Consider the following 56,475-nt stretch of genomic DNA (forward strand, 5'->3'; position numbering starts at 1 on the left):
ATGGAGAACTTCTTCGGCCACCTCAAGGAAGAACTCTTCCACCGCGTCCGGTTCCTGAGCACCGAGGCCCTGGCAACGGCGCTGAACGAGTACATCCGCTGGTACAACAACGAAAGAATCTCCACAAAGCTCAAGGGCCTGAGCCCGGTGCAATACCGGGCCCAGGCCCTCGCGGCCTAGAATCCCACTTAGCCAGTCCAACCTCAGGGGACCAGTTCATAAGGCATGAAAATCGGCAACGCTCTCTCAATTTTTTTGAGGATAGTGAGAGAGCGCTGACCAAAAAGCGGCATTAAGTGAGAGAGCGTGCCGGTTAGCCCGCGTACTCCCGCACGCCGGCCAGCTCGGCTTCCAGTGCAGCCAGCTGGCGTTCGACGGCGGCCGGCGCGGTTCCGCCCTGGGAGTTGCGGCTGTTGAGGGAACCCTCGGTGGAGAGGACCGTGCGGACCTCCGGCGTGAGGTGCCCGGAGATGGCGGCGTATTCCTGGTCCGTCAGGTCCCACAGCTCCACGCCGCGGGATTCCGCCTGCTTTACGGCCGCGCCGGAGAGTTCGTGCGCCTCCCGGAACGGCACGCCCTGGCGCACCAGCCATTCAGCAATGTCCGTTGCCAGCGCGAAGCCCTGCGGTGCCAGCGACTCCATCCGTTCGGTGTTGAACGTCAGGGTGGCGATCATGCCGGAGACGGCCGGAAGCAGCAGCTCCAGGGTGTCGGCGGCGTCGAACACCGGTTCCTTGTCCTCCTGCAGGTCGCGGTTGTACGCCAGCGGCAGACCCTTCAGCGTGGCCAGCAGACCGGTCAGGTTGCCGATCAGGCGCCCTGCCTTGCCGCGGGCCAGCTCCGCCACGTCCGGGTTCTTCTTCTGCGGCATGATGGACGAGCCCGTGGAGTAGGAATCGTGCAGCGTGACGAAGGAGAACTCCTTGGTGGCCCAGAGGATGACTTCCTCCGACACCCGCGAAAGGTCCACACCGATCATGGAACACACCCAGGCGAACTCGGCGAAGACATCGCGGGAGGCGGTGCCGTCAATCGAGTTGTGCGACGCGGAGAAGAAGCCCAGGTCCGCGGCAACGGCTTCCGGGTCCAGCCCCAGGGAGGACCCGGCGAGGGCACCCGAACCATACGGCGAAACGCCTGCCCGCTTGTCCCAGTCCTGGAGCCGCTGCACATCGCGCAGGAGCGCCCAGGCATGGGCCAGCAGGTGGTGGCTGAGCAGCACCGGCTGGGCGTGCTGCAAGTGGGTGCGGCCCGGCATGGCCACGCCGTGGTGGGCCTTGGCCTGCCCCACCAGGGCATCCACTGTGTCCAGCACGCCGCGGGCGATGATGCGGGCGTGGTCGCGCAGGAACATCCGCCCCAACGTGGCCACCTGGTCGTTGCGGGACCGGCCGGCGCGAAGCTTTCCGCCCAGCCGCGGTCCGGCGCGCTCGATCAGGCCGCGTTCAAGCGAGCCGTGCACGTCCTCGTCGGATTCGGCCGGCACGTAGGCGCCGGATGCGACGTCCCCGTCCAGCTGGGTGAGGGCATCAAGCATGCCCTCAAGTTCGACATCGTCCAGCAGCCCGGCCTTGTGCAGCACGCGTGCGTGGGCCTTGGAGCCGGCGATGTCGTATCGGGCCAGCCGCCAGTCAAAGTGCGTTGACTTGCTCAGCGCCGCCAGGGCATCTGCCGGGCCGCCGGCGAACCGGCCGCCCCACAGTGCGCCTGCGTTGGTCGCCTCAACCTTGGGCTCAGCCATCGAGTCTTACTTTCCCGCGACGCGGATGTCGCGGCCGGAGGCGACCTTGGCGGACATGCCCCACAGTTCGATGAAGCCGCGGGCCATGGACTGGTCGAACGTGTCGCCGGTGTCGTAGGTGGCCAGGTTGAAGTCGTAGAGCGAGGTGTCGGAGCGGCGGCCGTTGACGATGGCCTGGCCGCCGTGCAGGGTCATGCGGATGTCGCCGGACACGTACTTCTGGGTGTCCTCGATGAAGGCGTCGAGGGAGCGCTTGAGCGGGGAGAACCACTGTCCGTCGTACACCAGCTCTGACCAGCGCTGCCCAACGGTGGCCTTGAAGCGGGCCTGCTCGCGCTCAACAGTGATGTCTTCGAGGTGCTTGTGGGCGGTGATCAGGGCCATGGCACCGGGCGCCTCGTAGATTTCACGGGACTTGATGCCCACCAGGCGGTCTTCGACGACGTCAATCCGGCCCACGCCCTGCGCGCCGGCACGGCGGTTGAGCTCCTTGATGGCCTGCAGCGGGGTGACCTTCACGCCGTCGATCGCTACCGGAACGCCGGCTTCGAAGGAGATGATGACCTCATCCGGTGCCGGCGGGAACTCCGGGGTGGCGGTGTAGTCGTAGATGTCCTTGGTGGGGGCGTTCCAGATGTCCTCGAGGTAGCCCGTCTCCACCGCGCGTCCCCAGACGTTCTGGTCAATGGAGTACGGGTTCTTCTTGGTGGTTTCGATCGGCAGGCCCTTTTCCTCGGCGAAGGCGATGGCCTTGTCGCGGGTGAGGGCGAGGTCGCGGACGGGGGCGATGCACTTCAGGTCCGGGCCGAGGGTCTGGATGCCGACCTCGAAGCGGACCTGGTCGTTGCCCTTGCCGGTGCAGCCGTGGGCGACGGTGGTGGCACCGAATTCGCGGGCGGCCTTCACCAGGTGCTTGACGATGACCGGACGGGAGATGGCGGACACCAGCGGGTAGTGGCCCTGGTAGAGGCCGTTGGCCTTCAGCGTGGGCATGCAGTACTCGTTGGCGAATTCGTCGGAGGCGTCGGCCACGTAGGCTTCGACGGCGCCGCAGCCCAGGGCACGCTGGCGGATGGTCTCCAGGGACTCGCCGCCCTGTCCGACGTCGACGGCCACGGCGATGACCTCGGCACCGGTGGCTTCACCGATCCAGCCGATGGCTACTGATGTGTCCAGGCCGCCGGAGTAGGCCAGCACGATGCGTTCAGTCACTTCAAATGCTCCTTGTAATTGGGGGTGTAGATGTTGTCTTCAAGCTTATTGCCCGGCTTCTTCAGCCAGTTGCAGGAATCTGGCAGCGAGGTCCTGCCCGCCCTGCGGGTCCCGGGAGACCAGCAGCACAGTGTCATCCCCGGCGATGGTCCCCAGGATGGAGGGCATCACCGAGTGGTCAATGGCCAACGCCAGGAAGTTGGCTGCGCCGGGCGGGGTGCGGAGGACTGCGATGTTGGCCGACGCTTCCGCGGTGACCAGGAGTTCGCTGCACAGCCGCGCCAGCCGCGCGTCCAGGATTTCCTGGCTCACTCCGCTCTTGGCCGCCCGCTCGCCGCCTTCCCCGGGGACGGCGTACACCAGCACGCCCTCCCTGCCCCGTACCCTGACTGCGCCGAGTTCCACGAGGTCCCTGGACAGCGTCGCCTGGGTGACCTGCACGCCGTCGTCCGCCAGCAATGCTGCCAGCTCGGCCTGGGAACGCACCGATTCACCGGTCAGGATGGCGGTGATGCGAGCCTGGCGGGCTGTTTTAGTGGCGGGGCTGGAGCCCGGCGATGCCGGCTGGGCGGACACTAGAACGTGCTCTCCCCGCTGCCTTCGACCGGAGACAGGCCTTCAACGAATGCCAAACCCGACTGGTGCATCAGCCAGGCCATCAGGGCCTTCTGGGCGTGCAGCCGGTTTTCGGCCTCGTCCCAGACGATGGACTGCGGCCCGTCGATCACGCCCGCCGAAATTTCGTAGCCGCGGTAGGCGGGCAGGCAGTGAAGCACGACGGCGTCTTCCGCCGCGTGTGCCATCGCTGCCTCGTCTACGGAGTACTCGCGGAAAAGCTGCAGCCGGGCCTCCTTCTCGGCTTCCTGGCCCATGGAAACCCATGTGTCTGTTGCCACGACGTCGGCACCCTTCAACGCGGCGGCGGCATCAGTGGTGACCAGCACCGAACCGCCAGTTTCTGCGGCGCGTTCCTCGGCTTCAGCCACAATGTGCGCTGCCGGCAGGTAGCCCTCAGGACCGGCAATGCGTACGTGCATGCCCGCGGTGACGCCTGCCAGCAGGTAGGAGTTGGCCATATTGTTGGCGGCGTCCCCCAGGTAACTCATGGTGAGGCCCTTGAGTTCGCCCTTGTGCTCCCTGACGGCCAGCAGGTCCGCGAGCAACTGGCACGGGTGGTAGTCATCGCACAAAGCGTTAATGACGGGGACCTTGGAGTTCCCGGCCATCGCCACGAGGCCGGCATGCGGGCCGGTGCGCCAGACGATGGTGGACACCATGCGTTCGAGGACCTTGGCGGTGTCCTCCACGGATTCCTTGTGCCCGATCTGCGCTTCGCCCGGATTGATGATGAGGGCGTTGCCGCCCATGTCGGCGATGCCGGTGGCGAAGGAGACGCGGGTCCTGGTGGAGGTCTTATCGAAGATGACGGCCACGGTTTTGCGGCCATTGCCGCCGGCGGCGAAGGGCTGGACGCTGTACGGCTCCGCTTTCATGCGGACGGCGAGGTCCAGGACCTCGGCCTGTTCTGCCGGGCTGAGGTCTGTGTCCTTGAGGAAGTGCCGGGTGGCGCGGGTGGCTGACGTCACTGGGTGTCCTTAGCTGCTTGGAGGATGGCCGGGAAGGCGGCGAGGAAGGAGTCCGCCTGGGCGATGGTGAGGACCAGCGGCGGCGCCAGTCGGATGGTGCGGGGCCCCGGGCTGTTGACGATGAAGCCCGCGTCCAGGCCCGCCTGGACCACTGCCGGGGCGACGTCGGCGTCCAGGTCGAAACCGATAAGCAGGCCTTCTCCCCGGACGTCCGTGACGCCGGGAATGGCCTCCACCGCGGAGCGCAGGTGCTCCCCAACCTTTTCCACATTCGCCAGCACGTCCTGGCTTTCGATCGCGTGCAAGGTGGCGAGGGCCGCTGCGGTGGCCACCGGGTTGCCGCCAAACGTGGTGCCGTGCTGGCCTGCGGTCAGCAACGACGACGTCTGCTCACCGAACGTGACCAGGGCACCGATTGGGAACCCGCCGCCCAGGCCCTTTGCCAGGGTGACGGCGTCCGGCTCTATGCCGGCGTCCTCGCTGGCAAGCCACTTGCCGGTGCGGCCGATGCCGGTCTGCACTTCGTCCAGGATCAGCAGCGCGCCCGCTTTGGTTGTCAGCTCCCGGGCTGCCCGGAGATACCCGGCCGGCAGGGGGCGGACGCCGGCTTCACCCTGGATGGGCTCGAGGAACACTGCTGCCACGGTATTGTCCACTGCGGCTTCAAGGGCCGTGATGTCGCCGAACGGAAGGTGCACCACACCGCCGGGCAGGGGTTCGAACGGTGCCCGGTACGCTTCTTTGGCCGTCAGGGCCAGTGCGCCCATGGTGCGGCCATGGAAGGCACCTTCGAGGGCGATGATTTTGGTTCTGGGCGCATCTTTGGAGCCGGCGTTGCGGCGGGCCAGCTTGAAGGCGGCCTCGTTGGCTTCCGTTCCGGAGTTGGTGAAAAACACCTTGGAACCGGAAGGCGCGTTGGTGAGGGCCAGGAGCTTCTCAGCCAGCGCAATCTGGGTGGGGCTCGTGAAGAAGTTGGATACGTGGCCCAAAGTGGCAAGCTGGCTGGAGATGACCGACGTAACGAACGGGTTGGCGTGGCCCAGCGCGTTGACGGCGATGCCGCCGAGCAGGTCAAGGTACTCCTTGCCGTCCGCGTCCCAGACCAGGCAGCCGGCACCGCGGACCAGGACCCGCTGAGGAGTGCCGAACACGCCCATCAGGGAGGTGGAGTACCGGGCCAGCCACTCGGACCCGGCGTGGCCTGCAGTCTCAACGAGCTCCGCCACCGGGGTTTGCTGGGTTTCGTTCATGCGTTTACTTCCTCGTCCGGAACAACCTGGGTGCCGATGCCCGCCGTCGTGAAGGTTTCCAGCAGCATGGAGTGGGCGAGGCGCCCGTCCACGATGTGGGCACGTTCCACCCCGCCGTCGATCGCTTTGAGGCAGGCTTCCATCTTCGGGATCATGCCCGACTCAAGCGCGGGCAGGAGCTCCCGCAGGTCCGATGCCTTCAAGGAGGAGATCAGCGAGGACTTGTCGGGCCAGTTGGCGTAAAGGCCCTCGACGTCGGTGAGGATCACGAGTTTGGAGGCACCCAGGGCCTCGGCCAGGGCGGCCGCGGCGGTGTCCGCGTTGACGTTGAGCACCTGCCCGGTGGTCTGGACCCGGCCGTCGGCAGGCAGCCCGTCGCTCTCGATCTCCGGAGCGACCGTTGAGATCACCGGAATCCGGCCGGCAGCGAGGATGTCCAGGACGCCTTCGGGGTTTACTCCCACCACTTCGCCAACGAGGCCCAGATCGACTTCTTCGCCGTCCACCACAGTGCCGGTGCGGACCGCCCGCAGCAGGCCGCCGTCTTCACCGGACATGCCCACCGCGTAGGGGCCGTGGGAGTTGATGAGCCCCACGAGCTCGCGTCCCACCTGGCCGGTGAGGACCATCCGCACCACGTCCATGGCTTCCGGAGTGGTGACGCGCAGTCCGCCTTTGAACTCGGACTCGATACCCAGCCGGGCAAGCATGGAGTTGATCTGCGGTCCGCCGCCGTGGACCACCACGGGGTGGACACCCACGTGGTGCAGGAAAACGATGTCCTCTGCGAAGGCACGGCGCAGCTCATCGTTGACCATGGCGTTGCCGCCGTACTTGATCACCATGGTGGTGCCGGCAAAACGCTGGATCCAAGGCAGCGCTTCGATCAGCGTGCCGGCCTTGCTTTGGGCGTCAAGCATGGTGGTGTTCTCGCGGGTACGGGTGTTCATGGGCAGGATCTCCAGGGTTGCCGGGCTGCTGGGCGGTTCAGCTTGAGTAGGCGCTGTTCTCATGCACGTAGTCGTGGGTGAGGTCGTTGGTCCAAATGGTGGCCTCGGCGTTGCCGGCCTGCAGGTCGATTTCCACCAGGACCTCGCGCGGTTCCAGGTCCACCAGTCCACGGTCATCCCCGATGCTGCCGTTCCGGCAGATCTGGACGCCGTTCATGGCTACGTTCAGCTGGTCGGGTTCGAAAGCGGCGTCCGTGGTGCCTACAGCGGAGAGCACCCGGCCCCAGTTCGGGTCCTTGCCGAAGATGGCGGCCTTAAAAAGGTTGGACCGGGCCACGGAGCGGGACACTGTTTCGGCGTCCGCTTCGCTGGCCGCGTTGAAGGTGCGGATGGCGATGTCGTGGCTGGCACCTTCGGCGTCGGCAATGAGTTTGCGCGCCAGTTCCGCGCAGACCTGGGTGAGGCCGGCGCCGAAGGCCTCGGCGGACGGCACGGCCCCGGAGGCGCCGGAGGCGAGCAGGACCACTGTGTCATTGGTGGACATGCAGCCATCGGAGTCCGCGCGGTCAAAGGTGACGCGGGTGGAATCGCGGAGGACGACGTCGAGTAATTCCGCTTCCACCGCGGCATCCGTGGTGAGGACCACCAGCATCGTGGCGAGTCCGGGCGCCAGCATGCCGGCCCCCTTGGCGATGCCGCCGATGCTGAACTCCTGGCCGTCTGCGTCGGTGCCGATAAACAGCGCCGCCTTCGGAACCGAGTCGGTGGTCATAATGGCGGTGCCTGCGTCCGGTCCACCGCCAGTGCTGAGGGCAGCCGCGGCAGCCTCCACGCCGGGAAGGATCTTGTCCATGGGCAACTGCTCGCCGATCAGGCCGGTGGAGCAGACAAACACGTCAGTAGCCGAAAGGCCCAGCACTTCGGCCACTTTTTCGGCCGTGCTATGGGTGTTCTGGAAGCCGGTGGGCCCGGTGCAGGCGTTGGCTCCGCCGGAGTTCAGGACCACGGCGTCCACCCGGCCGTCCGATACCACCTGGCGGGACCAGTGGACGGGCGCCGCTGCAACCCGGTTGCTGGTGAAGACGGCGGCAGCGGACTTGGACGGGCCGTCATTGACCACCAGGGCGAGGTCGGGCTTGCCGGAGGTCTTGAGTCCGGCGGTAACGCCGGCGGCCCGGAAGCCACGGGGTGCGGTAATGGTCACGGGGCTACTCCCTGCAGGCCAAGCCCGGCGGTTTCCGCCAGGCCGAGGGCAATGTTCATGGACTGGACGGCACCGCCGGCGGTGCCCTTGGTGAGGTTGTCTATGGCGCAGGTGACGATCACGCGGCCGGAATGGGAGTCAAAGGCCAGCTGCATGGCTGCGTGGTTTGATCCCTGGACAGACTTGGTGGCGGGCCACTGCCCGTCCGGAAGCACGTGCACGAAGGGTTCGTCGCCGTACGCATCGGTCCACGCCTGGCGGAGCTGTTCGGCAGTGGTACCCGGTTTCACCTTCGCCGTAGCCGTGGTGAGAATGCCGCGGCTCATCGGTGCGAGGGTGGGCGTGAACGACACTGTCACCTGCTCCCCTGCTGCGTTGGAGAGGCCCTGCTCGATTTCGGGCGTGTGCCGGTGGCCGCCGCCTACGCCGTAGGGGCTCATTGAGCCCATCACCTCGGAGCCAATTAGGTTGACCTTCGCTGCCTTGCCCGCACCTGAGGTGCCGGAGGCGGAAACAATCACGACGTCGTCGGGCTGGAGGAGGCCGGCAGCGAACCCGGGCGTCAGGGCCAGCAGGGCCGACGTCGGGTAGCAGCCGGGCACGGCGATCCGGCTGGCGCCCTTGAGGGCTTCACGCTGGCCGGGCAGTTCGGGCAGGCCGTAGGGCCAGGTTCCGGCGTGGGCTGAGCCGTAGAATTTTTCCCATGCCGCCGGGTCCTCCAGGCGGTGGTCCGCACCGGCGTCGATTACCACTGTTCCTTCCGGAAGCCGGGCAGCAATCTCTGCGGAGGCCCCGTGCGGCAGCGCGAGGAACACGACGTCGTGGCCCGAAAGGTTTTCCACGGTGGTGTCCTCAAGGATGCGGCCGGCCAGCCCGTGCAGGTGGGGCTGCAGCTCGCCCAGGCGTGAACCGGCGTTGCTGTGCGCGGTGATCGCTCCGATGGTCACGTCCGGATGGCCCGCGAGCAGGCGGAGCACTTCTCCGCCCGCGTAGCCGCTGGCCCCGGAAACTGCAACAGAAATAGTCATGGCTTCGACTATACAGCAATACTTATGCACGACGGCCGATAATTATGCATGCTTTGCTTCCTGGCCTGCTGGTATCCCTAGGATGGTCACAGCAGCTGGAGCCCGGAAGTTCCGGGCCTGGGAAGGGGAGCAATGACGCACGCAATCGTCGCACGGCAGGCAGGCGGACCGGAAGTCCTCGTTTACGAAGAAGTGGAAGCTCCCGCTCCCGGTCCCGGACAACTGCTGATCCAGGTGGCTGCAGCAGGCGTCAACTTTATTGACACCTACAAACGCGGCGGGGTTTACGAGGTCCCGTATCCGTTTACCCCGGGCTCGGAAGCCGCGGGAAAGGTTGTGGGCGTGGGCCCTGGGGTAACGGCGTTCGCGGAAGGGGACCGGGTGGCTACGGCCGAGGGCGCAGACTGCTATGCCGGCTATGCGCTGGTCGACGAGGATAAGGCCTTGTCTGTGCCGGAAGGACTGGACGATGCCACCGCCGCCGCCCTCCCCCTGCAGGGCCTGACCGCACATTACCTGGTCAACTCCACCTTCAAGGTTGAAGCCGGCCAGGACGTCCTGCTGCACGCCGGCGCAGGCGGGGTGGGGCTGCTGCTCATCCAGCTCCTCAAGGCCAAGGGTGCGCGGGTCATCACCACGGTCTCCACCGACGAGAAGGAAGCCCTCGCACTTGACGCCGGGGCGGACCACGTCCTGCGGTATGACGGTTTTAGTACGGCCGTGCGGGACCTCACCGACGGCAAGGGAGTGGACGTTGTTTATGACGGCGTTGGCAAGGACACCTTTGACGGTTCCCTTAACGCCCTTCGGGTGCGGGGGACTCTGGTTCTGTTCGGCGCAGCCTCCGGCCCCGTTCCGCCTGTGGACCCGCAGCGGCTGAACGCAGGCGGTTCGCTGTTCCTCACCAGACCCACCATGGCGCACTACCTGCAGGACGCGGCGGAACGGCGCTGGCGCTCGGACGAGATCTTCGCCGCCGCCGCGAACGGCAGCCTCAAGGTCCGGATCGGCGCATCGTATCCGCTCGCGGAGGCCGGTCAGGCGCACCGCGACCTCGAAGGCCGCCGCACCACCGGAAAGGTCATCCTGGTTCCGTAACGGCAGCTTCCGGGCCCGGGGCGCAACTTGAGCGGGTATAAAGTTCGCCGGGCCCGTGTTGAACAACGTCGGACCAACGGGTGGACAGCCGGCAAATTTGGTCACTTTCTGTTCACCTTGTCCCGGCACACTGCTCTGGTGACCGAGCAACAAAGCAGCAGCCTTGCAACAGACGGCATCCCGGGGCTCCTCCCCCGCTACGAGGCGCAGCTTGCCGGGTCCGCCGCGACTCCCCCCGCGAGGACGCTTGTTGACATCCTCCAGGACACCGCGGACCGCTACCCGGATGCCTCCGCCCTTGACGACGGCCGGGAATCCCTGAGCTACGCCCAATTGCTCGCGGCGGTCCGCTCGGCCGGACGGGAGATGCACCTTGCCGGGCTCGGGGCCGGCGACAGGATCGGCGTTCGCGTCCCGTCCGGCACCAACAGGCTGTACATTTCCATCCTGGCCATCCTGCTCATTGGCGCTGCCTATGTTCCCGTGGACGCGGATGATCCCGAGGAACGGGCCAGGCTGGTATTCGCTGAAGCGCGTGTCGCCGCCGTCGTGACTGAAAGCGGAGTGACGCTCAACGGCACCCTGCCCTCGCCCTTTCCCTCCCCCCGGACAGCAGAGGTTGATGACGACGCCTGGGTAATCTTCACGTCCGGCTCCACGGGAACGCCCAAGGGCGTCGCCGTCCGGCACCGTTCAGCAGCCGCCTTCGTGGACGCCGAGGCCCGGATATTCCTCGCCCCAGAGCCCCTTGGAACGTCAGACCGGGTGCTTGCAGGCTTGTCAGTGGCTTTTGATGCCTCGTGCGAGGAGATGTGGCTGGCGTGGCGGCACGGCGCCTGCCTGGTCCCGGCTCCGCGGGCATTGGTCCGCACCGGCATGGACTTGGGCCCCTGGCTCATTAGCCACGGCATCACCGTTGTGTCCACCGTCCCCACCCTGGCTGCCCTGTGGCCCGCCGAAGCATTGGAAAACGTCCGGTTGCTGATCTTTGGCGGCGAAGCCTGCCCCCTGGAACTGGCTGAACGGCTGGCCGTTGACGGCCGGGAAGTCTGGAATACCTACGGCCCCACCGAGGCCACCGTTGTGGCCTGCGCTGCCCCCTTGGGCGGACGGGGACCAGCGCGGATCGGGCTTCCCCTGGACGGCTGGGATCTGGCGGTAGTGGACGGCCAAGGCGTTCCGGTCCCGGAAGGAGCCGTAGGTGAACTCATCATCGGCGGAGTAGGGCTTGCCCGTTACCTGGACGCGGCCAAGGACGCCGAAAAGTATGCGCCCTTCCCGGCACTCGGCTGGCAGCGCGCCTACCGCTCGGGTGACCTTGTCCGCTACGAAGCCGAGGGACTCGTCTTCATGGGCCGCGCCGACGAGCAGGTCAAACTGGGCGGACGCCGCATTGAACTTGGCGAAGTGGATGCCGCATTGCAGGCCCTGCCCGGGATCGCCGGTGCTGCGGCCGCCGTCCGTACGACGGCGGCCGGGAACCAGATCCTGGTGGGGTACCTTGCGCCCGCCGGGGCTGCGAAACCGGACCTTACCGCCGCCCGCCAAGCCCTTGCTGCCACCCTTCCCGCCGCCTTGGTTCCGCTGTTGACCGTCGTCGGCTCCCTGCCAACCAAGACCAGCGGCAAGGTGGACCGGAACGCCCTGCCCTGGCCGCTTGCAGGTTCCGGCGCCGATGACGCAGCCGCTGCCCCGCTTAACCTCCCCGATGACGCCCGCTGGATTGTCGAGCAGTGGGGCGCCGTCCTCGGCATCAAGGCGACCAGCCTCGACGCAGACTTTTTTGCCGCCGGCGGCGGGTCCCTGGCCGCAGCCCAACTCGTTTCCGCGCTCCGGGTCCGCTACCCCACCATCACTGTGGCAGACATCTACGCCACGCCCAGGGTCGGGGCCCTCATCGATGCTGCCCGCCAGTCCATGCCGAAGGGAGCTGCGGCCGGCCCCGCCGAGGCGCGCATCGTCCGGCCTACCGCCCGCAAGTCCCAGGTTTTCCAGACTCTGATGGGAGTGCCGTTGCATATCCTCGTGAGCATGCGGTGGCTGACCTACCTGATGGCAGGCAACAACGTCCTCGCCGGGCTGGCCGGTTTCAGCGGCGCGGTAACAGTGTCCTGGTGGTGGGTTGGTGCGTCCTGGCTGGTGTTCGTCAGTCCTGCCGGACGCATGGGCTTGTCCGTGGCCGCGGCCCGTCTCCTGCTCCGTAAGGTTGAGCCCGGGACTTACCCCAGGTCCGGCAAAGTCCATCTGCGGTTGTGGCTGGCTGAGCAGATCCAGGGCCTTGCGGGGGCGATAAGTCTGGCAAGCGCACCCTGGGTGCCCTATTACGCGCGCGCTCTGGGTGCGAAGATCGGCAGTAACGTGCACCTGCACTCACTGCCGCCGGTCACCGGCTTCCTCTCGCTGGGCAACGGGGCAAACGTAGAGCCCGAGGTGGACCTTTCGGGATGGTGGATCGACGGCGACGACGTGCACATCGGAGCCATCCGCATCGGGGCAGGTGCCACGATAGGTGCCCGCAGCACGCTGATGCCCGGCGCCAGCATCGGGGCAGGCGGGCAGGTGGAGCCCGGCTCGGCAGTTCTGGGCAAGGTCAAGGCGGGCCAGGTTGTGGCCGGTTCCCCGGCAGAACGCAGGGGCAAAGCTAAGCAGAACTGGCCCGCCCAGCCGCCCACCAGTCCAGGACTTGAGCGGCTCTGGCTTACCGCGTTCTCCGCCGCCAGCACCCTGCTGGCCATGATTCCCTACCTTTCCGCGGGAGCTGCCTGCCTGGTGGTGTTCTCGTTCATCAGAGGCAACAGTTCGCTGTCGGAGGCGTGGATTCCCCTGCTGGTTTCCTTGCCTCTTGCCGCCCTTGCCTGGTTCGCTGCCAACCTGCTCCTGATCCTGGGCACCACCCGCCTGCTGGGCTTGGGCCTGCGCGAGGGCTACTACCGTGTCCGGAGCCGGATCGGCTGGCAGGTCTGGGCTACGGAACGCGTGCTGGATCTGGCCCGCGACCTGCTGTTTCCCATCTATGCCAGCCTGTTTACACCTGTCTGGCTCCGGCTGCTGGGCGCAAAGGTCGGAAAGAACGTGGAAGCTTCCACCGTGCTGCTGCTTCCCAAAATGACCACGGTGGGCGAGGGCGCGTTCCTGGCCGACGACACCATGGTGGCCTCTTACGAGCTTGGCGGCGGCTGGTTGAGGATCGCACCCGCCAAGATTGGCAAGCGGTCATTCCTCGGCAACTCGGGAATGACCGGAGCGGGCCGCAATGTTCCAAAGAACTCGCTGGTGGCCGTACTCTCGGCGACGCCGTCCAAAGCCAAGTCCGGAACATCCTGGCTGGGAAGCCCTCCCGTCCGTTTGCGGCGCACCGCTGTCGCGTCAGACAACTCGCGCACCTACCAGCCGCCGCGGAGGCTGAAAATCGCCCGGGCGCTATGGGAAAGCTGCCGTTTCGTTCCCGTGGTGCTGACAGTGGGACTCGCCGCCGCGGTCCTGCTGGCCTTTGACTGGTTGGCCTCGGCCGGTGGTTATGCGCTGGCTGCCTTGCTTGGGGGTTTGGTGATGCTCCTGGCAGGAGCAGTGGCAGCCGGCAGCGCCGTTGCGGCCAAGTGGCTGCTCATCGGCCGGATCAGGGCCGGTGAACATCCCCTGTGGACTTCTTTCATCTGGCGCAACGAAGTGGTGGACACGTTCATCGAGATGGTCAGCGCGCCCTGGTTCGCCCGTGCCGCCACCGGCACACCGGCCCTTGTCTGGTGGCTGCGCGCCCTTGGGGCCAAAATCGGTTCCGGAACATGGTGCGAGAGCTATTGGCTGCCGGAGGCTGATCTCGTTACCTTGGGTGCGAACTCCACCGTCAACCGGGGCTGCGTGGTTCAAACCCACCTTTTCCACGACCGGATCATGAGCATTGGCCCTGTTACGCTCGAAGACGGCGCAACGATGGGACCACATGGTGTCATCCTTCCGCAGGCGCGGATAGGCTCCGGTGGAACAGTTGGTCCCGCATCGCTGGTGATGCGTGGGGAGACAGTACCGGCGGGAACCTACTGGATGGGCAACCCTGTCAGCCCGTGGGCCGGGCCGGCCCTGCCGCCGGCGAAATAAGGCGCTCCGGCATCACCTGCAGCAACACTTCTCCGTCCAACAACAGTAGTAGCGAAGGCCCCTCCCCGATGAGCTCGCCAGAAACAGTGCGCGGAACCTCCACCCGCGGGTACGGACCCGCCCTGGACTCAGGCCCCTATGCTGCCCACCATGGCACCGGCGCCTATAGTGTGCACCGGTACGAGCTGGAACTGGATTACAGGCTTGCGAGCAACCGGCTGAACGGCAGGGCCCTGCTACACGCCGTAGCCAACCGCGCTGCTTCGGCCGTTGTGCTTGACCTGGCCGGGCTTCGGGCAGTCAAAGTGCAGTTCAACGGCCGCCGGGTGCGCCGCTTTTCCCAGCGCGCCGAACAACTGGTGGTGCATCTGGAGGCCGCCCTCGTTACCGGCGAAGGCTTCACCGTGGACGTCCGCTATGAGGGCAATCCTGCTCCCCGCCGCGGCCTTTGGGGCGAGGTGGGCTGGGAAGAATTGACTGACGGTGTACTGGTCGCAGGACAACCCAACGGCGCCCCTTCCTGGTTCCCCTGCAATGACCAACCCCGGGACAAGGCCAGCTACCGCATCTCCGTCACGACGGACACTGGCTACCGGGCCGTCTGTAACGGCGTGCTGGTCAACAACACACGCGGGTCCAGCAGGGAGACCTGGACGTACGAGCAGAAAGAGCCAATGGCCACCTATCTGGCCACGGTGCAAATCGGCAGGTACGAATCCGTGGTCCTTGACGACGGATCTGCCGGCGGCGTGGTCCAGACCGCCGCGGTGCCCCCGTCCCTCGCCGACGCAGCAGGGGCCGCGCTGGGACGGCAGCGTGACATGATGGCGACATTCGTCCGGCGGTTCGGCCCGTACCCCTTCCCGAGATACACCGTGGTGATCGCTGATGACGTACTGGAGATCCCGCTCGAAGCCCAATCGCTGTCGATCTTCGGACGGAACCATATGGGCTTCGATTGGGAATCCCAGCGGCTTATCGCCCATGAGCTTTCGCACCAGTGGTTCGGCAACTCGCTGACTGTGGCAGGCTGGCATGACATTTGGCTTCACGAGGGTTTTGCCTGCTACGCGGAGTGGATCTGGTCTGAGGAGGCCGGCGTCCTGGGCGCCCAGGAGAGGGCAGCGTCAGCCTGGCATGTGCTGGCCCAAGCGGAACAGGACCTGCTGATCGGAGATCCCGGCCCCGCCCTGATGTTTGACGACCGCGTCTACAAGCGGGGTGCGCTGGCACTGCACGCGCTCCGGCGCCATTGCGGGGACCTGGCCTTCTTCACACTGCTGCAGGAGTGGACCAGGACCCACTCCCACGGATCGGTTACAACAGCCGACTTCGTGCTCGCGGCGAACCGCGTGACGGGCATCGACGCCGAGGCGGTGCTTCATCCCTGGCTCTTCGAATTGGCGCTTCCGCCGCTGCCGGCCTAGCAGAATCCGGCTTGGCAAAACCCGGCCCAGCAGAATCCGGCCACGCTAACTGAGCCGGCCGAGCGCTACGGCAGCAACGAGCGAGGCCGGCAGGCCTGTTGCGGCAGGCGGCAGGTCGGTCAGCCCCGGCTTGTCCAGGACAGCCACCTCACGGGGATCCCTCCGGAGTCCATCGCCGGTCATTTTGAGCCAGGCCTCTTTCCGGGTCCACAGCCGCGCCCTTTCGCGGAGGAGGGCTGATCCGTGGAGACCGGCAAGGGCGGGCTTTTCTACATCCGCCAGGGCCACGGCGTCGAAGCCCACGAAGTCAAGCCGTTCCGGATCCTCGGCGTCGGCACCCAGCCTTTCCCCCGCCGCCGGTGAGTGGAGGGCCGCCAACAGAACCCAGTCCCCGGCACGGGCCATGCTCAGCAGCAGGGGCAGCGACCGGCCGTGATGCGTAAAACCCGGGCGGCCATGGGACAGGTCAGGTCCGGACCCGCATCGCGGACAGGAGTACGCTGCCGTCAGTTGAGCGGCGGGGATCTCGAGTATATTGCCCGCAAAGCGGCGCAGGGCCGCCCTGCCGGCCAGGAAGCGGGCGGCGGCACCGGGTTCCATGGCTGCTGCCCGCAACGCCTCTGCCCGCCCGGGAATCACTCCATCCCCGGGACCGGTGCCTGCCTGCGGACAGCGAAGATCAGCAGACACATTCGCTGCCCGCAGCACGAGCCTGGAGTCCATATGGCCCGGTGTGCCGCCTAGCGCTGGACCGCGCCGAAGCGCCCGGCCGCCGCTGCCACTGCGGCTTCCCGTGCAGCTGATGCCTCATCCGCTGTCAACGTGCGGTCAGCCGCGCGGAAGCGGAGCCCGAAAGCGAGGGACTTCTTGCCTTCTTCGATCCCTTTGCCGGTGTAGACATCGAAAAGCGCAACGTCCTCCAACAGCTCACCGGCGCCTTCCCGGAGTGCTGCCAGTACGTCCTCGGCCGGAACGCCGGCAGGCACCACAAGCGCCACGTCCTGGGTGGCAACCGGGAACGAGGAAATGTGGCGCGCCACGATGACGTCCGCCGCGGCGTTGAACAGGGCGTCGCCGTTGAGTTCCAGGGCAACGGAGCGGGCAGGCATGTCAGAGGCTGCAAGGAGCTTGGGGTGCAGCTCTCCGGCGTAACCCACCACTTCGCCTGAGCGCAGGGACAGCTGCGCCGCACGGCCCGGGTGGAATGCCTGGTGGCTGCCCTGGCTGACCACAACTTCCACGCCCAGGACATCCCCGGCAAGGCGGGCTACGTCCAGGGCGTCCGCCCAGTCCCATACCCGCGGCGCGTGCGCCGCGGCGGCCGGGGAATCGTGCCCGGTGAGGACCACGGCAAGGTGGAACGGTTGGGCGGGGACGCCGTCGTACAGTCCATCCAGCACTCCATCGGCCGGCTTGACACCCAGGGGCGGGATGGAGTCTGTCCCCATCCGCTCCGCCGGCAGGAACACCAGGCCCGACTCGAAGATGGCGAGGTCGCGGAAACCGCGTGAGTGGTTGCGCTTGGCCACGTCAATGAGACCCGGCAGGATGGAGGTGCGCAGGAAGCCCTGCTCCTCGCTGATGGGGTTTGCCAGCTTGACCGCTGTCCGCCCTGCTCCCTGTTCCGGCACGCCAAAGGTGTCGTTGGCGGCCTTGGACACAAAGGGATAAGACAGCACTTCGGTGAGCCCGGCGTCAGCCAGCGCCTGGATGAGGCGCCGGCGCTGCTGCTGCACGCGGGTCAGGCCGCGCCCGGGAGGCGCCACCGGCAAGGTGGCGGGAATCCGGTCGTAACCCACAAGCCGGGCGATCTCCTCGGAAAGATCCTCCTTGGTCTCCAGGTCATGCCGCCAGCTCGGGGCAGTAACGCTCCACCCGCCGTCGTTCTTCACCACGGTGGCGCCAAGGTCCTCAAGGGAAGTAACAATCTGCTCTTCGGTGAAATCGATGCCGATCCGGGCGGCAGCGAAGTCCGCGGGCAGTGCGATCGTGACGGGGTCCGGGGCGGTGCCGACGTCGGTTCCCGCCTCGTCAGCCGTGCCACCCGCCAGATCCACCAGGAGGTCCACTACCCGCTGCGCGGCGATGCCGGCCACCTGCCAGTCCACGCCGCGCTCGAAACGCTTGGAGGCCTCGGACGGCAGCTTGTGCCGGCGGCGCGAGCGGGCAATGGAAACCTCATCGAAGTGCGCGGCCTCGACAAGGATGTTCGACGTCGAATCGCCCACCTCGGTGGCCGCCCCGCCCATCACGCCGGCGATGCCAACCGGCCCGGAAGCGTCGGTGATCAGGAGGTCCTCGGCGTCGAGCGTCCGTTCCTTGTCATCCAAGGTGGTGATCTTCTCGCCCGCCAGGGCCCGGCGCACCACGATGTCCCCGGACAGTTTGTCCAGGTCATAGCAGTGCGTGGGCTGGCCGAGTTCCAGCATCACGTAGTTGGAAATGTCCACCGGCAGTGAGATGGAGCGGATGCCGGCCAGCCGGAGCCGGGAGGTCATCCACGGTGGTGTGCGCCTGGTGGCGTCCACACCACGGATGGTGCGGGCCACGAACCGGTCGCAGCCCGGCTTGCCGTAGATCGGGGCGTCGTCGTTGATTTTGACGCCATAGCCGCCCGCGAGCGCCGCGGGAGCGCTGACCCGCGAGGCGGGATCGGTGAAGGCGGTCCCGGTGGCGTGCGCGTACTCGCGTGCCACGCCGCGGATGGAGAAGGCGTAGCCGCGGTCCGGGGTGACGTTGATTTCCGCCGCCTGGTCGTAGAGGCCCAGGAGCTCCATGGCGTCGGTGCCGATTTCGGGATCCAGCCCAATGCGGGACAGCACCAGGATGCCGTCATGGTCCTCGCCGATGCCGAGTTCGCGGACCGAGGCGATCATGCCGGCGGAAAGGTGGCCATAGGTCTTGCGGGCAGAGATGTGGAAATCGCCGGGGAGAACCGCGCCCGGAAGCGTGACCACTACCTTGTCGCCCTCAACGAAGTTGTGGGCGCCGCAGATGATGCCCTGCACGCCGGACGGGTCGATGCCCTTGCCTGTCAGGGTCTGCTCCTGACCCTCGGGGACAACACGGACCTGGCACCAGTTGATGGTTTTGCCGTTCGTCTGCGGTTCCTTGACCAGGCTCAGCACCTGGCCCACCACGATGGGGCCCTGGAGGGTGTCCGTGGGGCGGTGGACGTCCTCCTCCTCAAAGCCGACCTTGACGAGCTCGGCCATAACGTCTTCGGCCGTTGCTCCGGCCGGTACCTCTGCGAATTCACGCAGCCATGACATTGGGATACGCACTGTTAGATCTCCATCCCGAAGTGCTCGCTGAAACGTACATCGCCTTCGATCATGTCGCGCATGTCCCCCACCTCGTTGCGGAACATCAGGGTGCGTTCAATACCCATGCCGAAGGCAAAACCTGAGTAGATCTCCGGGTCGATGCCTGCGGCACGGAGCACGTTGGGGTTGACCATGCCGCAGCCGCCCCACTCGATCCAGCGCGGGCCGCCCTTGGCACCGGGATGCCAGATGTCCAGTTCCGCGGATGGCTCCGTGAACGGGAAGTAGTTGGGGCGCAGCCGGATCTGGGCTTCGTCGCCAAACATTTGCCGGGCAAAGTGCTCAAGGGTGCCGCGCAGGTCAGCCATGCTGAGCTTCTTGTCGATGGCCAGGCCCTCGAACTGGTGGAACACCGGCGTGTGCGTGGCGTCCAGCTCGTCCGTGCGGAATACCTTGCCTGGGCACAGGACGTAGATGGGCAGCTCGCGTTCCAGCATGGAGCGGACCTGCACCGGAGAAGTGTGGGTGCGCATCAGGAGGTGGGCCTCGGGCGGTTCCACAAAGAAGGTGTCCTGCATCTCGCGCGCCGGGTGGTCCGGTTTGAAGTTCAGTGCATCGAAGTTGAACCATTCAGATTCGACTTCCGGCCCCTCGGCGATCTCCCAGCCCATGCCCACAAAGATGTCCGCAACGCGGTCCTGGAGGGTGGACAGGGGGTGGCGGGCACCGGCACGGCGACGGCGGGGTGCGGCAGTGACGTCAACGGTCTCCTCGAGCAGGATCCGGGCGTCGTTTTCCGCTTCCAGTTCTGCCGTGCGGTCGGCGAGCGCCTTGTTGACGCGTCCGCGGGACGCGCCCATGAGCTTGCCGGCGACGGCCTTCTGGTCCTTGGGCAGCTTTCCGATTTCGCGGTTGGCGAGGCTGAGCGGCGACTTCTCACCGGTGTGCGCGAGCCTCACCGCCTTGAGCCCGTCAAGGGTGGCCGCGCCGGCAATGGCGGCGATGGCCTGGTCTACAGCGGCAGTGATGGCGGCTTCATCCGTGGGGTTCGGGATGGCGGCGTCCGGCAAAGTTTCAGTCATCTACTGTTCTTAGCTACGAGTCGTGGCTGCCGGCGGCGGCGCGGCCGGCGCGGTTTCCCCGCGGCGCGTCCGTCACTGGCAGGTCATGGATGAATGACCTGAATACTCGTGCAAGTATCAGTTCATTCAATGACCGGGTCAGGGCGCACCGGAAGATCCGGCGGCCACTGCCCTCCAGTCTAATTGAACCCCCGGCTACCATGTCCTCATGACACCACGGTTGGCCCCTGAATCCCGGGCGCCCCTGACAGTCAGCCAGCGGCTGCGGCTGGCCGCCAACGCGGTTAATGGCAGCACTGCCCTGGGCCTTGCCGTGGCTGCGGCGGCGCGGACGGAAGTCAGCAGGGGCCCGCGCGGGCTGTTCATCGCGGCAGGATACCGGTGGCGTCTGCCGTTCGCCGGCGCTTTCACCCTCGGGAACGTGGTTCTGTGCCGCGGCACTGCTTCTGACCTGCTCTCCCGGCCGGCGCTGCTGGGACACGAGGAGAAACACTGCTCCCAGTACGCGTGGTGCCTTGGGGTTCCTTTCCTTCCGCTGTATCTCCTCGCCGCCGCCTGGTCGGTGGTTCGGACCGGCAATCCGGGCACGGGCAATGTCTTTGAACGCCGCGCCGGGTTGGCCGCCGGCGGTTATCCTCCGCCCTCGAACCGCCGCTCCCGCCGCCCTTCCACGATGGAGGCGTGAGGCTCGGGCGCGGAAGCCGGCGGCGGTGCTTGACTTAAGTTCGAACATATATTCGAATGGAGGTCATGAGATGGGATGCCCAAGCACTGATACCGGCGCCGGTGGAAGCGGGTGCGGCGGCCCCTGCGCTGCTTCCACTCGCGGGCCTGGTCAGGTCCGTGACGACTCCCGATTTCGCCGGCATCACCTTCCACGAGGTCACTTCCAAGTCCTTGCTCAACAGAGTCCCGGCCGGTTCACGGATGCCTTTCGAGTGGACCATCAACCCCTACCGCGGCTGCAGCCACGCCTGCGTCTACTGCTTTGCCAGGAAGACGCACACCTACCTCGATTTCGACGCCGGGCTGGACTTTGACAGCCAGGTGGTGGTGAAAGTCAACGCTGCCGAGGTCCTTCGCAAAGAGCTGGCCAAACCGTCCTGGACACGCCAGCAGGTGGCCCTGGGCACCAACACGGACCCGTACCAGCGCGCCGAGGGACGTTATCGGTTGATGCCCGGGATCATCAACGCCCTCGCTGAATCCGGCACTCCCCTTTCCATCCTGACTAAAGGAACGCTGCTGGCTCGGGACATCCCCCTGCTGAAGAGCGCGGCCACCCAAGTGCCTGTGGGGCTTGGCATCTCCCTGGCCATGACCGACGAAGCCCTGTCCGAGTCCGTGGAGCCGGGAACGCCTGGGCCGCGGGCACGGCTGAAGCTGGTATCGAGGCTTCGCGAAGCCGGGCTGCCCTGCGGGGTCATGGCCATGCCCATCCTGCCGTGGCTCTCGGACAGCGACGAAGCCCTGGATTCTCTTTTCGCCTCCCTCGCAGCCGCCGGAGCTACCGGGGTCACTGCCGGTGCGCTGTACCTGAAGCCGGGGACCAGGGAATGGTTTATGAAGTGGATCGCAACAAACCATCCCGTACTCGCCGGCCGCTACCGGCGCCTTTACGGAACCGGTTCCTATGCCTCCAAGGAGTACCGCACCTGGCTCGCAGGAAAAGTCCGCTACTTCAAGGCGCGGCACGGTTTTTCCCACTCGTCCGGCTTCAGCCACCGGGAGCTGGACGATCCCCGTGGTGAGGAGGCGGAGTACCCCGCAGGCGTCATCCCATCCATGGCGGCGGGAACGCCGCAGCCAGGGTCCGGACAGCCAGGATCCAGCGCTTCGGTGAGCCCGTCAGGGGCAGCGGACCAGGCGACGCTTTTCTAAGAGCGCGTTGATCCTGCCGGAATCGCCGCTACGGTGAGCAGGGCCCGGACAATCGGCAAATCGGCTGGAATCCACGGAAGCCCCAGGACTTCCTTCGGGTTATCCAGTGACACCCACCGGAGTTCATCATGGTCCTCGAGGGGCTGGGGCTCGCCGCCGGCGATTTCCGCGAACCATACCCGCATGCTGGCCTGGTCATTCAAGGGCCATCCATGAGGGGCTTCGGCCGGAAGCTCTGCGCCCAGCCGGACGCTGATTCCCAGTTCCTCGGCCAACTCCCGGCACAGCGCCGGCTCCGGTTCCTCGCCCGGTTCCACCTTGCCGCCCGGGAACTCCCAGAGGCCGGCGAGCTTTTCCGGCGCGCTGCGGCGGGCCACAAGCAGCTTGGAGGGCTCCCGGAGGCGGTCCACCACAGCGCCGCCCACCACCTGTATCAGTCCAGTCACCGCTTCATTGTATGGGGGACAATGGAGGTACCCGGGCACTCTTTCCCCGTCCCGGGAATACCTGCATGCCCGAAGGAGTTTTCATGGGGGTCCAGGACTACATCAGCCCCATTGCCGTGGCTGCACACCTACCTCCAGCACTTTGAAAAGCAGGCACATGAGCACCGTCCTAGAATCACCCACGGCAAAGAGCACCTCCTCCCCCAATATCGCCATGGCCATCATCGCCCTAGCCATGGGCGGGGTGGGCATCGGGGTCACCGAGTTCACCATGATGGGCCTGCTCAAGGAAGTGGAACAGGGCCTCAACATCAGTACGCCCGAAGCCGGGCACCTTATCTCCGCCTACGCGCTGGGCGTGGTGGTGGGCGCCCCACTGCTTGCCGCCGTCGGTGCAAAGCTTCCGCGCAAAAATCTCGCGCTGGGCCTCATGCTGTTCTTTACTGTCGCCAACCTCACCTCTTTCCTGGCCCCTGATTACGGGACCATGCTCGTGTCACGGTTCGCGGCCGGCCTACCGCACGGCGCGTTTTTCGGCGTTGCCGCTGTCATCGCCGCCTCGCTCGTGCCCGCCACCCGCCGGGGTTGGGCCATCTCCATGGTTATGGCAGGTCTCAGCATTTCAAACGTCATCGGCGTGCCGGCGGCAACGTGGGTGGGACAAACCTACGGCTGGCGGCTGCTCTTTATCCTTGTAGGCCTCCTCGGGGCGCTGACCCTGGTGCTGATCTGGCGCTTCGTTCCCTTCCACGAGGCCCACCCTGATGCAAGCATCCGCCGGGAACTTGGGGCGCTGAAACGGCTGCAGGTGTGGCTTGCCATCATGATTGGCATCGTGGGCTTTGGCGGATTTTTTGCCACGTACACCTACATCTCCCACACGATGACCCATGTAGCCGGCCTCCCGTCCGCGCTGATTCCACTGGTGGTTGCGCTTTACGGCCTGGGCATGGTGGCCGGCAACGTGGTGGGCGGCAGGATCGCCGACAAATCAGTGATGGGAACCCTGTACAGCGTGCTGCCTGCCATCGCGGCAGCCCTGGTGGTGTACGCCATCGCCGCCCACTGGCCCTGGTCAGCGCTGGTGATGGTCTTCGTGGTGGGAGCAGCCGGGTCCATGCTTGTGCCTGCGCTGCAGACCCGCCTCCTGGATGCCTCCCCGGACGCGCCGTCCCTGGCGTCGTCCCTGAACCACGCTGCCCTCAACGTAGCCAACGCCCTGGGCGCTTTCCTGGGCGGGCTGGTCATTGCCTGGGGTTGGGGCTATGTGGCCCCCGCCCTGGTGGGCGCATGCCTGGCTGTACTGGGGCTTGGTGTTGCCCTTGCAAGCGGGATGCTGGAACGCCGAAAACCACTTGCCGCGTGAACCCTATTAGGGGCTGACGCCTGCGGGGACCTGCTGGGAACGGGCACTGGCATAGAGGCAGACCGTGGCAGCAGTGCCGAGGTTAAGGCTTTCCGCAGCTCCGTAAACCGGAACTGCCACCCTGTGGTCAGCCAGGCCCAGCTCCTCCTGGGACAACCCCTGCGCTTCATTGCCGAAGAGCCAGGCGGTGGGGGCCGCCAGGTCGTACGCGGAGTCGGGTCCTGCACCGGTAAGCCTGCGCCGGGCGTTCTCGTCCTGCAGGGCATCAAGATTGAGGGATCCGTAACCGTCCGCTGCCAGGATCCCGATCCCCCGGGCGCGGCATGACGCCGCGAGGCGGTTCACGTCGGCCCCGAGCACCACGGGGAGGTGGAACAGCGATCCCGCGGTGGAGCGGACCGCCTTGGGGTTGTAGATGTCCACGCTGGAGCCCGTGAGCACCACTGCGTCTGCTCCGGCGGAATCTGCCGCACGCAGAACGGTTCCGGCATTACCGGGATCACGGACCTCGCACAGGACGGCGATCAGGCGGGGACCGGCGTCGAGCACTTCCTCCAGCGTGACGTCCAGGAAGCGGCAAACGGCAATGACTCCCTGCGGGTTGACAGTATCCGCCATAGCGGCCAGGACGTCCTCCGTGGCAAGCCGGGCGTTCGTGCCTTCGGACAGCTCCTCGAACTCCGGAAACCGGTCCAGGCAGGCTTCGCTTGCGAAGAGCTCCATAACCAGTCCGGGGGCTCCTGCGGCCACGCGCTGCTGGTGCAGCTTCAGTGCTTCGCGCACCGCTTGCGGGCCCTCAACCAGGAACTGGCTGCGCTTTAAACGCGCCGGGCGCCCGGCAAGTTTTGCCACATCCCTCACCCGATCTGCTCGGGGGTTGGAGAGTGGAAAATCCTGCGGGCGCCCAGTTTCGTTCATATAGGAAACCTTAGTGGCTAGGGCCACGGGTTCCTGAACTGCCCCTCGTCCGAGGGAAGGCAGGTACTACTGTGCAGCGGCAACCCTCTTGGCGGAGGTGTCGGCCGGCAGCGAGTCCTTGGCAACCTGGACCAGCGCAGCAAAGGCGTTGGCGTCGGAAACGGCCAGTTCGGCGAGCATGCGGCGGTCAACCTCAACCTCAGCGGCCTTCAGGCCCTGGATCAGACGGTTGTAGGTGAGGCCATTCGCGCGGGAAGCAGCGTTGATGCGCTGGATCCACAGGCGGCGGAAGTCGCCCTTCTTCTTCTTGCGGTCACCGTAGCTGTACACAAACGAGTGCAGCAGCTGCTCTTTTGCCTTGCGGTAAAGGCGTGAACGCTGTCCACGGTAGCCCTTTGCGCGTTCAAGGATAACCCGGCGCTTCTTGTGGGCGTTGACCGCCCTCTTCACACGTGCCACGTGCGTACTCCTTCGAAAATTCTGCTCCCAAGCATCTACTGCCGGAATTTCCCGGCGGCCTGAGAAGGCTTTTTGGTAGGTGACTTACACCAGGTGGTGGTCAGTCAGAAAACTTGGAAACTAGATGCCGAGCATCTTCCGGATGACCTTGGCATCGCCCTTGAAGACGATCTTGTCGCCGGCGAGGCGGCGGGTCAGCCTGGAGGACTTGTGCTCGAGGTAGTGGCGGCGGTTTGCCTGCTGGCGGCGCAGCTTGCCGCTGCCGGTCAGCTTGAAGCGCTTCTTAGCACCACTGTGGGTTTTCATCTTCGGCATGGGAACCGATCTCCTTACGTGTCCGCAGGCTGGGCCTGCAGTTCTATCGCGCAGCTGCCCCAAGGGACGGCGTGCTGGTTGCTGACTGCCGGAGGACGAACTCCGGCAGCTGTGGACTAAGTTGTCTTCTTGCCGGCCGGCTTCGGCACTGCCTTGGGGGCAGGGCGCGCGGCAGGCTTGGGTGCAGCCGGCCTGGCCACCGGCTTCGGCGGAGCAGGCACTGCTGCAGGCTTCGGCGCCGCAGCTGCCGGCTTGGCAGCTTCGGGCTTTTCCGCAGCCGGCTTGGCGGCCGGTGCTGCAGCCTTGGGTGCCGGAGCGGCAGCAGCCTTGGGTGCGGGAGCGGCAGCCTTGGGCGCAGGAGCCTTTGGAGCTTCCTGCTTCGGAGCTTCCTGCTTGGGAGCTTCCTCCTTGGCAGGTGCCACAGGTGCGGCCGGTTCGACGACGGGAGCAGCCTCCTGCTCAGGAGCCTCAGTCACTGCTTCCGGCTCCGTCGAGATGGTGAATCCCTCGGGAAGCAGGTCCGCGAGGGACTGCGTCAGCGGTGCCTGGTCGTCACCGGAAACGTCGATGCGGCCAGCTGCCTTGGCTTCGTTTTCTGCCTTGGCTTCAGCCCGCTGCGTTGCGCGGCGTGCTTCGGCTTTGGCCTCCGCCTTGTTTTTCAGGGGCCCAACCACCATGACCATGTTGCGGCCGTCGATGCGGGGGCTGGATTCGACCACGCCGACTTCAGCGACATCCTCAGCAAAGCGCTGCAGCAGCCGGATGCCCATCTCGGGACGCTGCTGTTCGCGGCCGCGGAACTGGATCATGGCCTTGACCTTGTCCCCGGCGCCGAGGAAGCGCAGGGCATGCCCGCGCTTGGTCTCGTAGTCGTGGGTGTCGATCTTCAGGCGGAAGCGGATTTCCTTCAGAACGGTGTTCGTCTGGTTCTTCCGTGCTTCACGTGCCTTGACTGCGGCCTCGTACTTGTACTTGCCGAAGTCCATCAGCTTGCACACCGGAGGCTTCGCCTGAGGTGCAACTTCAACGAGATCAAGGTCAGACTCGGCGGCCAGGCGCAGGGCATCCTCAATACGGACGATTCCTACCTGTTCACCTGCAGGGCCGACCAGCCGCACCTCGGGGACGCGGATACGCTCATTGATTCTTGGCTCGCTAATGTTAAAGCTCCTGTGTTGTTGTGGAATCCCGGCAAATAGAGAAGGCCCCCAATTGCCGGAGCAATCGAAGGCCTCAAAGATTGGCTGTGCCTGCCCCAATAAAGGACTGCACAGAGGGTGTCCGGCTGTGCCGGTTCCAATGCCAACCAGTACCCGGCAACCTTGCGTTCCATTAATTCCTTGGAACAGCGGTTGACGCGGGTGGGAGAGAACTCCGCTTGCAAACTGCATGCCATCTTACAGAAAAAATTCCCGCCAACGCAGTGAAGCGCCGGGGGAACCTTGATTGTTGGGAACAATCCCTGAAATAACGACATCCAGTCGGTCTGTGTCAAGCTTACCAGTATGAGCACCCCAGACAGTAATTCATACGTTTTCGAGCCTGCAGACGCCGGTTCCGACGTCTCCCAGCAGATCCGCGACATCTCCGAAGTGCCGGCCATCGAGGTCATCACCACCGCCGCCGTCCACCTGATGAGTGCCGCAGCGGTCAAGCTTGGCCTCGCGGCGGAAGAGAATGCCGCAGAGCTGAAGGACCTGGACGAGGCCCGGAAACTGATCACCGCCCTGGCCGGCCTGGTCACCGCCGCCGCCCCGGAGATCGGTTCCCAGCACGCCGGCCCGTTGCGCGATGGGCTGCGTTCTCTGCAGCTTGCTTTCCGCGAAGAGTCGCTGATTCCTGACGCGCCGGGCAAGGGCCCGGGCGAGAAGTACACCGGCGCGGTCAACTGACGCCGCAGCGCACAACTGAGCAGACCGCGACGGCGGGCCGACCTTTCAAGGTCGGCCCGCCGTCGTCGTCTCCCGTCCAATTCAAAGTCCGCACCGGCGGCGTGGCTTCATCCGGAAGTAAGGTCAGCGCGTGGCCCTGCGGCGCCGCTGAAGGACCATCCCCGCGAGGCACAGCGCCACGCCTGCGGCTCCCACCGCTACGAAGCCGCCGGAGGGCCCTGCCCGGTCGATGAAAACGCCCGCCAGCGGCGCCCCGAGAGCAACGCCGGCCGTGAGTGCGGAGCCATACCAGCCCATCGCCTCGCCGCGCCTCGCCTCATCCACCAGGTCCGCCACTTTCTCTGAGGCAGAGGAGAGGACCGGGGCGCAGAGGAGCCCCGGCAGGATGGCAACCAGCGCAAGCGACCAGGTGTCGTGGGCGAATCCCATGGGAATTGTCAGGGCCGCCATCCCGAGGAGGAGGATCATGGGCGGGACGGGCCGGTGCATGGCGCCGTACACCAGGCCGCCCACCACGGAGGCTGCGCACCAAAACAGGAAAACAATGCCGATTTCGGCCTGGTGGCCGCCTGTTTCGAGGGCGGCGACAATACCGACGTCGGTGCCGCTGAGGACCATTCCCGCCCCGGCGGCAACAGCGAAAAGTGCGGCGACGGTAGCGGTGAACCAGGTGAAGCTGCCGGCCACCCTGTCCTTCAGGCCGGTGCTGCGGGCAGTGCGGGCGGCAGCAGGGGCCAGGTCCGCGGCAGCCTCCTGCAGGTGCGCCGGGGCTGTGGCGATGACGGCCGCCTCGGCGGCGCGCTGCTGGTCCGCCTCGCCGTCCTCCCCGGTGGCACTGCTGCGCGTTGGCGGGTTGAACCACATCAGGAACAGGCCGGCCAGGGAGGTGCAGACGCCCACAATGGTCAGGCCCGCTACGCTGAAGCCGCTGGTGGCCGCGATGGCACCCGCAGCAGGACCGATCATAAAGACCACTTCGGTGGTGATGGCGTCCAATGCAAAGGCGGTGCGGCGCTGTTCGCCTTCGGCCAGCACGCCGAGTGACTGGCGCACCACGCTGAAGATGGGCAAGGTGAGCAGTCCGCCCACGAACACCAGGGGAAGGAGCACCTCATAGGACACGTGCGGCACGATGGACCAGATCACCGTCTCTGATACCACGGAAGGAATCAGTGCCCTGCGCAGGCCCACGGTGTCCACCCTCCGGCCGCGCCACGGAGCACCCAGGGCGATACCGATGGTCATCACGGCAGCGGCCGTACCGGCGGCTGCGTAGCCCTGGCCAAGGGTAAGCACAATATGCAAGGTCAGCAGCACCCCGGCCGCCGAGTGCGGAATACGGGCGATCAGGCCCACCAGCAGCAGCCGCCTGATGGGTTGGACGGCCAGCAACTCCCGGTAGAGAGCGAAATTCACGAAAGGATCCTTCGGTCTGCCGCAGCCGGCCGGGGATCCCCCTCCTGGCAGCAGCTAGTGGACAGCGCGCCGCAGTTTTATTTCGATGGAGTCGACCCGCTCACCAAACAATACATTCCGGGACCACAGGGCCTGCAGTCCGGCCACCAGTTGCTGAACCGCGTCGGCGTCGAGACCCTCTGCCAGGTACAGCACCACCTGCAGCTCAGGCCCGGCGCCGCCGCCGGCAACGATAGCTCCGTCAGCTGTGCGGGCAGCCACTCCCCTGCCTGGCAGGAGTTCCAGGCTCCGTACCGCCGCGAAGCCTCCTGCTGACTGGCGCATCATTGCCGCCAGTTCCGGGTCGGCGTAGGACGGAGTCCAGTCCTGCTGCTGGGCCAGCGCCCACATGGCCGGCCTGCGCACCACGAACGTTACGTCCGCCCCCGGGTCCAGAACCAGGAGTTCAGCGCCTTCGGAGACAGCCGAGAGCGCGGCCCGGGCAGCGTAGACGGCCACCGGCCGGGCTCCGGGATGCCAGGCAGCCAAGGCTGCCGCGGTGGTGAAAGCGGGCATCGCGGTCCTGCCATCGGCCGCTTTGAGCGTAACGAGGGCCATATCTGCCTGCTTGTCGGCCTGCAGGCCGTCCTGCCCCTCCCCTTCTTCGGCAAGCTGGGCAACGATCGGGATGAAGACCCGGGCGGTGGCCAGCGAGGCAATGACTCCTGCTTCGTCCCCGCGCCCTGCCTGCAGGTCCGCGACGGCGGTGAGGTAGCCGGCGTCGGCCGTTCCGTCGTCGTCCTCGAAGTTATGGATCTTGGCTTGGTCTCCCGCCAGGCTCCGTCCCGTCCAGGGCTGTCCGGCGGAATCAGCGGCACCACCGGCTCCTGCCAGTGCGGCGGCGATGTGTCCGGGAAGGTGGCGCTGGGCAGGGGCGCCGGATTCGTTGGTGGCCATGGAGTGACTGGATCGGCTGCCAGGCGCCTAGCGGCGGCCTGCGACGTCGAGTGCTTCGGGCAGCGTGAAGGCGCCGGCGTACAGGGCTTTGCCGACGATGGCACCTTCGACACCCAAGGGAACCAGGGAACGCAGGACCTTGAGGTCATCCAGGCTGGAAATGCCGCCTGACGCCACTACGGGCTTTCCGGTCTTTTCCACCATCTGGCGGAGCAGTTCCACGTTGGGTCCCTGCAGGGTGCCGTCCTTGGTCACGTCGGTGACGACGTACCGCGCGCAGCCTGCCTCTTCGAGCCGGCCCAGGACGTCCCAGAGGTCCCCGCCCTCCTTGGTCCAGCCGCGGCCGGCCAGGGTGGTTCCGCGGACATCGAGTCCGACGGCGATCTTGTCGCCGAAGCGTTCGATGGCCCTGCGGGTCCATTCGGGGTTCTCCAGCGCCGCGGTACCCAGGTTCACGCGGGCGACGCCCAGGTCCAGGGCCGCCTCAAGGGTTTCATCGTCGCGGAGCCCGCCGGAGAGCTCAACATTGATGTCCAGCCGGCCCACAACCTCGCGGAGCAGGTCTGCGTTGGAACCACGGCCGAAGGCCGCGTCCAGGTCAACCAGGTGGACCCATTCCGCTCCCTGCTGCTGCCAGTTCAGCGCCGCCTCCAGCGGTGTACCGTAACTGGTTTCGCTGCCTGCTTCGCCCTGCACCAGCCGGACGGCCTGTCCATTGACGACGTCGACGGCGGGCAGCAGTTCAAGTACCGGCAAATCGATAGCGGAGTTCATCGTGATCCTCATTGTTGGGGGCAGGGGTGTGCGGCGGAGGGTAACCGGCAGCTGGCCGGAGGGCAGCTAGTTTTCCGGCAGCGTGAGCAGGTAGGCGGCCAGCAGCGCCATGCCGGCCAGGACGTAGAACGAGACCTGGGTCCAGAGCGGCTTATGCTGCTGCCGGAAGGACAGGGCGCCGCCCACCAGCAGGCCGGCGAGGCCCATCAGGATAACGGACCACATTCAGGCGCCGCCGGGAGAGGTTTCGCCGGTTTCCTCCGGCTTGCCGGCCACGGAAGGCTTGCGGAGGGCCTCCACCCAGTTGTGCAGCAAACGGGCGCCGGCGTCCCCGGACTTTTCGGGGTGGAACTGGGTAGCGCACAGTGGCCCGTTCTCAACCGCGGCGATGAACGGGGCGCCGTGCTCGGACCAGGTAACGAGGGGTGCGGCCATCCGGGGCTGGACGACGTCGAAATTCCAGTCCTGCACGCCGTAGGAGTGAACGAAGTAGAACCGTTCGTTCTCGACGCCGGCGAAGAGCTTGGACCCGTCGGGCACCTTGACGGTGTTCCAGCCCATGTGCGGGACAACTTCCGCCGGAAGGAGTTCGACCTTCCCGGGCCATTCGCCGATGCCTTCAGCTTCTGTGCCGTGTTCCACGCCGGCTTCGAAGAGCACCTGCAGTCCAACGCAGATGCCCAGGACCGGGCGACCGCCGGCTACCCGCCGGCCGATCAGGCGGATGCCGTCCACGGCCTTAAGTTCACGCATCACGGTTTCGAAAGCACCAACGCCGGGGACAACCAGGCCGTCGGCGTTCAGGACGTCCTCGGGCTTTGAGCTGAGGATCACCTCTGCGCCTGCCCGCTCAAGGGCGCGGACTGCCGAGCGGACGTTTCCGGAGCCGTAGTCCAGCACGGTAACGGTGGGTTTTCCCTCGGGCGACGGCAGCTTCTGCGAAGCCGACGGATCGATGATGGCGCCGTCGCGCAGCACCTGGCCGCTCACAGCGCACCCTTGGTGGAAGGAATGCCCTCAACACGCGGATCGGATTCGACGGCGGCGCGGAGGGCCCGCGCGAACGCCTTGAACTGAGCCTCAACGATGTGGTGCGGGTCCCGGCCGGCAATGACGTTCATGTGGAGGCAGATCCCGGCATGCAGGGTTATCGCCTCAAAGACGTGGCGGGTGAGCGAGCCCGTGAAGTGGCCGCCGATCAGGTGGTACTCCTGGCCTGCCGGCTCACCTCCGTGAACCAGGTAGGGGCGGCCGGACACGTCAACCACCGCGTGGGCCAATGCCTCGTCCAACGGAACGGTGGCTTCGCCGAAGCGGCGGATTCCTGCCTTGTTTCCCAAGGCCGTCCGGAGCACCTCTCCGAACGTGATGGCGACGTCTTCCACCGTGTGGTGGACATCGATGTGGATGTCTCCCGTGGCTTTCACGGTCAGGTCGATCAGCGAGTGCTTGCAGAGCGCCGTCAGCATGTGGTCGTAGAAGGGCACCGACGTATCAATGTCCGAGATGCCCGTGCCGTCCAGGTTGATCTCCACGAGCACGGAGGATTCACTCGTGGCACGCTCCATGCGTGCGGTCCGGGCCGCATTGGCTCCTGTGGAACTCATGGTCAAGTGTCCTTTGGGAAGAAGGAGTGGTTCAGGGCGTCCAGCGCCGCTGCTTCAAGTCTAGGCCGGAAGCTTTGGCTGGCCGGTAAGGATACCTTCCAGGGAAGTAAGGAAGGCTGTGGTTTCCGTCTCAGTACCTGCTGTCACCCGCAGATGGCCGGGGATGCCGACGTCGCGGATCAGGACGCCCGCATCGAGCAGTTCCTGCCAGACCTGGTGGGGATTCTCCAGCCCGCCGAAGAAAACAAAATTGGAATCGGAGGCCGCCGGCTTGAGGCCCAACCGCGTCAGTCCGGCCACAATACGGTCGCGCTGCTTTTTGATGTCTTCAACATCGGCCAGCAGCGCCTCGCGGTGCTGGAGGGCCGCGAGGGCAGTTGCCTGGGTTACAGCCGACAGGTGGTACGGCAGGCGCACCAGCCTCAGTGCGTCGGCAACTTCCGGAGCCGCGGCCATGTAGCCCAGGCGCGCTCCGGCGAGGGCGAAGGCCTTGCTCATGGTCCGTGAAACGATCAGCCGCTCCCGGCCCGGCAGCAGGGTCAGGGCGCTCGGCGTCCCGTCGTGTGCGAACTCGTGGTACGCCTCGTCCACGATGACGATGGTCTGGCTGGCGTGCCCGGCCTCGTAGACGGCCTCCACCACATCGAGCCCCAAACCTGTTCCCGTAGGGTTGTTCGGCGAGCAGAGGAAAACAATGCTGGGCTGCAGCTCCTTCACTTGGAGTGCTGCGGATTCTGCACTGAGGCCGTAGCCGTCAGCGCGCTGGCCCACGATGTATTCCGTGTCCGTGCCACTGGCAAGCAAGGGGTACATGGAGTACGTGGGCGGGAAGCCCAGCGCGGTGCGGCCGGGACCACCGAAAGCCTGGAGAATCTGCTGGAGTACTTCGTTGGAGCCGTTGGCCGCCCAGACATTCGACTCGTCCAGGCCATGCCCCAAGTATTCCGCCAGAGCCTTGCGCAGCTCCGTGAACTCGCGGTCCGGGTAACGGTGGAGGCCTGCGGCCGCGTCCGTAACGGCGGCGGTGATGGCGGCCCGTACGTTCTCAGGGACACCATGGGTGTTCTCGTTGACGTTGAGGAGGATAGGGACGTCCAGCTGGGGTGCACCGTAGGGGGTAAGCCCACGAAGGTTGCTGCGGAGGGGTAACCGGTTGAGGCGCTCTAGCTGGTCATTCACCTGAACAGTTTAGTGCCAGCCCGGGGAGCCGGAAAATGTGACGGCTTCCCGTTCGCGCTGAGCCGGCCTTCACGACGGGCCATCAACGTCCTGTCCGCGTTGGCCTCCAGCAGCCGGCGGGTGAGCGGCACCTACCGGGTGGGGACGTACAACTGCTGCCCCGGGAAGACCGCGCCGCCGGTCAGGTTGTTCAGTTGGACGATGTCAGCCACGACGTCACGCGCATCCCGCTCCGGGGCAACGCTCCCGGCGATAGCCCACAAGGATTCCCCTGCCTGGACGGTAACGGTAACGGCAGGGGTAACGGACAGGTCAGCCGCCGAATCGGAGGCCTTTGCCGGCGAGTTGAAGAATCCGGCCAGGGAAAGCAGCAGGGCCGCGAGCAGGACCAGGGGAATGCCGATCAGGACGATCTTCCCGCGGCGCGTCAGGCGCAGGGGCGGCAGGGGCACAGGCCCCTCCTCCGGCCTGGGCTCAGGCCCGGACAAGTAGTGCACTGAAAATGAATCCCGCGAAGCAGATGTAGCTGACATGACTTAGCCCTCCTGGACCGTACTGTGCTGCCCGATATTCCCCTCCGAAGCCGCCGCCTTGGCGGCCCTTGCCGCCTGTTTTCGAATGGCTTCGACCGGAGTAGAACAAATGTTCGAACTTTGCTCCCTCTGTTTTAGCACTTATCAACGAACATTGTCGAGACTCGCTAGAACAGATGTTTGAAAAAGCAATGTGGCTGGCCTAGTTTTGAGAGAAAGAACAACCACTCTGAAAGTTGATCAGCAGGGTCTGACAATTCCGGCGTGAACTTCAGGTCCGGGCCACAGGAGTCCGGGGCAACCGAAAGGCATTGGCGAATATGGCAGCAGCAGCCGCCGGGGGCAGGGCAACCTCCCAACCGAAGAAGACCGCCAAGGGCCTGACGCCGCGGCAGAAAAGGATCCTCGAGACCATCCAGCGCTCGGTCAATGACAACGGGTATCCGCCGTCCATGCGCGAGATCGGTGACACCGTGGGCCTGGCAAGCCTGTCCAGCGTCACGCACCAGCTTTCGCAGCTGGAAAAGCTTGGCTACCTGCGGCGCGATCCCAAGCGGCCGCGCGCCATGGAAGTGTTGATGCCCCTTACCCTCGACGGTGGTTCATCCAAGCAGGCGGCGGAGCCTGCCCCTTCCCTTCAGGGGGCCGGCACCGTCACCGTTCTTCCCACCGCCATGGACACAGCCATGGTCCCCCTTGTGGGCAGGATTGCTGCCGGTGGTCCCATCCTGGCTGACCAGCAGGTGGAGGACGTCCTGCCGCTCCCCCGCCAGCTCGTGGGCCAGGGGGAACTGTTTATGCTCAAGGTGGCCGGTGATTCCATGGTGGACGCTGCCATCTGCGACGGCGACTGGGTGGTGGTCCGCCGCCAGGCAGATGCGGCCAATGGAGATATTGTTGCTGCCCTGCTTGACGACGAAGCCACTGTTAAGACTTTCCGTCAGCGCGACGGCCACACCTGGCTGCTCCCCCAGAACACCCAGTACGAGCCCATCCTTGGCGACCACGCCACCATCATGGGCAAGGTAGTGTCGGTGCTCCGCTCGCTTTAAACGGCCCCGGAGTTCGAACACACCTGTGCCTCCAGCTATGAGCGCCCCGGCCCGTCAGCCGGGGCGCTCAAATCTTTTCCTTGGCCAGCCTCTCCAGCGCCGCCATGGCTGTTTTCCTGTCCGTAGTGGACCAGAACGGCGGCAGGGCACCGCGGAGGAATCCGGCGTAGCGTTCCGTGGCCAGCCTGGAATCAAGCACCGCCACCACGCCTTTATCCCCGGTTGACCGGATCAGCCGTCCCGCGCCCTGTGCGAGCCGGATGGCGGCGTGGGTGGCCGAAACTGACATGAAGCCGTTGCCTCCCGCCTGCGCAACTGCCCGGGACCGGGCTGTCATCAGGGGATCATCGGGCCGGGGGAAGGGAATCCGGTCGATGACCACCAGTCGGCAGGAGCCCCCCGGAACGTCCACGCCCTGCCACAGGGACATCGTGCCGAACAGGCAGGTGTCAGGTTCGTCCGCGAACTGCTTCACCAGGGCCGTCATGGTGGAGTCGCCTTGGCACAGGATGGTCATTCCCAGCTTGGGCCGCAGCGCATCGGCCGCTTCTTCTGCCGCCCGCCGGGAGGAAAACAGGCACAGCGCCCCGCCGTTTGATGCCCTGATCAGGGCCTCAAGTTCGGCCAGCGCTTCCGGGGATGCTCCGCGGCCGGGCTTGGGCAGGTGACCTGCCACGTACAGGATTCCCTGCCTGGAATAGTCAAAGGGCGATCCCACATCAACGCCCGTCCAGCTGGGCGCCCCCTCTCCCACAAGCCCCAGCCCGCCGGCGGCGGGCTCAAAGGCTGAACCGATTGCCAGGGTGGCGGAAGTCAGCACCACAGTGTGGTTCGCGAACAGGCCCTCGCGCAGCCGCCCTGCCACGGACAGCGGCGCAATATTGATCAGCGCGGGAGCTGTTTCGTCGGGCTGGGAGTACCCCTGCTGGGGGTCAAAGGAACTGGCGCGGGAAAACCAGACCACTTCCCGGTTCTCCCGGGCGGCGAGGAGACGTTCACACAGTTCCAGGATGAGCATCAGCCGGGAGCGCGCCAGTTGCCTCCCGCCGTCGGCAGTGGTGCTGCTGTCCCCCTTGGAGTCGGAAAGTGCGGCGCGGCAGGCTTCACGCAACTGGTCCACGCAGTCCAGCTGCTCATCGTTGAGGCCATTGGTAAGCAGTCCATTGGGAACTCCGGCAAGGGCGGCTTCAAGGTTGGCGGCAGCCGCACTAAGGGCATCCACGGTAATGGCCGTATGCTTGCGCGCTCCCGCAGCTGCGGTATGGACCATGGCCACCGAGAGCTGCCCCGAAACGGCGCCGGTAACCCTGTCCTGGAGTTCGTGTGCCTCGTCAACCACAACGACGTCGTATTCGGGCAGCACCGCGAGGCCTTCGAAGGCACTGACGGCGAGCATGGCGTGGTTGGTGACCACGACGTCGGCTTCGGCGGCGTCCTGGCGTGCGAGTTCGCTGAAGCATTCTGCTGCCATGGGGCACTTCTGGGCGCCCAGGCACTCCATCGAGGTCACCGAGACCTGCCGCCAGGCCCGGTCAGTGACACCGGGCAGGAGCTCATCACGGTCTCCCGTAGTGGTCTTCTCCGCCCATTCCCGCAAGCGGACCACTTCCTTGCCCAGCTGGGAAGCGGGACCGCCCACAGCTGCAGCAAAGTGCGGGACACTGGTGTCCTCGCCGAGCGCAAACAGCTGGCCCTCTGCAGGTTCCTCGGAGGGAAACCCGCCTTCGAGCTTGTGCCGGCAGACGTAGTTGGACCGTCCCTTGACCAGCGCCACCTTCACCGGCCGGTCCAGCGCCGGCGTGATGGTTTTCAGGAGCCGGGGAATGTCCCTGCCCACAATCTGGGTCTGCAGGGCAAGCGTCGCCGTAGAGACCAGGGCGGGCTTGTCGCTCTCGAGGGCATGGGCAATGAGCGGTATCAGGTACGCCAGTGACTTGCCCGTACCCGTCCCGGCCTGGACCAGCAGGTGGTCGCCCGTTTCAATCGCGCGTGCCACCTGCCGGGCCATCTCATGTTGCCCACTGCGGCTTTGCCCGCCCATGCCGGCAACGGCACGGTCAAGCAGGTCAATGACAAACTGCTCGCCGGCCGTGCCTGTGGCTTCGTCAGCCACGAGGTCAGTCATTGCTGACGAATGATTCCAGTTCAGCCGCGAGGCCCTCCCGGACTTTAACTACTGCCCGGGTACCGGCTTCATCGTGGTCAACACTGATGATCTCTGCGTCTGACTCGTGCAGCTTGCTGACCAGGTCCCCGCGGTCGTAGGGAATGAGCAGCTCGAGCTTGACGGACGGGCGCGGAATCGACTCGCTGATCGCCTTCAGGAGTTCGGGGATGCCCTCTCCTGTCCGGGCCGAAACCACAACGTGGCGCGGCTCGCGCTGCTTCAGCCGTTCCACCACAAAGGGATCTGCGGCGTCGGCCTTGTTGAGGACGATGATCTCCGGGACCTTGCGTGCGTCCACTTCGCTGAAGACCTTGCGGACGGCGGCAATCTGGCCCTCGGGGTCCGGGTGCGAGACGTCAACGACGTGAAGGATCAGGTCCGAGTCCGCAACCTCCTCGAGGGTGGAGCGGAACGCCTCCACCAGCTGGGTGGGCAGGGAGCGGACAAATCCGACGGTGTCCGCCAGCGTGTAGCCCAGCCCGTCGGCAGTTTCGGCTTTGCGCACCGTGGGGTCCAGCGTGGCGAACAGTGCGTTCTCCACGAGCACCCCGGCGTCCGTGAGGCGGTTCAGCAGTGAGGACTTGCCGGCGTTGGTGTACCCGGCAATGGCCACCGAGGGCACTTCATTACGACGGCGGTTGGCCCGTTTCGTCTCCCGGGCGGGCTTCATCGCGGCGATCTCGCGCCGGAGCTTGGCCATGCGGGTGCGGATCCTTCGGCGGTCCAGCTCGATCTTCGTCTCACCGGGACCACGAGAACCCATACCCGCCGCTGCGCCGCCCACCTGGCCACCGGCCTGGCGGGACATCGATTCGCCCCAGCCGCGAAGGCGGGGCAGGAGGTACTCGAGCTGCGCGAGCTCCACCTGCGCCTTGCCTTCCCGGCTCTTGGCGTGCTGGGCGAAAATGTCCAGGATCAGCCCGGTCCGGTCAATCACCTTGACCTTGACGATGTCTTCAAGGCCACGGCGCTGGGACGGGGCCAACTCGGCATCAACCACAACGGTGTCGGCGCCGGTGGACATCACGATGTCCTTCAGTTCAAGTGCTTTGCCCGAGCCCAGGAACGTACCCGGATCGGGCTTGTCACGGCGCTGCACGAGGCCGTCCAAGACCTCGGAACCGGCTGTTTCGGCGAGGGCGGCCAGCTCGCGCAGCGAGTTCTCCGCGTCTGCAAGGGTTCCCTCGGACCAGATGCCGGCGAGGACGACGCGTTCCAGGCGGAGCTGCCGGTATTCGACTTCGGTGACATCTTCCAGTTCCGTGGAAAGGCCTGCCGTGCGCCGAAGGGCGCGGCGTTCCTCGAGGTCCTGCTGGTCGCCGTCGTACGTCGTGTGTTCTTCGTCCAGGCGGGATATGGCCTGGGCCTTGCCCAGTACAGGCCTTCCGTCGCCGCGGCCTGAATCACCTGGCGTGCTGACGGCTTTCGCCGGTACGTCCTTGGAAAGAATCCGGTCGATCACGGCCTGGATTTCCTCAGGGCTCATGTCCTGGGCGGCTGGATCGGATCCGGTGTTGGGCTGGCTGGTCATGGTCTCCTTTGAAGATTCGGCAGTTCCAGAATAGTGCCGATTGTTGGTGCTTGGGGAAGTATTCGCGCTGGGCTGACGGCCTGCGGTCATGCAGTTCTCCTGGTTCGTTTTCGCCGGCCGGAAAAAAGCGGACGGCAGTGGCGGCCACATTCCAAGGGAAGTGGCGAAAATGAGGGAGCCGGAGAATCGGCGAGGGAGACAGCGGGAAGCTGACCTTCGAATCGTGTCCGGCGGCCGGAACATACGCCTGCGCGTGGTCCGGTGCACTGTGCGGAAGGATAATTACCTGCGTCGCTGTGGGACAAGGCTGCGGGACGGGCAAGGCCCGTGCCGGCTACTCGAAGATCAGGAACATGGTTTCAACCCTAGCAGAGCAGCAAAGCGCAGGGTTTCACTTTACGCTGCAAGGGGAACTACTCTGGCGAGTTATGGAGTCCGCACACTATTTCAGCGCATCCCCCGCCGGCCCGTTCACGCGGAAACCCCTAACGGTTGAACTTGCAGGGGAAACGCGCCGGCTGCAGACCTCCTCAGGCATTTTCAGCCCGGATGGAATCGACAAGGGAACCGCCGTGCTCCTGGCCGAAGTTCCGGCGCCCGCTGCTGCCGGGAACCTGCTGGACATCGGCTGCGGATGGGGTCCGGTTGCGCTCACCATGGCGCTGCGTGCACCGCAGGCAAGGGTTTACGCCGTGGATGTCAATGAACGGTGCATCACGCTCACCAATGAGAACGCCGCGGCGCTGGGACTGACCAATGTGGTGGCGAGCACTCCCGAAGCTGTGGATCCGGAGCTGCGTTTCGACACCATCTGGTCGAACCCGCCGATCAGGATCGGCAAGGACGAACTGCACTCGCTCCTGAAGCTGTGGCTGCCGCGCCTGGCGCCGGGGGGAACGGCGTGGCTGGTGGTGCAGAAGAACCTGGGCTCGGATTCGCTTCAGCGTTGGCTGGCGGCAGAACTGGATGAATCCTTCAGCGTAAGCCGGGAATCGACGTCCAAGTCCTTCCGGATCCTGAAGGTCAGGAAAGCGTCCCAGTTGCCACAATAACGGCGGGCCCGCTCAGCTCGACGTGTTCGTGTCCCCCCGGCCCGGCAAAGAATTTGACGCCCACCACGCCTCCTGGAACGTGCACCTCCCAGGTGTCAGGGGCCTCGGCTCCTGCCCAGTGCCGGATAGCCACGGCTGCGGCGCAGGCTCCCGTTCCGCATGACTGGGTCTCCCCCACACCGCGTTCGTGCACGCGCATTGTGACTGACCCGACGCCGTCATGCACCAATGGTTCGGAGGGAACCACAAACTCCACATTGGTGCCGTTGACCGGTACCGGATCAACCACGGGTGCGGTAAAGAGGCGGGTGCCGGCGAGTTCCGATAGTTCTGCCAGGGCAACCACGGTGTGGGGGTTGCCCATACTGACTGACAAGGCGGGACGGGGAACTTCCAGTCCTTCTGCTGTGACCAGTGAATCCATCGCCTTGGCGGTGGCCTCGCCCGGAAAGATGAACTCCCAAGGGCCCATGTCCACGGCGTAGTCCTCACCTGTCCGAATCACCGTCTTTGCCCCGCCGCGGGTGCCAATGGTGAGCGCCCCGCCGTCGGGCAGGTCAACCAGACCCTCGGTGCGCAGGAAGTGGACGAAGACCCGAACGCCGTTGCCGCACATTTCCGACAGTGATCCGTCACCGTTGCGGTAATCCATAAACCACTCTGCCTCGGGCGTCACGGCCAGCAACTCGCGCCCCTCGGGCAGGAAGCGTGACGGGACGGCGCGAATGAGCCCGTCTCCGCCGATACCGCGGTGGCGGTCGCACAAGGCCGCCACCTGCTCGGCGGCAATGGTATGCCTGCCCTCCTGATCGGCCACCAGGACGAAATCGTTGCCGGTGCCGTGCCCCTTCGAGAAGCGGAGCCCACCCAGGGTGCTGTAAGCGTGCGCAGTGGTGGCGGCAAGGGTTGCGTTCATGGTTTCAAGGGTACCGGCCGGAAAGAGCAGGCCTGAACGCGTGTGTGGATGCCTACCGGCTGAGTGCTGCTGCTTCGGAGAGCAGGTGCGGATCCTGCCAGTCCAACCACTTAACCCTGGGATCGGCACGGAACCAGGTCAACTGCCGGCGGGCGAACTGGCGGGTTGCCACGATAGTCTCCTCCGCGGCTTCGGGGACCGTCGATTGACCGTCGATGACCCTCAGGAATTGGGAGTATCCCAGGGCCCGGGGCGCTGTTTTGCCCTCCCGGAGCCCTTGCTTCTCCAACCGTTCCACTTCGGCGAGCAGGCCGTTCTCCACCATCCGGTGAACCCGGAGGGCGAGCCGCTCGCGGAGCTGGTCGCGGTCGACGGTGAGGCCTATCTGGACCGCGGGCTGGAAGTACTCGCGCCGGGGCATGAAGGAACTGAACGGCCGGCCGGTGAGTTGATGGACCTCCAGGGCGCGGATGATGCGTCTGTCGTCTGCGAGCCTGCCTGCGGACACTGGGTCGACTTTTTCAAGCCGGGCCAGCATCGCCCCGGCGCCCCGGACCGCCAGCTCATCCTCAAGCTGCTTCCGCAGCCGCGGGTCTGTCCCCGGGAACTCAAGGATGTCGAGGGCAGCCCGCACGTACAGGCCGGAGCCGCCGGCGAGGATGGCGCGCTTGCCGCGTGCGTGGATGTCCGCGACAACGTCACGCGCCTGCTGCTGGAACCTGGACACGCTGGCTTCGTCGGTGACGTCCAGGATGTCCAGGAGGTGATGCGGCACTCCCCTGCGTTCAGCAGGCGTGATTTTCGCTGTGCCGATGTCCATGCCGCGGTAGAACTGCATGGCGTCGGCGTTGATGACTTCGCCGTCCAGCTCGAGGGCGAGGCCTACGGCGAGGTCGGACTTACCCGAACCCGTAGGACCGACGACGGCGATGACCGGCGGGGAGCCCACGGATCAGCCCGTGCGTACAGGCAGCGAAGGCATCCCGAGGGATACGCCGGCGCGGCCGTTGGCGGCACCCGGTGCGGGTGCGCCGCAAGAGTCTGCCTGGGACCTGTCCCACGCGTCGCCGGCGCGGGAGCGGCGCAGGCTGTAATCCTCGAGGGTGGGGTCGGCGACGAGGTGGAAGGAAGCGGCCTCGGTGATGGTGACGGTGACAAGATCGCCCGGGCGGGGGGCAGGGGCGCCATCCGGTACAGAGAAATGCACCAGCCGCTGATCCTGGGACCGTCCGGACAGCCGGTGGGTTTCTCCGGCTTTGCGCCCCGACTGGGCGGTGACCATAACCTCTACGCGGCGGCCAAGCTGTTTCCGGTTCTCCTCAGCGGCGATCCGGTCCTGCAACGCGGTGAGCCGCTCGAAGCGCTCCTGCACGATGGCCTTCGGCAACTGGTCCGGCAGGTCCGCGGCAGGTGTTCCGGGGCGCTTGGAGTACTGGAAAGTGAAGGCGGTGGCGAACCGGGACTGTTCCACCACATTCAGGGTGGCCTGGAAATCCTCTTCCGTCTCGCCGGGAAATCCGACGATGATGTCCGTGGAGATGGCTGCATGGGGAATTTTTTCCCGGACCTTGTCGAGGATGCCGAGGAACTTCGTGGACCGGTAGGAGCGCCTCATGTCCCGCAGGACCTTGTCCGAGCCGGATTGCAGCGGCATATGCAACTGCGGCATCACGTTGGGCGTTTCGGCCATGGCATCGATAACGTCGTCGGTAAAAGCGGCAGGGTGAGGGCTGGTGAAACGGACCCGTTCGAGTCCCTCGATTGCCCCACACGCGCGAAGGAGCTTCGAGAACGCCTGCCGGTCGCCGAACTCCACGCCGTAGGAGTTGACGTTCTGGCCGAGGAGCGTGACTTCGATGGCACCGTCATCCACCAGGGCCTGGATCTCAGCGAGAATGTCCGCGGGGCGGCGGTCCTTTTCCTTGCCGCGCAGGGCGGGGACGATGCAGAACGTACAGGTGTTGTTGCAGCCCACGGATATGGAGACCCAGCCCGAGTAGACGGAGTCGCGCTTGGTGGGCAGCGTGGAAGGGAATACGTCCAGCGATTCGAGGATCTCCAGTTGCGCCTCATCGTTGTGCCGGGCCCTGTCCAGCAGTGCAGGCAAGGCACCGACGTTGTGGGTACCGAAGACGGCGTCCACCCAGGGCGCCTTCTTCAGGATGGTTTCCCTGTCCTTCTGCGCCAGGCAACCGCCGACGGCGATCTGCATGCCGGGGTTGGCTGCCTTCACCGGGGCCAGGATCCCGAGGTTGCCATAGAGCTTGTTGTCAGCGTTCTCGCGGACAGCGCAGGTGTTGAACACCACCACATCCGCCTGCGCACCAGCTGCCGGAACATAGCCTGCGTCCTCCAGCATGCCGGCCATGCGCTCTGAATCGTGCACGTTCATCTGGCAACCGAAGGTGCGCACTTCATACGTGCGGGCCTTCTCTTGGCCGGGAACCGCGGCGGGGGAAGGCTGGGCCGCGGCGCGGGCCTCTGACGGGTTGGTGCCGGAAAGAGGGGAAGGAATGGTCAAACTCACCTGTTAAGGGTACCGGTTCGGTGGCTGGCCGGTGTCAGCGGCAGCATGGGCATCAAGGACCTCGGTGACGATGCGGAAGGCCTGTGAGGGCTGGTATCCCTTGCGGGCCAACATGGACGCCAGCCGGCGCGTGACTTTGTCCCGCTCCGCCCGGTCCCCGAGGTCCATCCCCGGACGCAGTTTCCGCTCCACCAGGCTGCGGGCAGCAGCCCCTTCATCAGCGTCCGAGAGCTGCTCAAGGGCCACGGCCGCGGTTTCCGGGTCTACGCCTTTATCCGCGAGCTCCCGCCGAAGCGCCCCTTTCGCCAGTTTCCGGGACTGGGACCGGCTCCGGACCCACATGTCCGCGAATTCGGCGTCATTGATGAGCCGCGCTGCCTGGAACTTGTCCAGCACGGCCTCGGCAACGTCCTCCGGAACATTCTTCTCAGCAAGCTTGCGGGCAAGCTGCAGCCTGCTTTTCGCCGAGGCGGCGAGCTGCCGGTATACGATCGCCTGGGCGACCGAAACCGGATCCGGTTCAGGGTCCGCGGCAACCGGTGAGGCTGCGTCCGGTCCATCCTGGAACTGGTTCGAAGACGAAGCAGCGCGCCGCCCGCCGGTTCCGGCCCGGCGGGGACGCGCACTTTCAGTACTGGTCAAAGGCTAGAACCCGTCAACGGCTTTCAGCTTTGGCGAGTCCTTGGACTCGGGCTCCGCCGGCTTCACGCCAACACCGAGCTTTTCCTTGATCAGGCGCTCAAGCTCGGCAGCCAGCTCCGGGTTGTCACGGAGGAACCTGCGCGAGTTTTCCATGCCTTGGCCCAGCTGGTCTCCGTCGTAGGTGAACCAGGAGCCGGACTTCTTGATGATCCCGTGCTCCACGCCCATGTCGATGATGCCGCCCTCGCGGGAGATGCCCTGGCCGTAGATGATGTCGAACTCTGCGATCTTGAAGGGCGGGGCCATCTTGTTCTTGACGATCTTGGCCTTGGTTCGGTTACCGACCGAGTCGGCACCTTCCTTGAGCGTCTGGATGCGGCGCACGTCAATACGGATGGAGGCGTAGAACTTCAGCGCCTTACCACCGGTGGTGGTTTCAGGGGAACCGAAGAAGACACCAATCTTTTCACGGAGCTGGTTGATGAAGATCGCCGTGGTTTTGGTCTGGCTCAGCCGGCCAGTGATTTTACGCAGGGCCTGGCTCATGAGGCGGGCCTGGAGGCCTACGTGGCTGTCACCCATGTCGCCTTCGATTTCCGCGCGGGGCACCAGGGCGGCGACGGAGTCGATGACGATGACGTCCAGGGACCCCGAACCGACCAGCATGTCCATGATCTCCAGGGCCTGTTCACCCGTGTCCGGCTGGGAAACCAGGAGCGCATCCGTGTCCACGCCGAGCTTTGCCGCGTATTCAGGATCGAGGGCGTGCTCGGCGTCGATGAAGGCTGCTATGCCGCCCTGGCGCTGGGCGTTTGCCACGGCGTGGAGGGCCACGGTGGTCTTACCCGAGGATTCCGGCCCGTAAATTTCCACGACGCGGCCACGGGGCAGGCCTCCAATTCCCAGGGCAACATCCAACGCAATGGACCCGGTAGGGATGACCTCGATCGGGGCCCGGACTTCGTCCCCGAGCCGCATGACTGAGCCTTTACCGAACTGCTTATCGATCTGGGCCAGCGCTGCTTCGAGCGCTTTTGCACGATCCGGGGCTGCCGCCATGGTTCACACCTCTAATGCTTTCTCGCTTTGGAGTGGCCTCAGTGGCCGTTTCTTGGTCATCTCTGACGCTAATGGGACCCACTGACATTCCGGCCGGATAACGGCGGCTATGTGGAAAACCCGCTGGGAAAAGCATATCTTTACCCGAACAGATATTCGAACAGCGGCGCGGCGTGTCAGGAGAAAAGCGCTTATTCCGGCCGCGGTTTGATGTCCCTGCCCAGCCGGCGCTCGGCCGGAACGTCCTGGACGTCACAGACCGCCAGCCACACCTTCCGCGGCTCCACGCCCGCGGCCAGCGCCTGGTCCGCGGTGCGTCCGCCCACCCCGGCAAGGACCAGGGTATTGCTGAGGACCCGCGAGTACCCGGCGCCGAATTCGTCATCCATGAGTCGCCAATAGTCGCTGATTCGCACCAGAAAAGTCTCTCACGATCCAGCCCCCTTAGAATTGTTGCCATGAGCAACTCCCCTGCCGTCCCGCCGGCGCACGGCCTCAAAGATGATGCAACCGTGGACGCGGCGCTGCAGAACGTGGAACATCAGATCAGTCTTTTCTGGCGGCGCGCACGGGCAATTTCCAATCAACTCTCCCGCCAGGTCCACCCGGACATGGAACCTGCCGCTTACGGCCTGCTGACGGTCATCCGGCGGGAGGGTCCCATCAGGCTGACTGACCTGGCGATGAACATCGGCGTGGGCAAACCTTCCGTAAGCCGGCAGATTGCCTTCCTGGAAAGCATCGGACTCGTGTCCAAGGAAGCTGACCCGCTCGATGGGCGGGCGCAGGCCATCCGGCTCACCCCCAAGGGCGAGGAAAAGATGCACCAGGTCCAGGATGCCCGGCGGCAGGTTTTCCGGGAACGCCTCGGTGAGTGGCCGGTGGAGGACCTGCAGGAGCTGGCCCGTTTTATGTCGAAACTGAATGCGACGTACGAGCGCGACGGGTTCCCGCACGACGGGCCCGCAACCGCCGGGGACAAGTAGGACGGCAGCGGCAGAACCTGCAGGGCAGGACGGCCAGGCCCCGCAGCGCAGCCGAAAGCGGGACACAGCCGAACACAACTGAAGCCTCCGGCACACCCGCCGGAGGCTTCACATGTTGCAGGGCTGGCTGGTGGTGGTTCAGCCCTTACCGGGCGCCTGAGAACAGGCCCGTTGAAAGTTCGTCGTTCAGTTCAGTGTTGAGGTCGCCGTCGAGGTCACGACCATAACGCTGGGAGAATTCCTGGGGTACGGTGTCCGGGACGGCAACGCCTTCGGCAACTGCCACCCGGTCGCTGACCTCACGAAGCATGCTGGACAAGGGGACGTCCAGGGCCGAGCAGATCGAAGACAGCAACTCTGAGGATGCTTCCTTCTGGCCGCGCTCTACCTCGCTGAGGTAACCCAGGGAGACACGGGCGCTGTGCGAAACTTCACGGAGCGTGCGCCCCTGACGCTGGCGAACATCGCGCAGGACATCACCAATTTCGTGACGAAGTACAACCATCTTGCGCTCCTTCTGTTCGCTCTGAGCCTGATCGGCGAGGCCCACATCCTTCCAGCGGACAACGCCGTTTACGGATACGGGCTGCTTTACCATCTGTATCGCCTTGCTCCTCATAGTCCGGTCCGCGGTGAAGCGGGCCATTGGTGTTTTCATCCTAGGCGCCCCCGCTCTGCGGAAGCGACACAATGTAATAACTAATCGGTACCGGCTTTTGTTCCCACCAACTTTACAGGCCGGTAACTTCAGGAAGCCAGGACTTCGAGGAGCCTTTCCAGGGCCGCCCCGCACGCCTGGCCGCGGATATCGGCGCGGCTCCCGGTAAAGGAATACCCGAAGCTGTTTGTTCCCGTACCCGTAGCTATGCCGATATACACGGTTCCTACCGGCTTTCCGTCGTGCGCTTCGGGTCCCGCCACCCCGGTGGTGGAGATACCGATGTCGGCGCCCAGGGCCGTCCGGGCACCGGCCGCCATGGCAGCGGCAACACCGCCGTCAACGGATCCGACGTCGGCCAGGAGTTCGCGGGATACCTTCAGGACGTTTTCCTTGACGGAGTTCTGGTAGGCCACCACGCCGCCCTGCAGCATTCCGGAAGCTCCCGGGGTGTCGGCGAGGACAGCGGACACCATGCCTGCAGTCAGCGACTCGGCCGTGGCGACGGTGCGGCGCATCTCCAGCGCCTTGCTGACCGCACGCTGGGACAGATGGTGAAGCGACACGTGGTGAAGGTCGGTCATGCCTGTTCCTGCCCGTTGGCCGTGCGCTGCACCTTGCCCTTGGACCGCAGGCGCAGCGCCTCAACAACGTACTCGACGCCGGTCCACACCGTAATCAGCACAGCCACCATCATCACGGCGAAAGCTGCCCAGCCAAGCCAGGGCGCGATGGCTGCCAGCGGCAGGAGGTAAAGGAAGATGGCGGCGGTCTGGACGACGGTTTTGAGCTTGCCGCCGCGGGAAGCCGGGATGACGCCATAGCGGATGACAAAGAAACGCAGGGCCGTGATGCCCCATTCGCGGACCAGGATCACCAATGTGACCCACCAGGGCAGTTCGCCAAGTACGGACAGCATCACCAGTGCAGAACCGATGAGCAGCTTGTCCGCGATGGGATCAGCGATCTTGCCGAAGTCGGTTATGAGGTTCCGGCTCCTGGCGATGTCGCCGTCGAGCTTGTCCGTGTAAATCGCGACGGCGAACGCAGCCGCCGCTGCCCAGCGCCAGGGCCCTGCCTCGCTGTCCAGGCCCGGCGCGTCCAGGATCAGGAACCAGACGAAGAACGGCACCAGCGCGATGCGGAGCATGGTCAGGACATTGGGAAGGTTCCAGACCCCGGCACGGCCATGGCCGGCGGCGGTTGCATCGGTGCTAGTCACCTTTCTAGGCTACATTCTTTGGGCTAGCGCCCGGTCAGGGACCAGGCGTCTTCGGAGCCGTCCTCGTCGTCATAGCCGCCCGGCGCGGAGTCCGAGCCGTCGTAATATTCAACATTCTGCTTCCGCTGGTCCAGGTCCGCGGCCACGAGATCTTCCGCATAGCCGCCCTGGGCGATGTTGGAGTTGGCGTTGTCGCTGAGGGCTGCAGTCTGGGCGTCCGGCGTTTTCGGCGCCTCTTGGCCCTTCATGGCGGCAAGGACCGGGGCAAGGTCGTCCGGCTTCACGAGGACATCGCGGGCTTTGGAACCTTCGGAGGGACCCACCACGCCCCGGGATTCGAGCAGGTCCATCAGGCGGCCTGCCTTCGCGAAACCAACCCGCAGCTTCCGCTGCAGCATGGACGTGGAGCCAAACTGTGTGGTGACCACCAGTTCGGTGGCCTGCAACAGCACTTCGAGGTCGTCCCCGATGTCGTCGTCGATCTGCTTCTTGGGTGCTTCGGCGGCGACGTCATCGCGGTAGGTGGCCTGGAGCTGTCCCTTGACGTGTTCGACAACCTTGTGGATCTCCGACTCCGTGACCCAGGCGCCCTGGACGCGCATGGCCTTGGAAGCGCCCATGGGCAGGAAGAGGGCGTCACCCTGGCCAATAAGCTTTTCCGCGCCCGGCTGGTCAAGGACCACGCGGGAGTCGGTGACGGAGGAGGTGGCAAAAGCCATCCTGGAGGGAACGTTGGCCTTGATCAGGCCGGTGACGACGTCCACGGAGGGACGCTGGGTGGCCAGGACCAGGTGGATGCCCGCGGCGCGGGCGAGCTGGGTGATGCGGACGATCGAGTCTTCCACGTCGCGGGGCGCCACCATCATGAGGTCCGCGAGCTCGTCCACGATCACCAGCAGGTACGGGTACGGGCGGATGACGCGCTTAGAGTCAACCGGCGGGTGGACCTTGCCCGCGCGGACGGCCTTGTTGAAGTCGTCGATGTGCTTGAAGCCGTAATTGGCGAGGTCGTCGTACCGGGCGTCCATCTCGCGGACCACCCACTGGAGCGCCTCGGCGGCCTTCTTGGGGTTGGTGATGATGGGCGTGATGAGGTGCGGGACGCCTTCGTAGGCGGTGAGTTCCACGCGCTTGGGGTCCACCATCACCATGCGCACCTCGTCCGGGGTGGCGCGCATGAGGATGGAGGTGATCATCGAGTTTACGAAGGAGGACTTACCGGCACCGGTGGCGCCGGCCACCAGCAGGTGGGGCATCTTGGCGAGGTTGGCCACCACGTATCCGCCCTCGACGTCCTTGCCCACACCCATCACCATCGGGTGGTCGGTGCGGCGGGCGTTCTGGCTGCGCAGCACGTCGCCCAGGGAGACGGTCTCACGGTCCGTGTTGGGGATCTCGATGCCGATGGCGGATTTGCCCGGGATGGGGCTGAGGATCCGCACGTCGCTGGAGGCCACTGCGTAGGAGATGTTCTTGGACAGCGCGGTGACCCGTTCCACCTTGGTTCCGGGGGCCAGTTCGATCTCATAGCGGGTGACGGTGGGTCCGCGGCTGAAGCCTGTCACGGTGGCGTCGACGTTGAACTGTTGAAGGGTGTCGGTCAGGGCGGCGACGACGGCGTCGTTGGCTTCTGTGCGCTCCTTGGGGATTGAGCCAGGCGTCAGGTAGTCCGAGGCAGGGAGGGTGTAGGTGACGTCGCCGGCGAGGGACAGCTGTTCGGTCCGCTGCGGGATGGGGATGGGAGGTGGGGCGGGGGCTACAGGGTTGGAAGGCACGGTGGGGGCCCCTGAGCCGGCCTGCCCGCCGGGGGCGGACATGCCCGGAGTGATCATCGGGATGGCTTCGGTGGCGTTCTCCTCGGCCGGCGCGGAAGCACCGGCACCCAGTCCCTGGGCCGCCTTGATTTTCTCGACGGCGATCTCCGCCTGGGTGGGACGGCGCACGCCCGGGGCGGGGCGGGGCGGCTGGGGCTCGTCGTCGTCGATGACGGCGTGCTCGAACGCTTCGTCGCCTACATAGCCTTCCAGGCCGGCGTCGGCGTCCTCGTCCTTGCCGAACAGGCGGCGCTTCTTCTTCTTGGGTGCGGCCGGCGGGGTCCGCTCAAGGTAACTGCGGTCGTGGCGGTCGCTGTCCTTTTCCTGGTCCAGGAGGTCGATCCCCATGAGGTGCTCGTACGCGCTGCGCAGGCGCCGCGGGATGGCGGTGAACGGAGTGGCGGTGACGATAAGCAGGGAGACGAAGGCCAGCAGCCCGTAAAAAACCAGGGGGACGGCCGGATGGATGGCGGCCAGTGGCGAAGCGCCCAGGAATCCCAGCATGCCGCCGGCCTGGCGGAGCCCGTCAAAACCTTGGGCGACAGTAGGCTGGCCACCCAAAACGTGGGCCAGGCCGCAGCCGGCGAAGGCCATGATGAGGAAGCCGATGCCCACCCGGTTGTTGCCCCGCCCGTCAGAGGGGTGGCGGAAGAGCCGGAAGGCACAGACAAAAAGCATCAGCGGGAGCAGCAGTGAGATCCAGCCGAAGGTACCGTTCACCACGCTGTAGACGGCGTCCGGGAACCAGCCGGTAAGTCCCCACCAGGCGAAGGTGGCGATGAAGACACCCAGTGCCAGGTTGAAGAGGGCGGCACCGTCGCGGCGCTCGTCGGCCGGAAGGTCGCTGACATCATGGCCGATGCGGCGCACTCCCCCGCCGACAAGGTGGCCCATGCCCAGCCATGCTCCGCCCACTACCCGCAGCAGCCAGGGCTGGTGCTGTTCGACGGCGGGAAGCTGGCGGGTCCGCGCCGTACCGGAGCTCCCGCTCCGCCCGGATTTGGCTGCGGTGGTTTTCGCTGCGGTGGAGCCGGAACTGCGGCCGCCGGAACTGCCGGATTTGCTGCCGGAGCCGGCCCTGCTGGAACCATTGGGCGCGGAAGTAGTACGAGTGGCCATACCAGCCACGGTACCGGAACAGGGCCGGTTTTCCGGGGATTTGGGGGCTGGACGGTATGTGGGCGGGAGGCTTAAACGCCGCCGGCCCGTACCCCCGTTCAGGCGGGAGTACGGGCCGGAGCCGGTGCCGGGCTCTTAGGCCTCAAGCACCACGGGGATGATCATGGGCTTGCGGCGAAGCTTGCGGTTGACCCAGGTACCCACCACGCGGCGGACCACCTGCTGGAGCTGGTGGCTGGTGTGGTCCGCGTGGTTCAAGACGGCTTCCTCCAGCGCGGCGTTGATTTTCGGAACAATGTCATCGAAGACGGAATCATCTTCTGCCACACCGCGGGCGTGGATCTCGGGCCCGGACACCACCTTGCCGGTGGTCCGGTTGACGACGGTGATGATGGAGATGAATCCCTCATCGCCGAGGATGCGGCGGTCCTTGAGGTCCGCGTCGGTAATTTCGCCAACGCTGGAGCCATCGACGTAAACGAAGCCCACTTCGACCTGGCCCACGACGTCTGCCCGGTGGTCCTTGAGGTCAATTACAGTGCCGTTGTCAGCAAGGATGACGCTGGCTTCCGGAACACCGGATTCGATGGCGATCCTGCCGTTCGCGATCAGGTGGCGGGTTTCACCGTGCACCGGCATTGCGTTGAGGGGCTCCAGGATGTTGTAGCAGTACAGGAGCTCGCCTGCAGCAGCGTGCCCGGAGACGTGCACCTTGGCATTGCCCTTGTGGATGACGTCGGCGCCGAGCTTGAGCAGTCCGTTGATAATCCGGAAGACGGCGTTTTCATTGCCCGGGATGAGGCTGGACGCGAGGATGACGGTATCGCCGTCACCCACCACCACGCGGTGGTCCCCGTTTGCCATCCGGGACAGCGCAGCCATCGGTTCACCCTGGGAACCGGTGGACATCAGCACCACGCGGTTGTCCGGCAGGTTGTCGATGTTCTTGATGTCAACGATCAGCCCGGGCGGAACATCAAGGTAGCCGAGCTTTTCGGCGATGGCCATGTTGCGGACCATGGAACGGCCCACGAAAGCCACCTTGCGGTTGTGCTTGGCGGCCGCGTCCAGGACCTGCTGCACCCGGTGTACGTGGGAAGAAAACGATGCCACGATGATCCGCTTGGTGGCCTGGCCGAAGAGCCGCTCCAGCGTGGGGCCGATTTCCTTTTCCGCGGTAGTGAAACCGGGGATGTCTGCGTTCGTGGAGTCAGACATGAAAAGGTCTACGCCTTCTTCGCCGAGTTTGGCGAAGTGGCGCAGGTCGGTGATGCGGCCGTCAAGGGGAAGCTGGTCCATCTTGAAGTCACCGGTGTGCAGGACGGTGCCGCCCGCGGTGCGGATGAACACGGCCAGGGCGTCGGGAATCGAGTGGTTGACAGCCACGAACTCGCATTCGAAGGGGCCAAACTTCTCCACCTGGCCTTCCTCGACCGTGAGGGTGTAGGGCCGGATGCGGTGCTCCTGCAGCTTGGCCTCGATCAAGGCAAGCGTCAGCTGCGAGCCCACCAGCGGGATGTCACTGCGGAGGCGCAGCAGGTAGGGCACGGCGCCGATGTGGTCCTCGTGCCCGTGGGTGAGGACCACGGCCACGATGTCGTCCAGCCGGTTCTCGATGTAGGAGAAGTCAGGCAGGATCAGGTCGACGCCGGGCTGGGTTTCCTCCGGGAAGAGGACGCCGCAGTCCACAATCAGCAGCTTGCCGTCTATCTCGAACACGGCCATGTTCCGGCCGATCTCCCCCAGTCCGCCCAGCGGTACGATCCGCAGCGTGCCCTGGGGCAGGCGCGGAGGGGTGACAAGGCCGGTTAGGGCGATTTGGGTCATATTGCACTACTTTCCAGGCGGAAGGGTGCCGGTCTCAGCCCTCAGGAAAAGACCAGCCCCGCTTCCGCCAAATCCCCGCGGATGGTTTCGATCTCGGCTTCGTCCGGCTCCACGAGGGGCAAACGGACAATCGAGTTGGGCAGGACTCCCTGCCATTTAAGAATCTGTTTGGCCGCAACGGCCCCCTGGACCCTGGTCATGGTGGCGCGGACCACGGGCTGGAGCTCAAAGTTGAGCTTCCGTGCGGTTTCAAGGTCGTTGGCGTTGACCGCATCAATGAGGTCCCGGAACTGGCGGGTGGCCACGTGCGTGGTGACGCCGACAAGGCCCACGGCACCCAGTGCCATCCACGGCAGGGTCAGTCCGTCGTCGCCGGAGTAGAAGTGCAAGTCGGTCTCGGCCATAACGCGGGTGGCGGCAACAAAATCGGCCTTGGCATCTTTGACGGCCACAATGTTGGGGTGCTGCGCCAGGCGGATCATGGTTTCGGGTTCGATCGCAATGGAGGACCGGCCGGGGATGTCGTAAAGCATCACGGGAACATCGGCGGCGGTGGCGATGGTTTCGAAGTGTGCCCGCAGGCCTGACTGGCTGGGCTTGTTGTAGTACGGGGTCACCAGCAGGATGCCGTCGACGCCGAGCGCCGCCGCCTGCCGGGAGAGGTGCACCGAGTGTGCGGTGTCGTTGGTTCCGGTGCCGGCGATGATCGCCGCCCGGCCTCCGACTGCTTCCTTCACGGCACGGAACATGCCGAGGTTTTCTTCGTCCGTAAGGGTGGAGGTTTCACCTGTGGTTCCGGTGACCACCAGGCCGTCGCAGCCGTCGTCCACGAGCTTGGAGGCCAGTTCCGCTGCCTGCTGGTAATCCACTGTCCCGTCCTTTGCGAACGGCGTGACCATGGCGGTCAGGAGGGTGCCAAGGGCAGGGATGCGCGCGGAAGTGTCAGCCATGGAAAAAACGTTACCCTGTCCCCGGCGGGTTAGGACAATAGGGGCGGCGTGATGAACGTCAAACAGCCGGTTTCCGGCATGTGTTGCAGGTGAACCTTGAAGGCCGATTGTTACTCCCGTCCGGATGAATGGCCACCAATGCCAGCCGGGCTGTGCCATCACTTTCGCGGTAGGAGCCCAACACGGCTGTAATTCCGGTTCGACGGCACACCTCACGGACATCGCCGAGGAGGTGCCTGCCACGCTTCCATCCCAGGCAGCCGTCCTCTGCAACGCGCTTCAGCCGCTGTGGCCTTTTCCAGCGCGCGGCGGCTCCCCCGCGCCCGGATTGCAATACTTGCCGACCGCGGCCTGCCGCAGCCCCTCCGCCCACGCAGTCAACCGTTGGGCTGCCCTGACGTAGTGGAACAGTTCAACCGGAGTCAGGGCGTCGATATCCGTCTCGCCGAGCCGGCGGGCCAGTTCTGCCCCCTCCGGCTGCGCGGACAGGCTGACGCCTTCCCTTTCCCACTGGACATCTTCCGAAGACTTTCCAGCCACCAGCTGGCGGAAGAGGTAGTCAACCACGCCGGGACTCATGGCCTTCAGTGGCCCGGCGTGGGGAAAATCCGAGGCGGGAATTTCGGGTGATGGGGTTTGCATGCCGCCAATATTATTCGAACGTATATTCGAATACAAGGTCTGCACTCCGACAGCTCAGATCAAGGCGGTGTGAGACGATCTGGTCATGACCTCCCGTAATGCCGCCACCTCAAGGGCGGCTGCCGCCGCCCGTGCCGTCCCGGGCAGGCTCCACGGCATCGACGCAGCACGGGGGCTGGCCCTGCTGGGAATGATGGCCACTCACCTGCTCCCCACGTTCGAGTCAAACGCCGACCTTACCCCCACCTGGGTCGGCCTGACCTTTTCGGGCAGGGCAGCTGCGCTCTTTGCAGTCCTTGCAGGAGTCGGCCTCGCCTTGTCCACGGAAAAGCACAAGCCGCTGGATGGTTCCAGCCTTTCGGCAGCGAGGCGCGGAATAGCCTTGCGGGCCCTGGTGATTGCCGCCGTCGGGCTGACCTTGGGTGGCCTCGAGGTGAACCTGGCAATCATCCTGGTCCACTATGCGGTGCTCTTCCTGTGTGTCCTGCCGTTCCTGGGGATGCAACTCAGGCCGCTCCTGGTCTGGGCGGCGGGCTGGATCCTGGCCTCGCCGGTACTGGCATACCTGCTGCGCCCCTGGCTGCTGGCGGCGAACCCCCCGCTGAGGCTGGGACACAATCCCTCCTGGGAGGACCTGTCAACGCCTGCCCGGCTCTTGGCCGACCTCCTGTTGACGGGTTACTACCCCGTTCTCCAGTGGCTGTCCTATCTGCTGGTGGGGCTCGTCGTCGGCCGCCTGATGCTCCACAGGCCGTTGGTCCCCTGGGTGCTGCTGGCGGGCGGCACGGTGATTGCTGTGCTCGCCAAGGCCCTGGGCACTGCGACCATGGAGGAGTGGGGCGGCCGGGCCGCCCTTGAAAAGCTGCTGGACTCCCCCGGCTACCCGCTGCACAACGTTCTGCAGGTCAACCTGACGGGCATCCCGCAGGAGGGGTCCTGGTGGTGGCTGGCGTCCGCTGCGCCCCACTCGGGCACCCCGCTTGACCTGCTGCATACCTCAGCGGTGGCGGCGGCGGTGATTGGGGCCTTCCTCCTGCTGGGCAGGCTGGCCGAGTGGGTGGCCCTGGACCTGCTGCTGCCCCTGCGTGGTGCGGGCGCCATGACCCTGACCCTGTATTCCGTCCACGTATGGGTGGCGTCGGCTTTCTACCTGAAGCCGCTCCCCGCCGGCTGGACGGAGGACGCAATGTATTTCGCCCAGGCTGCCAGTGCAGTGATGGTGGGGATCGTGTTTGTGCTGCTGAAGTGGCGCGGGCCCCTGGAATGGCTCGGGCACGCCGCGAACCAAGTTGGCCGGGGCGGCGTCAAAGCCATCCGCTAGCGCACGCCCCTCCCGCGGGCACCAGTACGGCGTTTGATCGATAGGGCTAGGCCGGAACGCCCCTGAAGAGCTTGACGGCGTCGCGCATGGCGGCGCGGGCGCGCTTGCGGTCGCCGGCGGCGTCGTAGGCGCAGCTGAGGCGGAACCAGGACCGCCAGTCCTCCGGTGCCGCTTCCGCTTCCGCCCGGTACTTTTCAAACTCGGCATCGGCAGCGGAACGGACTATCCGGCCTGCAGGTGTCCTGGGCAGCTCGTCCACCGGAAGCCCGCCTTCAGCCTCGAGGACTTTGGCCATCTGCTCGGTGCGGGCCCCGAACATCAGTTCCCGGACGAGCGCCCAGGCACCGATCACCGGCAGCACGAGGTAGGCCGCTCCGATGGCCACAGCGGCAGGATTGCTGTCTGTCAGCAGCAGGACCGAGCGCTGGAAAGACACCACCAGGTAAAAGACCAGGAGCAGGGTTACCGCCCCTACCCAAATCTTCGTGCGGTTCTTCCGGAAGCCGGCGAGCACTCCGCCCACGGCTAAAGCCCCAGGTCCAGGTAGCCGTCCAGGCCCACGGTCAACCCTGGGTGCGCGGCGACATTGCGCAGGCCAAGCAGCACGCCGGGCATGAAGGACGCGCGGTCAAAGGAATCGTGGCGCAGGGTCAGCTGCTCGCCGGCGCTGCCGAGGAGAACCTCCTGGTGGGCGACGAGGCCGCGAAGCCTGACGCTGTGGACCCGCACACCGTCCACCACGCAACCGCGTGCACCGGCGAGTTCACTGGTGGTGGCGTCAGGGCTTGGCGGAACCTGCGCGGCGCTGCGTTCGGCGGCGATCAATTGTGCGGTGCGGACTGCGGTGCCCGACGGCGCATCCACCTTGTCCGGGTGGTGCAGTTCGATGATTTCCACGGATTCGAAGTACCTGGATGCCTTCGCGGCGAAAGCAGAGGCCAGCACCGAGCCGAGGGCAAAGTTGGGTGCGATGAGCACACCGGCCTCCGGGTGGCGGGCCAGCAGGTCCTCAAGCGCGGACAGCTTGCCGTTGTCCCAACCGGTCGTGCCCACGACAGCGTGCATGCCGTGTTCGACGGCGAAGCGAACGTTCGCTTCCGTGCTTTCCGGGACCGTCAGGTCCACCACGAAGCGGGCACCTGCAGCGGCGAGCTGGTCCAGCGAGTCACCCCTGCCCAGGGCGGCCACGAGCTTCATGTCCGGGGCGGCTTCAACGGCTTTAACTGCTTCGGCGCCCATGCGCCCGGTCGCGCCCAGCACGGCAACGGGCAAGGGCGCGGAAAATTGTTCGGTCATGGCGTTAACCCTACCGGTGGGCCTGCGGGGCAC

The 56,475-nt window shown here is 65.7% G+C and carries 53 protein-coding genes; 12 read left to right on the top strand and 41 right to left on the bottom strand.

Annotated elements, in window-relative coordinates; translation table 11 throughout:
• Nucleotides 1–180, top strand: a 180-nt coding sequence (locus tag AC5RVN_RS06540; protein WP_494137437.1) for an IS3 family transposase, incomplete at its 5' end; no start/stop codon positions are given.
• Between the two features lie 133 nt (nucleotides 181–313).
• Here the strand turns inward: AC5RVN_RS06540 and argH are convergent.
• The 8 genes from argH to argC are packed head-to-tail and all read right to left on the bottom strand — an operon-like array spanning nucleotide 314 to nucleotide 8,971.
• A complete protein-coding gene (gene argH, locus AC5RVN_RS06545; RefSeq protein ID WP_494137438.1) occupies nucleotides 314–1,741 on the bottom strand; it encodes an argininosuccinate lyase in 1,428 nt (475 codons plus the stop codon).
• 6 nt (nucleotides 1,742–1,747) lie between these two features.
• On the bottom strand, nucleotides 1,748–2,953 hold the full coding sequence (locus tag AC5RVN_RS06550) for an argininosuccinate synthase (RefSeq protein WP_494040804.1): 1,206 nt from the start codon (nucleotides 2,951–2,953) through the stop codon (nucleotides 1,748–1,750).
• A gap of 45 nt (nucleotides 2,954–2,998) precedes the next feature.
• A complete protein-coding gene (locus tag AC5RVN_RS06555; RefSeq protein WP_494040805.1) occupies nucleotides 2,999–3,529 on the bottom strand; it encodes an arginine repressor in 531 nt (176 codons plus the stop codon).
• Entirely contained in the window at nucleotides 3,529–4,539 is a 1,011-nt protein-coding gene (gene argF / locus AC5RVN_RS06560) for an ornithine carbamoyltransferase (RefSeq protein ID WP_494137439.1), read from the bottom strand. Before argF ends, AC5RVN_RS06555 begins: the two co-directional genes overlap by 1 nt.
• Nucleotides 4,536–5,789, bottom strand: coding sequence for an acetylornithine transaminase (locus AC5RVN_RS06565; protein WP_494040807.1), 1,254 nt, complete (start codon nucleotides 5,787–5,789; stop codon nucleotides 4,536–4,538). The genes argF and AC5RVN_RS06565 overlap by 4 nt, the downstream gene beginning before the upstream one ends.
• Nucleotides 5,786–6,739: an acetylglutamate kinase gene (argB, locus tag AC5RVN_RS06570; RefSeq protein WP_494137700.1), complete on the bottom strand. Its 954-nt coding sequence runs from the start codon at nucleotides 6,737–6,739 to the stop codon at nucleotides 5,786–5,788. The genes AC5RVN_RS06565 and argB overlap by 4 nt, the downstream gene beginning before the upstream one ends.
• A gap of 37 nt (nucleotides 6,740–6,776) precedes the next feature.
• Entirely contained in the window at nucleotides 6,777–7,943 is a 1,167-nt protein-coding gene (gene argJ / locus AC5RVN_RS06575) for a bifunctional glutamate N-acetyltransferase/amino-acid acetyltransferase ArgJ (RefSeq protein ID WP_494040808.1), read from the bottom strand.
• On the bottom strand, nucleotides 7,940–8,971 hold the full coding sequence (argC, locus tag AC5RVN_RS06580) for an N-acetyl-gamma-glutamyl-phosphate reductase (protein ID WP_494137440.1): 1,032 nt from the start codon (nucleotides 8,969–8,971) through the stop codon (nucleotides 7,940–7,942). The genes argJ and argC overlap by 4 nt, the downstream gene beginning before the upstream one ends.
• Before the next feature lie 132 nt (nucleotides 8,972–9,103).
• Here argC and AC5RVN_RS06585 point away from each other — a divergent pair, with 132 nt between their 5' ends.
• The 3 genes from AC5RVN_RS06585 (at nucleotide 9,104) to AC5RVN_RS06595 (ending at nucleotide 15,591) form a co-directional block, all read left to right on the top strand.
• On the top strand, nucleotides 9,104–10,069 hold the full coding sequence (locus AC5RVN_RS06585) for a quinone oxidoreductase family protein (RefSeq protein ID WP_494137441.1): 966 nt from the start codon (nucleotides 9,104–9,106) through the stop codon (nucleotides 10,067–10,069).
• A gap of 177 nt (nucleotides 10,070–10,246) precedes the next feature.
• On the top strand, nucleotides 10,247–14,164 hold the full coding sequence (locus tag AC5RVN_RS06590; RefSeq protein WP_494137701.1) for a Pls/PosA family non-ribosomal peptide synthetase: 3,918 nt from the start codon (nucleotides 10,247–10,249) through the stop codon (nucleotides 14,162–14,164).
• Nucleotides 14,165–14,232: 68 nt separating this feature from the next.
• The gene (locus tag AC5RVN_RS06595) at nucleotides 14,233–15,591 is read left to right on the top strand and encodes a M1 family metallopeptidase (protein WP_494137442.1); all 1,359 of its coding nucleotides are present in this window, start codon (nucleotides 14,233–14,235) and stop codon (nucleotides 15,589–15,591) included.
• Nucleotides 15,592–15,636: 45 nt separating this feature from the next.
• On the opposite strand, the gene AC5RVN_RS06600 is transcribed toward AC5RVN_RS06595, so the two are convergent.
• Genes AC5RVN_RS06600 through pheS form a run of 3 tightly spaced genes read right to left on the bottom strand, consistent with a single transcriptional unit; the run spans nucleotide 15,637 to nucleotide 19,939 of the window.
• Nucleotides 15,637–16,314 (bottom strand): 4'-phosphopantetheinyl transferase family protein, encoded by a 678-nt coding sequence (locus AC5RVN_RS06600; RefSeq protein ID WP_494137443.1) that lies wholly within the window; start codon nucleotides 16,312–16,314, stop codon nucleotides 15,637–15,639.
• A gap of 17 nt (nucleotides 16,315–16,331) precedes the next feature.
• On the bottom strand, nucleotides 16,332–18,875 hold the full coding sequence (gene pheT / locus AC5RVN_RS06605) for a phenylalanine--tRNA ligase subunit beta (RefSeq protein WP_494137444.1): 2,544 nt from the start codon (nucleotides 18,873–18,875) through the stop codon (nucleotides 16,332–16,334).
• A gap of 2 nt (nucleotides 18,876–18,877) precedes the next feature.
• Entirely contained in the window at nucleotides 18,878–19,939 is a 1,062-nt protein-coding gene (gene pheS / locus AC5RVN_RS06610) for a phenylalanine--tRNA ligase subunit alpha (protein WP_494040814.1), read from the bottom strand.
• 208 nt (nucleotides 19,940–20,147) lie between these two features.
• On the opposite strand from pheS, the gene AC5RVN_RS06615 reads away from it, so the two are divergent.
• Together AC5RVN_RS06615 and AC5RVN_RS06620 are read left to right on the top strand one after the other, a co-directional pair.
• The gene (locus tag AC5RVN_RS06615; protein WP_494040815.1) at nucleotides 20,148–20,624 is read left to right on the top strand and encodes a hypothetical protein; all 477 of its coding nucleotides are present in this window, start codon (nucleotides 20,148–20,150) and stop codon (nucleotides 20,622–20,624) included.
• Nucleotides 20,625–20,689: 65 nt separating this feature from the next.
• The gene (locus AC5RVN_RS06620; protein WP_494040816.1) at nucleotides 20,690–21,820 is read left to right on the top strand and encodes an Rv2578c family radical SAM protein; all 1,131 of its coding nucleotides are present in this window, start codon (nucleotides 20,690–20,692) and stop codon (nucleotides 21,818–21,820) included.
• On the opposite strand, the gene AC5RVN_RS06625 is transcribed toward AC5RVN_RS06620, so the two are convergent.
• On the bottom strand, nucleotides 21,817–22,266 hold the full coding sequence (locus AC5RVN_RS06625) for a (deoxy)nucleoside triphosphate pyrophosphohydrolase (RefSeq protein WP_494040817.1): 450 nt from the start codon (nucleotides 22,264–22,266) through the stop codon (nucleotides 21,817–21,819). The two genes, AC5RVN_RS06620 and AC5RVN_RS06625, sit on opposite strands and share 4 nt — an antisense overlap.
• Before the next feature lie 157 nt (nucleotides 22,267–22,423).
• Here AC5RVN_RS06625 and AC5RVN_RS06630 point away from each other — a divergent pair, with 157 nt between their 5' ends.
• Nucleotides 22,424–23,632, top strand: coding sequence for an MFS transporter (locus AC5RVN_RS06630; RefSeq protein ID WP_494040818.1), 1,209 nt, complete (start codon nucleotides 22,424–22,426; stop codon nucleotides 23,630–23,632).
• 6 nt (nucleotides 23,633–23,638) lie between these two features.
• Here AC5RVN_RS06630 and AC5RVN_RS06635 read toward each other — a convergent pair whose 3' ends face one another.
• From AC5RVN_RS06635 to infC, 4 genes are all read right to left on the bottom strand, one after another.
• A complete protein-coding gene (locus AC5RVN_RS06635; RefSeq protein ID WP_494137445.1) occupies nucleotides 23,639–24,550 on the bottom strand; it encodes a TrmH family RNA methyltransferase in 912 nt (303 codons plus the stop codon).
• A 66-nt stretch (nucleotides 24,551–24,616) separates the two neighbouring features.
• On the bottom strand, nucleotides 24,617–25,009 hold the full coding sequence (gene rplT / locus AC5RVN_RS06640; protein ID WP_494040820.1) for a 50S ribosomal protein L20: 393 nt from the start codon (nucleotides 25,007–25,009) through the stop codon (nucleotides 24,617–24,619).
• A gap of 120 nt (nucleotides 25,010–25,129) precedes the next feature.
• Nucleotides 25,130–25,324: a 50S ribosomal protein L35 gene (rpmI, locus tag AC5RVN_RS06645; protein ID WP_009358635.1), complete on the bottom strand. Its 195-nt coding sequence runs from the start codon at nucleotides 25,322–25,324 to the stop codon at nucleotides 25,130–25,132.
• Nucleotides 25,325–25,440: 116 nt separating this feature from the next.
• Nucleotides 25,441–26,442: a translation initiation factor IF-3 gene (gene infC, locus AC5RVN_RS06650; protein WP_494040821.1), complete on the bottom strand. Its 1,002-nt coding sequence runs from the start codon at nucleotides 26,440–26,442 to the stop codon at nucleotides 25,441–25,443.
• 387 nt (nucleotides 26,443–26,829) lie between these two features.
• On the opposite strand from infC, the gene AC5RVN_RS06655 reads away from it, so the two are divergent.
• Nucleotides 26,830–27,216, top strand: a complete 387-nt coding sequence (locus tag AC5RVN_RS06655) for a DUF1844 domain-containing protein (RefSeq protein ID WP_494040822.1) — start codon at nucleotides 26,830–26,832, stop codon at nucleotides 27,214–27,216.
• Nucleotides 27,217–27,339: 123 nt separating this feature from the next.
• Here AC5RVN_RS06655 and AC5RVN_RS06660 read toward each other — a convergent pair whose 3' ends face one another.
• From AC5RVN_RS06660 to AC5RVN_RS06695, 8 genes are all read right to left on the bottom strand, one after another.
• Nucleotides 27,340–28,632 carry an MFS transporter gene (locus tag AC5RVN_RS06660; protein ID WP_494137446.1) on the bottom strand — a complete coding sequence of 431 codons (1,293 nt, stop codon included), beginning with the start codon at nucleotides 28,630–28,632 and terminating at the stop codon, nucleotides 27,340–27,342.
• A 54-nt stretch (nucleotides 28,633–28,686) separates the two neighbouring features.
• Nucleotides 28,687–29,568, bottom strand: a complete 882-nt coding sequence (locus AC5RVN_RS06665; protein ID WP_494137447.1) for an SseB family protein — start codon at nucleotides 29,566–29,568, stop codon at nucleotides 28,687–28,689.
• A 27-nt stretch (nucleotides 29,569–29,595) separates the two neighbouring features.
• On the bottom strand, nucleotides 29,596–30,342 hold the full coding sequence (priA, locus tag AC5RVN_RS06670; protein ID WP_494137448.1) for a bifunctional 1-(5-phosphoribosyl)-5-((5-phosphoribosylamino)methylideneamino)imidazole-4-carboxamide isomerase/phosphoribosylanthranilate isomerase PriA: 747 nt from the start codon (nucleotides 30,340–30,342) through the stop codon (nucleotides 29,596–29,598).
• 66 nt (nucleotides 30,343–30,408) lie between these two features.
• A complete protein-coding gene (locus AC5RVN_RS06675) occupies nucleotides 30,409–30,567 on the bottom strand; it encodes a hypothetical protein (protein WP_494040826.1) in 159 nt (52 codons plus the stop codon).
• Nucleotides 30,568–31,332 (bottom strand): imidazole glycerol phosphate synthase subunit HisH, encoded by a 765-nt coding sequence (hisH, locus tag AC5RVN_RS06680; protein ID WP_494106483.1) that lies wholly within the window; start codon nucleotides 31,330–31,332, stop codon nucleotides 30,568–30,570.
• Entirely contained in the window at nucleotides 31,329–31,949 is a 621-nt protein-coding gene (gene hisB / locus AC5RVN_RS06685) for an imidazoleglycerol-phosphate dehydratase HisB (protein WP_494137449.1), read from the bottom strand. Before hisB ends, hisH begins: the two co-directional genes overlap by 4 nt.
• Nucleotides 31,950–32,009: 60 nt before the next feature.
• Nucleotides 32,010–33,128, bottom strand: a complete 1,119-nt coding sequence (locus AC5RVN_RS06690; protein ID WP_494106482.1) for a histidinol-phosphate transaminase — start codon at nucleotides 33,126–33,128, stop codon at nucleotides 32,010–32,012.
• Between the two features lie 131 nt (nucleotides 33,129–33,259).
• Complete coding sequence (locus tag AC5RVN_RS06695; protein WP_494137450.1) at nucleotides 33,260–33,661, bottom strand: LysM peptidoglycan-binding domain-containing protein; 402 nt, start codon at nucleotides 33,659–33,661, stop codon at nucleotides 33,260–33,262.
• Nucleotides 33,662–33,981: 320 nt separating this feature from the next.
• On the opposite strand from AC5RVN_RS06695, the gene lexA reads away from it, so the two are divergent.
• On the top strand, nucleotides 33,982–34,713 hold the full coding sequence (gene lexA, locus AC5RVN_RS06700; RefSeq protein WP_494106481.1) for a transcriptional repressor LexA: 732 nt from the start codon (nucleotides 33,982–33,984) through the stop codon (nucleotides 34,711–34,713).
• Between the two features lie 67 nt (nucleotides 34,714–34,780).
• On the opposite strand, the gene AC5RVN_RS06705 is transcribed toward lexA, so the two are convergent.
• Nucleotides 34,781–36,838: an ATP-dependent DNA helicase gene (locus AC5RVN_RS06705; protein ID WP_494137451.1), complete on the bottom strand. Its 2,058-nt coding sequence runs from the start codon at nucleotides 36,836–36,838 to the stop codon at nucleotides 34,781–34,783.
• The gene (gene hflX / locus AC5RVN_RS06710) at nucleotides 36,831–38,411 is read right to left on the bottom strand and encodes a GTPase HflX (protein ID WP_494040833.1); all 1,581 of its coding nucleotides are present in this window, start codon (nucleotides 38,409–38,411) and stop codon (nucleotides 36,831–36,833) included. Before hflX ends, AC5RVN_RS06705 begins: the two co-directional genes overlap by 8 nt.
• A gap of 428 nt (nucleotides 38,412–38,839) precedes the next feature.
• On the opposite strand from hflX, the gene AC5RVN_RS06715 reads away from it, so the two are divergent.
• Nucleotides 38,840–39,463: a class I SAM-dependent methyltransferase gene (locus AC5RVN_RS06715; protein WP_494040834.1), complete on the top strand. Its 624-nt coding sequence runs from the start codon at nucleotides 38,840–38,842 to the stop codon at nucleotides 39,461–39,463.
• Here AC5RVN_RS06715 and dapF read toward each other — a convergent pair.
• The 6 genes from dapF to AC5RVN_RS06745 form a co-directional block, all read right to left on the bottom strand.
• Entirely contained in the window at nucleotides 39,435–40,379 is a 945-nt protein-coding gene (gene dapF, locus AC5RVN_RS06720; protein ID WP_494106479.1) for a diaminopimelate epimerase, read from the bottom strand. The genes AC5RVN_RS06715 and dapF overlap by 29 nt on opposite strands.
• A gap of 52 nt (nucleotides 40,380–40,431) precedes the next feature.
• On the bottom strand, nucleotides 40,432–41,328 hold the full coding sequence (miaA, locus tag AC5RVN_RS06725) for a tRNA (adenosine(37)-N6)-dimethylallyltransferase MiaA (protein ID WP_494040836.1): 897 nt from the start codon (nucleotides 41,326–41,328) through the stop codon (nucleotides 40,432–40,434).
• A 3-nt stretch (nucleotides 41,329–41,331) separates the two neighbouring features.
• Complete coding sequence (miaB, locus tag AC5RVN_RS06730; RefSeq protein WP_494137452.1) at nucleotides 41,332–42,906, bottom strand: tRNA (N6-isopentenyl adenosine(37)-C2)-methylthiotransferase MiaB; 1,575 nt, start codon at nucleotides 42,904–42,906, stop codon at nucleotides 41,332–41,334.
• A 3-nt stretch (nucleotides 42,907–42,909) separates the two neighbouring features.
• Nucleotides 42,910–43,548 (bottom strand): regulatory protein RecX, encoded by a 639-nt coding sequence (locus AC5RVN_RS06735; RefSeq protein WP_494137453.1) that lies wholly within the window; start codon nucleotides 43,546–43,548, stop codon nucleotides 42,910–42,912.
• A 3-nt stretch (nucleotides 43,549–43,551) separates the two neighbouring features.
• Nucleotides 43,552–44,607 carry a recombinase RecA gene (gene recA / locus AC5RVN_RS06740; RefSeq protein WP_307095599.1) on the bottom strand — a complete coding sequence of 352 codons (1,056 nt, stop codon included), beginning with the start codon at nucleotides 44,605–44,607 and terminating at the stop codon, nucleotides 43,552–43,554.
• Nucleotides 44,608–44,798: 191 nt separating this feature from the next.
• Nucleotides 44,799–45,023, bottom strand: a complete 225-nt coding sequence (locus tag AC5RVN_RS06745; RefSeq protein ID WP_494040839.1) for a DUF3046 domain-containing protein — start codon at nucleotides 45,021–45,023, stop codon at nucleotides 44,799–44,801.
• Between the two features lie 42 nt (nucleotides 45,024–45,065).
• On the opposite strand from AC5RVN_RS06745, the gene AC5RVN_RS06750 reads away from it, so the two are divergent.
• Complete coding sequence (locus tag AC5RVN_RS06750) at nucleotides 45,066–45,593, top strand: MarR family winged helix-turn-helix transcriptional regulator (RefSeq protein WP_494040840.1); 528 nt, start codon at nucleotides 45,066–45,068, stop codon at nucleotides 45,591–45,593.
• A 145-nt stretch (nucleotides 45,594–45,738) separates the two neighbouring features.
• On the opposite strand, the gene AC5RVN_RS06755 is transcribed toward AC5RVN_RS06750, so the two are convergent.
• From AC5RVN_RS06755 to AC5RVN_RS06785, 7 genes are all read right to left on the bottom strand, one after another.
• On the bottom strand, nucleotides 45,739–46,191 hold the full coding sequence (locus tag AC5RVN_RS06755; RefSeq protein ID WP_494137454.1) for a helix-turn-helix domain-containing protein: 453 nt from the start codon (nucleotides 46,189–46,191) through the stop codon (nucleotides 45,739–45,741).
• Between the two features lie 149 nt (nucleotides 46,192–46,340).
• Entirely contained in the window at nucleotides 46,341–46,835 is a 495-nt protein-coding gene (locus AC5RVN_RS06760; protein ID WP_494040842.1) for a CinA family protein, read from the bottom strand.
• Nucleotides 46,832–47,473, bottom strand: coding sequence for a CDP-diacylglycerol--glycerol-3-phosphate 3-phosphatidyltransferase (gene pgsA / locus AC5RVN_RS06765; protein WP_494040843.1), 642 nt, complete (start codon nucleotides 47,471–47,473; stop codon nucleotides 46,832–46,834). Before pgsA ends, AC5RVN_RS06760 begins: the two co-directional genes overlap by 4 nt.
• 23 nt (nucleotides 47,474–47,496) lie before the next feature.
• Complete coding sequence (locus AC5RVN_RS06770) at nucleotides 47,497–50,406, bottom strand: FtsK/SpoIIIE family DNA translocase (RefSeq protein WP_494137455.1); 2,910 nt, start codon at nucleotides 50,404–50,406, stop codon at nucleotides 47,497–47,499.
• 135 nt (nucleotides 50,407–50,541) lie between these two features.
• Complete coding sequence (locus AC5RVN_RS06775) at nucleotides 50,542–52,233, bottom strand: ribonuclease J (protein ID WP_494040845.1); 1,692 nt, start codon at nucleotides 52,231–52,233, stop codon at nucleotides 50,542–50,544.
• A 41-nt stretch (nucleotides 52,234–52,274) separates the two neighbouring features.
• Nucleotides 52,275–53,183 (bottom strand): 4-hydroxy-tetrahydrodipicolinate synthase, encoded by a 909-nt coding sequence (gene dapA / locus AC5RVN_RS06780; RefSeq protein WP_494040846.1) that lies wholly within the window; start codon nucleotides 53,181–53,183, stop codon nucleotides 52,275–52,277.
• Nucleotides 53,184–53,462: 279 nt separating this feature from the next.
• A complete protein-coding gene (locus AC5RVN_RS06785; RefSeq protein ID WP_494040847.1) occupies nucleotides 53,463–53,825 on the bottom strand; it encodes a hypothetical protein in 363 nt (120 codons plus the stop codon).
• 85 nt (nucleotides 53,826–53,910) lie between these two features.
• On the opposite strand from AC5RVN_RS06785, the gene AC5RVN_RS06790 reads away from it, so the two are divergent.
• Nucleotides 53,911–55,146, top strand: coding sequence for a heparan-alpha-glucosaminide N-acetyltransferase domain-containing protein (locus tag AC5RVN_RS06790; protein ID WP_494137456.1), 1,236 nt, complete (start codon nucleotides 53,911–53,913; stop codon nucleotides 55,144–55,146).
• A gap of 46 nt (nucleotides 55,147–55,192) precedes the next feature.
• On the opposite strand, the gene AC5RVN_RS06795 is transcribed toward AC5RVN_RS06790, so the two are convergent.
• Both AC5RVN_RS06795 and dapB read right to left on the bottom strand, forming a co-directional pair.
• Nucleotides 55,193–55,669, bottom strand: coding sequence for a hypothetical protein (locus AC5RVN_RS06795; RefSeq protein ID WP_494040849.1), 477 nt, complete (start codon nucleotides 55,667–55,669; stop codon nucleotides 55,193–55,195).
• 2 nt (nucleotides 55,670–55,671) lie between these two features.
• Nucleotides 55,672–56,442 (bottom strand): 4-hydroxy-tetrahydrodipicolinate reductase, encoded by a 771-nt coding sequence (gene dapB / locus AC5RVN_RS06800; protein ID WP_494106472.1) that lies wholly within the window; start codon nucleotides 56,440–56,442, stop codon nucleotides 55,672–55,674.
• Between the last annotated feature and the right edge of the window lie 33 nt (nucleotides 56,443–56,475).

Source organism: Arthrobacter sp. sptzw32, from assembly GCF_059089735.1.

Coding starts and splice junctions, on each gene's coding strand:
- AC5RVN_RS06635 (WP_494137445.1), bottom strand. CDS start 24,550: ATGAACGAAACTGGGCGCCCGCAGGATTTTCCACTCTCCAACCCCCGA.
- AC5RVN_RS06655 (WP_494040822.1), top strand. CDS start 26,830: ATGAGCACCCCAGACAGTAATTCATACGTTTTCGAGCCTGCAGACGCC.
- priA (WP_494137448.1), bottom strand. CDS start 30,342: ATGAACTCCGCTATCGATTTGCCGGTACTTGAACTGCTGCCCGCCGTC.
- AC5RVN_RS06785 (WP_494040847.1), bottom strand. CDS start 53,825: ATGCAAACCCCATCACCCGAAATTCCCGCCTCGGATTTTCCCCACGCC.
- argB (WP_494137700.1), bottom strand. CDS start 6,739: ATGAACACCCGTACCCGCGAGAACACCACCATGCTTGACGCCCAAAGC.
- AC5RVN_RS06705 (WP_494137451.1), bottom strand. CDS start 36,838: ATGACTGACCTCGTGGCTGACGAAGCCACAGGCACGGCCGGCGAGCAG.
- AC5RVN_RS06615 (WP_494040815.1), top strand. CDS start 20,148: ATGACACCACGGTTGGCCCCTGAATCCCGGGCGCCCCTGACAGTCAGC.
- AC5RVN_RS06695 (WP_494137450.1), bottom strand. CDS start 33,661: ATGTCAGCTACATCTGCTTCGCGGGATTCATTTTCAGTGCACTACTTG.
- argC (WP_494137440.1), bottom strand. CDS start 8,971: ATGACTATTTCTGTTGCAGTTTCCGGGGCCAGCGGCTACGCGGGCGGA.
- dapB (WP_494106472.1), bottom strand. CDS start 56,442: ATGACCGAACAATTTTCCGCGCCCTTGCCCGTTGCCGTGCTGGGCGCG.
- AC5RVN_RS06565 (WP_494040807.1), bottom strand. CDS start 5,789: ATGAACGAAACCCAGCAAACCCCGGTGGCGGAGCTCGTTGAGACTGCA.
- AC5RVN_RS06770 (WP_494137455.1), bottom strand. CDS start 50,406: ATGGCCACTCGTACTACTTCCGCGCCCAATGGTTCCAGCAGGGCCGGC.
- argH (WP_494137438.1), bottom strand. CDS start 1,741: ATGGCTGAGCCCAAGGTTGAGGCGACCAACGCAGGCGCACTGTGGGGC.
- AC5RVN_RS06665 (WP_494137447.1), bottom strand. CDS start 29,568: ATGGCCACCAACGAATCCGGCGCCCCTGCCCAGCGCCACCTTCCCGGA.
- dapA (WP_494040846.1), bottom strand. CDS start 53,183: ATGGCTGACACTTCCGCGCGCATCCCTGCCCTTGGCACCCTCCTGACC.
- AC5RVN_RS06760 (WP_494040842.1), bottom strand. CDS start 46,835: ATGACCGACCTTCACCACGTGTCGCTTCACCATCTGTCCCAGCGTGCG.
- AC5RVN_RS06675 (WP_494040826.1), bottom strand. CDS start 30,567: ATGTGGTCCGTTATCCTGATGGGCCTCGCCGGCCTGCTGGTGGGCGGC.
- pheS (WP_494040814.1), bottom strand. CDS start 19,939: ATGACTGAAACTTTGCCGGACGCCGCCATCCCGAACCCCACGGATGAA.
- AC5RVN_RS06755 (WP_494137454.1), bottom strand. CDS start 46,191: ATGGTAAAGCAGCCCGTATCCGTAAACGGCGTTGTCCGCTGGAAGGAT.
- AC5RVN_RS06715 (WP_494040834.1), top strand. CDS start 38,840: ATGGAGTCCGCACACTATTTCAGCGCATCCCCCGCCGGCCCGTTCACG.
- AC5RVN_RS06790 (WP_494137456.1), top strand. CDS start 53,911: ATGACCTCCCGTAATGCCGCCACCTCAAGGGCGGCTGCCGCCGCCCGT.
- recA (WP_307095599.1), bottom strand. CDS start 44,607: ATGGCGGCAGCCCCGGATCGTGCAAAAGCGCTCGAAGCAGCGCTGGCC.
- AC5RVN_RS06600 (WP_494137443.1), bottom strand. CDS start 16,314: ATGGACTCCAGGCTCGTGCTGCGGGCAGCGAATGTGTCTGCTGATCTT.
- AC5RVN_RS06620 (WP_494040816.1), top strand. CDS start 20,690: ATGAGATGGGATGCCCAAGCACTGATACCGGCGCCGGTGGAAGCGGGT.
- AC5RVN_RS06630 (WP_494040818.1), top strand. CDS start 22,424: ATGAGCACCGTCCTAGAATCACCCACGGCAAAGAGCACCTCCTCCCCC.
- hflX (WP_494040833.1), bottom strand. CDS start 38,411: ATGACCAGCCAGCCCAACACCGGATCCGATCCAGCCGCCCAGGACATG.
- AC5RVN_RS06775 (WP_494040845.1), bottom strand. CDS start 52,233: ATGACCCAAATCGCCCTAACCGGCCTTGTCACCCCTCCGCGCCTGCCC.
- hisB (WP_494137449.1), bottom strand. CDS start 31,949: ATGAGTTCCACAGGAGCCAATGCGGCCCGGACCGCACGCATGGAGCGT.
- AC5RVN_RS06595 (WP_494137442.1), top strand. CDS start 14,233: ATGAGCTCGCCAGAAACAGTGCGCGGAACCTCCACCCGCGGGTACGGA.
- AC5RVN_RS06585 (WP_494137441.1), top strand. CDS start 9,104: ATGACGCACGCAATCGTCGCACGGCAGGCAGGCGGACCGGAAGTCCTC.
- rpmI (WP_009358635.1), bottom strand. CDS start 25,324: ATGCCGAAGATGAAAACCCACAGTGGTGCTAAGAAGCGCTTCAAGCTG.
- dapF (WP_494106479.1), bottom strand. CDS start 40,379: ATGAACGCAACCCTTGCCGCCACCACTGCGCACGCTTACAGCACCCTG.
- AC5RVN_RS06750 (WP_494040840.1), top strand. CDS start 45,066: ATGAGCAACTCCCCTGCCGTCCCGCCGGCGCACGGCCTCAAAGATGAT.
- lexA (WP_494106481.1), top strand. CDS start 33,982: ATGGCAGCAGCAGCCGCCGGGGGCAGGGCAACCTCCCAACCGAAGAAG.